General features: G+C 68.8%; 53 protein-coding genes, 1 tRNA gene and 1 other RNA gene (2 of these 55 running past the window's edge). 19 read left to right on the forward strand and 36 right to left on the reverse strand.

Translation table 11 applies throughout. The features are described 5' to 3' along the window. Both IEV99_RS02230 and IEV99_RS02235 read left to right on the forward strand, forming a co-directional pair. On the forward strand, positions 1-220 hold the 3' end of the coding sequence (locus IEV99_RS02230; RefSeq protein ID WP_188516098.1) for a 3-deoxy-manno-octulosonate cytidylyltransferase. It extends 524 nt beyond the left edge of the window; the window shows 220 of its 744 coding nt (coding positions 525-744); its start codon lies off the left edge, out of view; it ends in the stop codon at positions 218-220. A 15-nt stretch (positions 221-235) separates the two neighbouring features. After that, positions 236-1,099 (forward strand): prephenate dehydratase, encoded by an 864-nt coding sequence (locus IEV99_RS02235; protein WP_188516099.1) that lies wholly within the window; start codon positions 236-238, stop codon positions 1,097-1,099. Positions 1,100-1,234: 135 nt separating this feature from the next. Here IEV99_RS02235 and nudC read toward each other — a convergent pair whose 3' ends face one another. Next, the gene (gene nudC, locus IEV99_RS02240) at positions 1,235-2,179 is read right to left on the reverse strand and encodes an NAD(+) diphosphatase (RefSeq protein WP_188516100.1); all 945 of its coding nucleotides are present in this window, start codon (positions 2,177-2,179) and stop codon (positions 1,235-1,237) included. Positions 2,180-2,222: 43 nt separating this feature from the next. Further along, complete coding sequence (locus tag IEV99_RS02245; RefSeq protein ID WP_188516101.1) at positions 2,223-2,660, reverse strand: HIT domain-containing protein; 438 nt, start codon at positions 2,658-2,660, stop codon at positions 2,223-2,225. Positions 2,661-2,810: 150 nt separating this feature from the next. On the opposite strand from IEV99_RS02245, the gene ffs reads away from it, so the two are divergent. The 4 genes from ffs (at position 2,811) to recR (ending at position 6,040) form a co-directional block, all read left to right on the forward strand. Then, an RNA gene (ffs, locus tag IEV99_RS02250) (signal recognition particle sRNA small type) lies at positions 2,811-2,908 on the forward strand. A gap of 80 nt (positions 2,909-2,988) precedes the next feature. Next, on the forward strand, positions 2,989-4,875 hold the full coding sequence (locus IEV99_RS02255; RefSeq protein WP_188516102.1) for a DNA polymerase III subunit gamma/tau: 1,887 nt from the start codon (positions 2,989-2,991) through the stop codon (positions 4,873-4,875). A 27-nt stretch (positions 4,876-4,902) separates the two neighbouring features. Beyond that, complete coding sequence (locus IEV99_RS02260) at positions 4,903-5,223, forward strand: YbaB/EbfC family nucleoid-associated protein (protein ID WP_188516103.1); 321 nt, start codon at positions 4,903-4,905, stop codon at positions 5,221-5,223. Positions 5,224-5,437: 214 nt separating this feature from the next. Next, positions 5,438-6,040: a recombination mediator RecR gene (gene recR, locus IEV99_RS02265; protein ID WP_188516104.1), complete on the forward strand. Its 603-nt coding sequence runs from the start codon at positions 5,438-5,440 to the stop codon at positions 6,038-6,040. Here recR and IEV99_RS02270 read toward each other — a convergent pair. Next, positions 6,037-6,954: a hypothetical protein gene (locus IEV99_RS02270; protein WP_188516105.1), complete on the reverse strand. Its 918-nt coding sequence runs from the start codon at positions 6,952-6,954 to the stop codon at positions 6,037-6,039. The two genes, recR and IEV99_RS02270, sit on opposite strands and share 4 nt — an antisense overlap. 4 nt (positions 6,955-6,958) lie before the next feature. Continuing rightward, positions 6,959-8,149 (reverse strand): DNA recombination protein RmuC, encoded by a 1,191-nt coding sequence (locus IEV99_RS02275; RefSeq protein WP_188516106.1) that lies wholly within the window; start codon positions 8,147-8,149, stop codon positions 6,959-6,961. A 112-nt stretch (positions 8,150-8,261) separates the two neighbouring features. On the opposite strand from IEV99_RS02275, the gene def reads away from it, so the two are divergent. Genes def through truA form a run of 3 tightly spaced genes read left to right on the forward strand, consistent with a single transcriptional unit; the run spans position 8,262 to position 10,478 of the window. Next, positions 8,262-8,780, forward strand: a complete 519-nt coding sequence (gene def, locus IEV99_RS02280; RefSeq protein WP_188516107.1) for a peptide deformylase — start codon at positions 8,262-8,264, stop codon at positions 8,778-8,780. A gap of 28 nt (positions 8,781-8,808) precedes the next feature. Continuing rightward, positions 8,809-9,741: a methionyl-tRNA formyltransferase gene (fmt, locus tag IEV99_RS02285; protein WP_188516108.1), complete on the forward strand. Its 933-nt coding sequence runs from the start codon at positions 8,809-8,811 to the stop codon at positions 9,739-9,741. After that, entirely contained in the window at positions 9,741-10,478 is a 738-nt protein-coding gene (gene truA / locus IEV99_RS02290; RefSeq protein ID WP_188516109.1) for a tRNA pseudouridine(38-40) synthase TruA, read from the forward strand. The genes fmt and truA overlap by 1 nt, the downstream gene beginning before the upstream one ends. On the opposite strand, the gene IEV99_RS02295 is transcribed toward truA, so the two are convergent. The 10 genes from IEV99_RS02295 to rpmH form a co-directional block, all read right to left on the reverse strand. Continuing rightward, positions 10,475-11,059: a hypothetical protein gene (locus IEV99_RS02295; protein WP_188516110.1), complete on the reverse strand. Its 585-nt coding sequence runs from the start codon at positions 11,057-11,059 to the stop codon at positions 10,475-10,477. The two genes, truA and IEV99_RS02295, sit on opposite strands and share 4 nt — an antisense overlap. 110 nt (positions 11,060-11,169) lie before the next feature. Continuing rightward, on the reverse strand, positions 11,170-12,336 hold the full coding sequence (gene dapE, locus IEV99_RS02300; RefSeq protein ID WP_188516111.1) for a succinyl-diaminopimelate desuccinylase: 1,167 nt from the start codon (positions 12,334-12,336) through the stop codon (positions 11,170-11,172). Positions 12,337-12,472: 136 nt separating this feature from the next. Beyond that, positions 12,473-13,315, reverse strand: a complete 843-nt coding sequence (dapD, locus tag IEV99_RS02305) for a 2,3,4,5-tetrahydropyridine-2,6-dicarboxylate N-succinyltransferase (RefSeq protein ID WP_188516112.1) — start codon at positions 13,313-13,315, stop codon at positions 12,473-12,475. Positions 13,316-13,381: 66 nt separating this feature from the next. Then, complete coding sequence (locus IEV99_RS02310) at positions 13,382-14,128, reverse strand: pyrimidine 5'-nucleotidase (RefSeq protein ID WP_188516113.1); 747 nt, start codon at positions 14,126-14,128, stop codon at positions 13,382-13,384. 307 nt (positions 14,129-14,435) lie between these two features. Next, complete coding sequence (gene argB / locus IEV99_RS02315; RefSeq protein WP_188516114.1) at positions 14,436-15,326, reverse strand: acetylglutamate kinase; 891 nt, start codon at positions 15,324-15,326, stop codon at positions 14,436-14,438. A 71-nt stretch (positions 15,327-15,397) separates the two neighbouring features. Next, positions 15,398-15,766 (reverse strand): DUF423 domain-containing protein, encoded by a 369-nt coding sequence (locus IEV99_RS02320; protein WP_188516115.1) that lies wholly within the window; start codon positions 15,764-15,766, stop codon positions 15,398-15,400. Then, positions 15,763-16,455, reverse strand: coding sequence for a ribosome biogenesis GTP-binding protein YihA/YsxC (gene yihA / locus IEV99_RS02325; protein WP_188516116.1), 693 nt, complete (start codon positions 16,453-16,455; stop codon positions 15,763-15,765). Before yihA ends, IEV99_RS02320 begins: the two co-directional genes overlap by 4 nt. Continuing rightward, the gene (yidC, locus tag IEV99_RS02330) at positions 16,455-18,308 is read right to left on the reverse strand and encodes a membrane protein insertase YidC (protein WP_188516117.1); all 1,854 of its coding nucleotides are present in this window, start codon (positions 18,306-18,308) and stop codon (positions 16,455-16,457) included. The genes yihA and yidC overlap by 1 nt, the downstream gene beginning before the upstream one ends. A gap of 3 nt (positions 18,309-18,311) precedes the next feature. Further along, positions 18,312-18,773, reverse strand: a complete 462-nt coding sequence (gene rnpA / locus IEV99_RS02335) for a ribonuclease P protein component (protein ID WP_188516118.1) — start codon at positions 18,771-18,773, stop codon at positions 18,312-18,314. A gap of 26 nt (positions 18,774-18,799) precedes the next feature. After that, complete coding sequence (gene rpmH / locus IEV99_RS02340; protein WP_188516119.1) at positions 18,800-18,934, reverse strand: 50S ribosomal protein L34; 135 nt, start codon at positions 18,932-18,934, stop codon at positions 18,800-18,802. Positions 18,935-19,222: 288 nt separating this feature from the next. Here rpmH and IEV99_RS02345 point away from each other — a divergent pair, with 288 nt between their 5' ends. From IEV99_RS02345 to IEV99_RS02355, 3 genes are all read left to right on the forward strand, one after another. Continuing rightward, the gene (locus IEV99_RS02345) at positions 19,223-20,026 is read left to right on the forward strand and encodes a TVP38/TMEM64 family protein (RefSeq protein WP_188517607.1); all 804 of its coding nucleotides are present in this window, start codon (positions 19,223-19,225) and stop codon (positions 20,024-20,026) included. Positions 20,027-20,064: 38 nt separating this feature from the next. Continuing rightward, positions 20,065-21,495: a dihydrolipoyl dehydrogenase family protein gene (locus tag IEV99_RS02350; RefSeq protein ID WP_188516120.1), complete on the forward strand. Its 1,431-nt coding sequence runs from the start codon at positions 20,065-20,067 to the stop codon at positions 21,493-21,495. 116 nt (positions 21,496-21,611) lie between these two features. Continuing rightward, entirely contained in the window at positions 21,612-22,931 is a 1,320-nt protein-coding gene (locus IEV99_RS02355; RefSeq protein WP_188517608.1) for an ATP-binding protein, read from the forward strand. 150 nt (positions 22,932-23,081) lie between these two features. Here IEV99_RS02355 and IEV99_RS02360 read toward each other — a convergent pair whose 3' ends face one another. Both IEV99_RS02360 and IEV99_RS02365 read right to left on the reverse strand, forming a co-directional pair. Beyond that, a complete protein-coding gene (locus tag IEV99_RS02360; RefSeq protein WP_188516121.1) occupies positions 23,082-26,180 on the reverse strand; it encodes an efflux RND transporter permease subunit in 3,099 nt (1,032 codons plus the stop codon). A gap of 10 nt (positions 26,181-26,190) precedes the next feature. After that, positions 26,191-27,309 carry an efflux RND transporter periplasmic adaptor subunit gene (locus IEV99_RS02365; RefSeq protein WP_188516122.1) on the reverse strand — a complete coding sequence of 373 codons (1,119 nt, stop codon included), beginning with the start codon at positions 27,307-27,309 and terminating at the stop codon, positions 26,191-26,193. A 168-nt stretch (positions 27,310-27,477) separates the two neighbouring features. On the opposite strand from IEV99_RS02365, the gene IEV99_RS02370 reads away from it, so the two are divergent. Next, on the forward strand, positions 27,478-28,050 hold the full coding sequence (locus IEV99_RS02370) for a TetR/AcrR family transcriptional regulator (protein WP_188516123.1): 573 nt from the start codon (positions 27,478-27,480) through the stop codon (positions 28,048-28,050). Positions 28,051-28,080: 30 nt separating this feature from the next. On the opposite strand, the gene IEV99_RS02375 is transcribed toward IEV99_RS02370, so the two are convergent. Further along, positions 28,081-28,428, reverse strand: coding sequence for a hypothetical protein (locus IEV99_RS02375; protein ID WP_244643467.1), 348 nt, complete (start codon positions 28,426-28,428; stop codon positions 28,081-28,083). 341 nt (positions 28,429-28,769) lie between these two features. Here IEV99_RS02375 and treZ point away from each other — a divergent pair, with 341 nt between their 5' ends. After that, positions 28,770-30,512 carry a malto-oligosyltrehalose trehalohydrolase gene (gene treZ, locus IEV99_RS02380; RefSeq protein WP_244643480.1) on the forward strand — a complete coding sequence of 581 codons (1,743 nt, stop codon included), beginning with the start codon at positions 28,770-28,772 and terminating at the stop codon, positions 30,510-30,512. 219 nt (positions 30,513-30,731) lie between these two features. Here the strand turns inward: treZ and IEV99_RS02385 are convergent, their stop codons facing one another. From IEV99_RS02385 to IEV99_RS02400, 4 genes are all read right to left on the reverse strand, one after another. Then, on the reverse strand, positions 30,732-31,067 hold the full coding sequence (locus IEV99_RS02385; RefSeq protein WP_188516124.1) for a hypothetical protein: 336 nt from the start codon (positions 31,065-31,067) through the stop codon (positions 30,732-30,734). Positions 31,068-31,079: 12 nt separating this feature from the next. After that, complete coding sequence (locus tag IEV99_RS02390) at positions 31,080-31,355, reverse strand: hypothetical protein (protein WP_188516125.1); 276 nt, start codon at positions 31,353-31,355, stop codon at positions 31,080-31,082. Further along, complete coding sequence (locus IEV99_RS02395; protein ID WP_188516126.1) at positions 31,352-32,014, reverse strand: nucleotide-binding protein; 663 nt, start codon at positions 32,012-32,014, stop codon at positions 31,352-31,354. Before IEV99_RS02395 ends, IEV99_RS02390 begins: the two co-directional genes overlap by 4 nt. Before the next feature lie 136 nt (positions 32,015-32,150). Continuing rightward, positions 32,151-34,343: a DEAD/DEAH box helicase gene (locus tag IEV99_RS02400; protein WP_188516127.1), complete on the reverse strand. Its 2,193-nt coding sequence runs from the start codon at positions 34,341-34,343 to the stop codon at positions 32,151-32,153. A 269-nt stretch (positions 34,344-34,612) separates the two neighbouring features. Here IEV99_RS02400 and IEV99_RS02405 point away from each other — a divergent pair. Both IEV99_RS02405 and IEV99_RS02410 read left to right on the forward strand, forming a co-directional pair. After that, positions 34,613-34,689 (forward strand) — tRNA-Arg (locus IEV99_RS02405). Between the two features lie 884 nt (positions 34,690-35,573). Continuing rightward, complete coding sequence (locus IEV99_RS02410; protein ID WP_188516128.1) at positions 35,574-35,930, forward strand: hypothetical protein; 357 nt, start codon at positions 35,574-35,576, stop codon at positions 35,928-35,930. Between the two features lie 93 nt (positions 35,931-36,023). Here IEV99_RS02410 and IEV99_RS02415 read toward each other — a convergent pair whose 3' ends face one another. The 5 genes from IEV99_RS02415 to IEV99_RS02435 form a co-directional block, all read right to left on the reverse strand. After that, positions 36,024-36,182 carry a hypothetical protein gene (locus IEV99_RS02415; RefSeq protein ID WP_188516129.1) on the reverse strand — a complete coding sequence of 53 codons (159 nt, stop codon included), beginning with the start codon at positions 36,180-36,182 and terminating at the stop codon, positions 36,024-36,026. A gap of 548 nt (positions 36,183-36,730) precedes the next feature. Then, positions 36,731-38,014 (reverse strand): hemolysin family protein, encoded by a 1,284-nt coding sequence (locus IEV99_RS02420; RefSeq protein WP_188516130.1) that lies wholly within the window; start codon positions 38,012-38,014, stop codon positions 36,731-36,733. Positions 38,015-38,171: 157 nt separating this feature from the next. After that, a complete protein-coding gene (locus IEV99_RS02425; RefSeq protein ID WP_188516131.1) occupies positions 38,172-38,522 on the reverse strand; it encodes a GFA family protein in 351 nt (116 codons plus the stop codon). 76 nt (positions 38,523-38,598) lie between these two features. Continuing rightward, a complete protein-coding gene (locus IEV99_RS02430; protein WP_188516132.1) occupies positions 38,599-38,934 on the reverse strand; it encodes a hypothetical protein in 336 nt (111 codons plus the stop codon). Positions 38,935-38,998: 64 nt separating this feature from the next. Beyond that, positions 38,999-39,709 carry a glutathione S-transferase N-terminal domain-containing protein gene (locus tag IEV99_RS02435; protein ID WP_188516133.1) on the reverse strand — a complete coding sequence of 237 codons (711 nt, stop codon included), beginning with the start codon at positions 39,707-39,709 and terminating at the stop codon, positions 38,999-39,001. A 219-nt stretch (positions 39,710-39,928) separates the two neighbouring features. On the opposite strand from IEV99_RS02435, the gene IEV99_RS02440 reads away from it, so the two are divergent. Both IEV99_RS02440 and IEV99_RS02445 read left to right on the forward strand, forming a co-directional pair. After that, entirely contained in the window at positions 39,929-41,971 is a 2,043-nt protein-coding gene (locus IEV99_RS02440; RefSeq protein ID WP_188516134.1) for an NADH:flavin oxidoreductase, read from the forward strand. 92 nt (positions 41,972-42,063) lie between these two features. Continuing rightward, a complete protein-coding gene (locus IEV99_RS02445; RefSeq protein WP_188516135.1) occupies positions 42,064-42,318 on the forward strand; it encodes a hypothetical protein in 255 nt (84 codons plus the stop codon). Positions 42,319-42,488: 170 nt separating this feature from the next. Here IEV99_RS02445 and IEV99_RS02450 read toward each other — a convergent pair whose 3' ends face one another. The 5 genes from IEV99_RS02450 to IEV99_RS02470 all read right to left on the reverse strand — a co-directional run bounded on the left by IEV99_RS02450 (position 42,489) and on the right by IEV99_RS02470 (position 49,131). Further along, positions 42,489-42,788 (reverse strand): hypothetical protein, encoded by a 300-nt coding sequence (locus tag IEV99_RS02450; protein WP_188516136.1) that lies wholly within the window; start codon positions 42,786-42,788, stop codon positions 42,489-42,491. Between the two features lie 166 nt (positions 42,789-42,954). Further along, positions 42,955-44,814: a dihydroxy-acid dehydratase gene (ilvD, locus tag IEV99_RS02455; RefSeq protein ID WP_188516137.1), complete on the reverse strand. Its 1,860-nt coding sequence runs from the start codon at positions 44,812-44,814 to the stop codon at positions 42,955-42,957. 355 nt (positions 44,815-45,169) lie between these two features. After that, positions 45,170-46,201 carry an aldo/keto reductase gene (locus IEV99_RS02460; protein WP_371875757.1) on the reverse strand — a complete coding sequence of 344 codons (1,032 nt, stop codon included), beginning with the start codon at positions 46,199-46,201 and terminating at the stop codon, positions 45,170-45,172. A 230-nt stretch (positions 46,202-46,431) separates the two neighbouring features. Further along, positions 46,432-48,072 carry a glucose-6-phosphate isomerase gene (gene pgi, locus IEV99_RS02465; protein ID WP_371875758.1) on the reverse strand — a complete coding sequence of 547 codons (1,641 nt, stop codon included), beginning with the start codon at positions 48,070-48,072 and terminating at the stop codon, positions 46,432-46,434. A gap of 132 nt (positions 48,073-48,204) precedes the next feature. After that, complete coding sequence (locus IEV99_RS02470) at positions 48,205-49,131, reverse strand: dihydrodipicolinate synthase family protein (RefSeq protein WP_188516138.1); 927 nt, start codon at positions 49,129-49,131, stop codon at positions 48,205-48,207. A 258-nt stretch (positions 49,132-49,389) separates the two neighbouring features. On the opposite strand from IEV99_RS02470, the gene IEV99_RS02475 reads away from it, so the two are divergent. Then, entirely contained in the window at positions 49,390-49,806 is a 417-nt protein-coding gene (locus IEV99_RS02475; protein ID WP_188516139.1) for a DoxX family protein, read from the forward strand. A 4-nt stretch (positions 49,807-49,810) separates the two neighbouring features. Here the strand turns inward: IEV99_RS02475 and IEV99_RS02480 are convergent, their stop codons facing one another. The 5 genes from IEV99_RS02480 to IEV99_RS02500 form a co-directional block, all read right to left on the reverse strand. Then, the gene (locus tag IEV99_RS02480) at positions 49,811-50,992 is read right to left on the reverse strand and encodes an ABC transporter permease (RefSeq protein ID WP_188516140.1); all 1,182 of its coding nucleotides are present in this window, start codon (positions 50,990-50,992) and stop codon (positions 49,811-49,813) included. Beyond that, on the reverse strand, positions 50,989-51,921 hold the full coding sequence (locus IEV99_RS02485) for an ABC transporter ATP-binding protein (protein WP_188516141.1): 933 nt from the start codon (positions 51,919-51,921) through the stop codon (positions 50,989-50,991). Before IEV99_RS02485 ends, IEV99_RS02480 begins: the two co-directional genes overlap by 4 nt. 1 nt (position 51,922) lies before the next feature. After that, entirely contained in the window at positions 51,923-52,909 is a 987-nt protein-coding gene (locus IEV99_RS02490) for an HlyD family secretion protein (RefSeq protein ID WP_188516142.1), read from the reverse strand. Further along, positions 52,906-53,538: a TetR/AcrR family transcriptional regulator gene (locus IEV99_RS02495; RefSeq protein WP_188516143.1), complete on the reverse strand. Its 633-nt coding sequence runs from the start codon at positions 53,536-53,538 to the stop codon at positions 52,906-52,908. Before IEV99_RS02495 ends, IEV99_RS02490 begins: the two co-directional genes overlap by 4 nt. A gap of 161 nt (positions 53,539-53,699) precedes the next feature. Next, positions 53,700-56,108, reverse strand: the 3' portion of a protein-coding gene (locus IEV99_RS02500) for a methyl-accepting chemotaxis protein (RefSeq protein WP_188516144.1). The gene runs 12 nt beyond the window's last position; 2,409 of the gene's 2,421 nt are visible here — the last part of the coding sequence; its start codon lies off the right edge, out of view — the gene reads right to left on this strand; it ends in the stop codon at positions 53,700-53,702.

The raw sequence follows: 56,108 nt of genomic DNA on the forward strand, positions 1-56,108 counted from the left end.
CCACATCGGTCTCTACGCCTATCGCCGCAAGGCGCTGGAGCGCTTCGTCTCGCTGCCGCCCGCCCCGCTGGAACAGCGCGAGCGGCTGGAGCAGCTGCGCGCGCTGGAGGCCGGCATGCGCATCGACATCGCCATCGTGGATGACGTGCCGCTCGGCGTCGACACCCCGCACGACCTCGACCGCGCGCGCGAGTTGCTCGCCCGCCGCCGTCCCATCTGACCCGAAAGAACCGCGATGTCCCAGCTCAAGAAGGTGATCGCCTACCAGGGCGAGCCCGGCGCCAACTCCCACATCGCCTGCAAGGACGTGTACCCGGACTGGGAGCCGCTGCCCTGCGCCACCTTCGAGGACGCCTTCGCGGCCATCCAGGAGGGCGCGGCCGGGCTCGGCATGATCCCGATCGAGAACTCCATCGCGGGGCGCGTCGCCGACATCCACCATTTCCTGCCGGCCTCGAACCTCCACATCATCGGCGAGTATTTCCTGCCCATCCACTTCCAGCTCCTGGCCGTGAAGGGCGCGACGCTCGCCACCGTGAAGACGGTTTTCAGCCACGTCCACGCGCTCGGCCAATGCCGCAAGATCATCCGCGCCATCGGGGCGAAGCCCGTGATCACCGGCGACACGGCCGGCTCCGCCCGCGAGGTCTCCGAGTGGAACGACCCCACGCGCGCGTCGCTGGCCACCAGCCTGGCGGGCGAGATCTACGGACTCGAAACGTTGTCGCGCGATGTGGAGGACGAGAAGCACAACACCACTCGCTTCGTGGTGCTCTCCAAGACGCCCGCTTGGACGCCGGCCGGCAACGGCCCGACCGTCACGACGTTCCTGTTCCGCGTCCGCAACGTCCCGGCCGCGCTCTACAAGGCGCTCGGCGGCTTCGCCACAAACGGCGTCAACATGACCAAGCTGGAAAGCTACATGGTGGACGGCGAGTTCTCGGCCACGCAGTTCCTCGCCGACGTGGACGGCCACCCGGACGACTGGAACCTGAAGCTCGCCTTCGAGGAGCTGGAATTCTTCTGCAAGGAATTCCGCGTCATGGGCGTCTACCCGGCGCACCCCTACAGGGTGGAGAGCCAGAAGGCGGCCGAGTAGGGCGTTGATGGGCTAAACCACGGTACCCCTCGCCCTTCGAGACACATCGCCAAGGGGCGATGTGTCTCAGGACGAGGGGATTGTTGGGCATGAACTGGCGGGTTTAGGCCCTCATGGCTTGAGGAGTCTGCGGATTCAAAACCCCTCCCCATCCTCCGCCCACGCCTTCAAAATCCCGTGCGCGATTGCGATCGGCGGCGGACAGCCGATCCCGTCCGGGTGGCGGCCGGCCAGCATCTGGCGCACCTCGTCGCGGGTGAACCAGCGCGCGTCCTCCAGTTCCTTAAAGTCCACCGTCAGCTCGTCGGCGGCAGCTTCCGCAATGCAGCCGATCATCAGCGAGGCCGGGAACGGCCAGGGCTGCGACGCGAGGTAGCGCACCCGCCCGGTGGCGACGCCCGCCTCCTCGAAGAGCTCGCGCCGCACCGCGTCCTCCAGCGTCTCGCCTGGCTCCAGAAAGCCGGCCAGGCAGGAATACACGCCCTTCACGAAGCGCGCCTGCCGGCCGAGCACGCAGCGGTCGCCCCGCACCGCCAGCATGATCACCACCGGGTCCGTGCGCGGGAAATGCTGCGCCCCGCAGGCCGGGCATTCGCGCTTCCAGCCGGCGGACCCCACCGTGGTGGGCTGCCCGCAATTGGAGCAGAAGCGGTGCCGCTGATGCCAGTGCATCAGGCTTTTGGCCTGCGCGAACACGCCCAGGATATGCGGCGGCAGCACGCCCTGCACGGCGAGCGAACGCAGGTCCATCGCCACCACGTCGTCGTGGCCCTGGTCGTTCTCGGGCGCGGGCGCTTCCAGCAGCGCCGCGTAGATCGGTCCGTGCTCGTCGAGCCCCAGGAACGCTTTCTCCCGCACGGTGCCGAGCTCGGCGAGGTCGGTCCGGTCGAACAGCGCCTCGGCGGTTCCGCCACGCTGGCGCAGCAGCGGCACGTCGCCCTGCAGCACCACGCAGCGCGCGTGCGGCGAGGCCGCGAGCTCGGCCATGTAGCCGGTATCGTCCCGGTATTCGGCGCGGCGATCCAGCAAATTGACCGAATAGCCGAGGGTCGCGGACCGCTCGGTGCGGGGTGGGGACATGGGACGGTTCCTCGTGTGGGCAGGTTTGGGTGGAAAGCCGGCGCTAAGCGACGCCGCCGAACGCCGCCGAGAGCTTGGCCAGCCGCTCGGCCAGCGCGTCGGCCGCATAGGGGGTCGCCGGCCCGGAGCCCCACACCGGCCGCGGCCAGGCCTCGTCGGTGGTGAACCGGCCGAGCACGTGCACGTGCAGCTGCGGCACCATGTTGCCGATGGCGCCGATGTTCAGCTTGTCGGGCCGAAACAGCGTTTTCACGACGCGCGACGCCTCGGTGATCTCGCGATAGAGCCGCATCTGGTCGATGTCGCTCAGATCCAGGATCTCGCGCACGTCCGGCCGGCGCGGCACGAGAATCAGCCACGGATAGCGCGCATGCTTCATCAAGAGCACGCGCGACAGCAGCAGGTCGCCCACCACGGCCGTATCGGCCGCGAGTTGCGGGTGAAGCTCAAAGCCGGCCTCGGCCGGAGGGGAAGCAGTCATGCGCGCAAAGCTAATCCAATCCCGCCGCCGCGGCTCCAGTCTTTTCGCAGGGCAGGGTGGCTGGTGGGCTGCGGCGACACAATGAACAGCGTTCCTCCACCCCTTCCGCCCCGGCTTGTATTCCCCGGCAGGATCGCCGATATAGAGCGCGGGAGGTTGGTGGTGGACGTTCCACTCGCCAACCGGGTCAGGTCCGGAAGGAAGCAGCCCTAACGAGAATCGGGCGGGTTACCGTCCAGCCTCCCACCCTTCGCGGCAATCTGGCCTCGATCGAAAAGGCTCCTCCACGGGAGCCGTCGCAGCCCGGCCATGCGTCACCCAAGGCCCGATGAGCGACGACACCACGATCCACGACGGCGTCACGGTTGATGACGGCCCCGGCTTTCCGGGGGTCGATCTCCCGCGCGCCGCGCCGCCCGCATCCTCCGCGCCGGCCGCCGCCGCGCCCTACCGGGTGCTGGCCCGCAAATACCGCCCGCAGAATTTCGACGACCTCATCGGCCAGGACGCCATGGTGCGGACCCTCCGCAACGCGTTCTCGTCCGGCCGCATCCCGCAAGCCTGGATCCTCACCGGCGTGCGCGGCGTCGGCAAGACCACCACGGCCCGCATCCTGGCGCGCGGGCTCAACTTCCTGCGTGAGGACGGCACGGGCGGTCCCACGGTCGATCTCAGCGAAGAGGGCGTGCACTGCCGCGCCATCATGGAATCGCGCCACGTCGACGTGCTCGAGATGGACGCCGCCTCGCACACCGGCGTCGAGGACGTCCGCCAGATCACGGACGGCATCCGCTACGCCCCGGCCTCGGCGCGCTACAAGGTCTACATCATCGACGAAGTCCACATGCTCTCCGAGAAGGCGTTCAACGCCTTCCTGAAGACGCTGGAGGAGCCGCCGCCCCACGCCAAGTTCGTGTTCGCCACCACGGAAATCCGCAAGGTCCCGGTCACGATCCTGTCGCGCTGCCAGCGCTTCGACCTGCGCCGCGTCGACGCGTCCCTGATGGTGCAGCATCTCGGCGGCATCTGCGCCCGCGAGGGCGTCAGCATCGACGACGAGGCGCTCGCCATGCTGGCCCGCGCGGCCGAGGGTTCGGTGCGCGATTCGCTGTCGCTGCTCGACCAGGCCATCGCGCATGGGGCGGGCGCCATCGACGCCGACACGGTCCGCACCATGCTGGGCCTGGCCGACCGCGGCCGCGTGATCGACCTGTTTGAGGCCGTGATGCGCGGCGACGCCGCCGGCGCGCTGCGCGAGCTGCGCGACCAGTATGACTCCGGGGCCGACCCGGCCGTGGTGCTGAGCGACCTCGCCGAGTTCACGCATTTCGTCACCCGCCTGAAGATCGTGCCGGACGCCGCGCTGGAATCCAGCGTCACCGAGGCCGAGCGCGTGCGCGGCCAGGCCGCTGCGGCGCTGCCGATGCGCGTGCTGTCCCGCGCCTGGCAGATGCTGCTGAAAGGCATCGGCGAGGTTCAGTCCTCGCCCAAGCCTGTCGCGGCGGCCGAGATGGTGCTGGTGCGCCTGTGCTACGCGGCCGACATGCCGACCCCGGACGAGGCGCTGCGCGCGCTGCGCGACAATCCGCCCGGCGGCGCGGGCGCGCCTTCCGGCTCCGGCGGCGGCTCCGGCGCGCGCGCGATACACGACGGCGCTCGCGCCTCGCACGATGGCGGATCGCGCGGCGGCGCGGCGCTCAGCGTCGCGACGCGCTCCGAGCCGCGGTCCTCCATGGCCCCGGCGCCCCGTCAGGCGGCCGCCCCGACGCTCAAGCTCAATCGCTTCGAGGACCTCGTCGCGCTCGCGGCCGACAAGCGGGACATCACGATGAAGCTCGCGCTGGAGGCCGATATTCGCCTCGTGCGCTTCGAGGATGGCACGCTCGAGTTTTCGCCCGGCCCGAACGCCTCGCCGCAGCTCGCCGGCGATCTTTCCAAGCGCCTGAGCGAATGGACCGGCCGGCGCTGGGTCGTGGCCCTCTCATCGGAGCCCGGCCAGCCGACGCTGCGCGAAACGCAGGCCGCGCAGGAGCGCGACCGGCTCACCAACGTGCAGGCGCATCCGCTGGTGCGCTCCGTGCTGGAAGCCTGGCCGGGCGCCAAGATCGTGGACATCCGCGAGCCCCAGCCGGAAGCCGCCGCCGCCGAGGAGGACGCCACCGGCGACCCGGGCGTCGACACGGACGGCTTCGACGGCTTTGACGACGAATTCTGATCCCCTCATCCATCCGGGAGTTTTGCCGTGAAAGACATCATGGGCATGATGAAGAAGGTCCAGGAAATGCAGTCCAAGATGGCTGCTCTCCAGGACGAGCTCGAGACGCTGGAAGTAGAAGGCGCAGCCGGCGGCGGCATGGTCAAGGTCACGATGACCGCCAAGGGGCAGGTCAAGGCCGTGAACCTCGACGACAGCCTCATCAAGGCCGACGAAAAGGACATCCTCGAGGACCTGCTGATCGCGGCCCTCAACGACGCCCGCGGCAAGGCCGACCGCGCCGCGCAGGACAAGATGTCCACTGTCACGGCCGGCCTGCCCATCCCGCCCGGGATGAAGCTGTTCTGAGGCGGATCGCCTGGCGCCCGGGCGAACGCCCCGTCCATCAAAGGGCTGCAACCGGCCCCCTCTCCCCGGCACGGGGAGAGGGCGGGGGTGAGGGTCTCCGAGCCGCTCCTGCGTTTACAACCAGGCGCAACCCCGCATCCGGCCCTTTGGGCCACCTTCTCCCCGTGCCGGGGAGAAGGGCGCGCGCGACGCATGCAATCAATAAAGAGCCACCATGGCGTCCATCACCGGCCCTGAAATCGAGCGACTAATCCAGCTGCTGGCGCGCTTGCCGGGGCTCGGCCCACGCTCGGCCCGCCGCGCGGCGCTGCACCTCATCAAGAAGCGCGAGCAATTGCTGGGACCGCTGGCCGACGCCATCCGGGTGGCCAACGAGCGCGTGGTGGTGTGCTCCACCTGCGGCAACGTCGACACCTCCGACCCCTGCGTGCTGTGCGGCGACCCGCGTCGGGACGACAAGGTCATGGTGGTGGTGGAGGACGTGTCCGACCTTTGGGCGCTGGAGCGCGCGCAGGTCGCGAATGGCCGCTACCACGTGCTCGGCGGCACGCTCTCGGCGCTGGACGGCGTCGGCCCCAAGGATCTCAACCTCGACAAGCTCGTTTCGCGCGTGGCGGAGGGCGGCGTCGAGGAGGTGATCCTGGCGCTGAACGCCACCGTGGACGGCCAGACCACCGCCCACTACGTCACCGACCTTCTGTCGCACACGGGCGTGAAGGTGACCCGCCTCGCTCACGGCGTCCCGGTCGGCGGGGAGCTCGACTACCTGGACGAAGGCACCCTCTCGACGGCGTTCCGGCAGCGCACGACCCTTTAAAGAGACGCTGGATGGCGACCAAGACCAATGATTTCACCGGTGGAATTCTCTACAATACCAAAGCCGTCTCGCGTAAACGTAAACTCAAAGAGCGGTTTGTCGGGTAGCCGAACGGCGTAGCCGGCTGCCAAGTTGTTGAAGTAAGCTGGGTCTTTCGCGAGTAGGACATCCACTTGGCGGAGTGTGCGCATTATGTACGTGGCATATTTTGCATGAATTACAGTAGTACCAGCACTTGCGAGTATCTTCCGTCCGGTGAATAGCTTTCGGTCGACACAAATCGGTGCAGATAGTCCCGCATTTCTAAGACCTGCGCGTTCATTCTCCGTCCAATCTTGAGGAGGGAGCAGCCCTTTCAGTTCAATGAAATACCCTGCATTCGGCCAATTTCGAACGGAGATTTCCGCAAGAGCTATCGCGCTCCATTGGCCGTGCGGTCGGACGTCCAGCAAGAAAGCCTCGTCGGCGGCAAAATGGCCAAATATTAAATATTTGCTGCGCTCTGACTGCTCGTTTGAGCAGTGCAGGTGGTGGATGCTCCAATCATTAAGGAGGAGATCCAGATGCTTGCTACGACCGAGATTCTTTTTTCCTGTACTGACCAAGTCGAAACCATGCATCGTGCGTGTACTAAGGCGGAGAGTTAGATCAACTCCCTGTTCGATCTCCGACAGCACCTTACGGATAGAACGATCATACTCATCGAGGTCTGCATAATGTTTGAATTCTGGTGAGAGGTAAATCTTGCGTGGCCTAGGCGGGATAAATCGCGATAGCCAATTAAGGTAGAGAATTATGAGTTCTCCTGGGTTTAGTGATGCCAAATAGCAAGAAGTGAGCAGATCGTCCCGATCGTGCGGCAGATTGTTAATGACATGCTTTTTGGCCGATAGAATAAGAGAATCGGATTTCACGAAGCTACTCCGCTGCGCGCCCAAACAGCGGGCCGGCCTCCGCCGGCTGCGGCGTCGTTGGAACAACCGCCGGCGTCTCGAACTCCATCGCCTCGATCCGCTCGCCGCGTTTCAGGGCCTTGTCGGCCGAGGTGACGATCTGGGCGATGTCGTCGCCTGTCTGGCGCAGATGCTGGTCCAGCTTTCCGGTGCGGTCGCGCAGGCGCCGCACATCCTCGATCAGCTTGGCGACTTCCGCCTGGATCTGGTGCGCCTGCTCGCGCATGCGGGCGTCTCGCACGATCGCCTGCATCACCTGGATCGCCATGGCGAGCAGCGAGGGCGACACGATCAGCACGCGCGCCCGGTGGGCCCGCTGCACCAGGTCCTCGAAATGCTCCTGCAGGTCGGCGAAAAGCGATTCCGCCGGCACGAACAGCACCGCGATGTCCTGCGTCTCGCCCGGGATCAGGTATTTGTCGGCCACGTCCTTGATGTGCCCGCCCACGTCGGCGCGCACCCGCTGCATGGCGGCGCGGCGGGCGTCGTCGCCCTGCGCTTCCCGGAAAGCCGTGAAGCCTTCCAGCGGGAATTTCGCGTCCACCACCAGCGGCCGCTCGTCACCCGGGAGGTGGATCACGCAGTCGGGCCGCTTGCCGGACGACAGCGTCGCCTGGAACGCATAGGCGCCGGGCGGCAGTCCATCACGGACGATGGCCTCCATGCGGCCCTGCCCGAAGGCGCCGCGCGTCTGCTTGTTGGAGAGCACGTCCTTGAGGCTCAGCACCTCGCCGGTGAGGTCGGTGAGGTTCTTTTGCGCCGCGTCGATCACGGCGAGCCGTTCGTTCAGGCGAGACAGGTTTTCGGCCGTCTGCTTCTGGCTGGCGTTGAGTCCGTCGCCGACGCGGTTCTGCAGGCTGTCCAGCCGCTCGGCGATCAGCCGCACGAGGTCGACCTGCCGGTTGCCGAACACCTCGCCGATGGTCTGCATGCGCCCGGTCATCTCGGACTGGATCTGCGCCAGCGCGGCGAGCTTCTCGTCCAGCTCGTGTTGCCGCTCGGCCGCCGCCGCGGCCTCCTCGGCGCGATGCCGCCCGGCCCGCAGCGCCGCCAGGCCAAGCCACGCCAGCGCAAGCACGGCCGCGCCAAGCAGGCCAATCACGGCTTCGCCCCACGACACCGCGTGCCCGCCAACGACGAGGATGATCCGGTCCATCCCGCGAACTTAGGCGCGATTCGCCCGCAATGCGAGAACGAAGGCGGAACGGTTTGCTTTTGCGTTTCCGAGTCGTTATCTCCACCGCGTCATCCGGAAAGCTGCGCCCGCCATGTCGACCCGACCCATCCTCGTGATTCCCGATCCCAAGCTGCGCCTCGTCTCCGCGCCGGTGGTGCGCCCCGTGCGCGATCTCGCGCCGCTGATCGAGGACATGTTCGAGACCATGTACGAGGCGCCCGGCATCGGCCTCGCGGCCATCCAGATCGGCGTGCCCGAGCGCATCGTCACGATCGACGTCGCCAAGCAGGACGCCCCCAAAGAGCCACTGGCGCTGATCAACCCCGAAATCGTGTGGTCGTCCGAGGAGCGCTCCGTGTATGAGGAGGGCTGCCTGTCCATCCCCGAATACTATGAGGAAGTGGAGCGCCCGGCCCGCGTGCGCGTGCGGTTCACCGATCGCGATGGCGGCGCGTGCGAGATCGAGGCCGATGGGCTGCTGGCCACCTGCCTGCAGCACGAGATCGACCACCTGCAGGGCACGCTCTTCATCGACCACATCTCCAAACTGAAGCGCGATCGCGTGCTGAAGAAGTTTTCCAAGCAGGCCAGGCGCGACGCGCAGGCCTGACCGGTCCGACACACCAAGCGGGGTCGCCATGCTGCGCGTCGTCTTCATGGGCACGCCCGATTTCGCCGTGCCGACGCTCACCGAGATTGTCGGCCAGGGGCACGAGGTCGTGGCCGTCTACACCCGCGCCCCGGCGCCGGCCGGCCGTGGCATGGCGCTGAAGCCCTCGCCGGTGCACCAGGCGGCGGACCGCTTCGCCATTCCGGTGTTCACCCCCGCGACCCTGCGCGGCGAGGAGGCCGCCGAGCAGTTCCGCTCACTCGACGCCGACGTCGCCGTGGTGGTCGCCTACGGGATGATCCTGCCCGAGAGCATCCTCCAAGCGCCCGAGCTCGGCTGCCTCAACCTTCATGCGTCCCTGCTGCCGCGCTTGCGCGGCGCCGCCCCCATCCAGCGCGCCATCATGGCGGGCGACCGCGAGACCGGCGTCGCCGTGATGCGCATGGAGAAGGGCCTGGACACCGGCCCGGTCGGCATGGCCGAGCGCGTCGCCATCGGGCCGGACATGACGGCCGGCGAGTTGCATGACCGCCTCGCGCCGCTGGGCGCCGACCTGATGGTTCGCGCGCTGGCGGCCCTGTCCCGCGGCGGCCTCCAGTTCACGCCACAGCCGGCCGAAGGCGTGACCTATGCGCACAAGATCGCCAACGAGGACGCCCGGATCACCTGGAGCCAACCCGCCCAGGCCGTGCACGACCGCATCCGCGGCCTCTCGCCATTCCCGGGCGCCTTCGCGACACTCGATCTCGGCAAAGGGCCCGAGCGCCTCAAGGTGCTGCGCGCCGCGCTTGTTCCGGACCGCTCCGGCGAGCCCGGCGTGGTGCTGGACGACGCCCTCACGGTGGGTTGCGGCGGCGGCGCCGTGCGGCTCCTGCAAGTGCAGCGCGCCGGCTCCCGCGCCATGGCGGCCGACGAGTTCCTGCGCGGCGTTCCGGTTCCGGCCGGCGTGAGGTTTGGCTGATGCCGCGCTACAAGCTCGTCATCGAGTATGACGGGACGCCCTTCGTGGGCTGGCAGTTCCAGGCGGTGGGAGACAGCGTCCAGGCGCGCATCGAGGACGCCATTGCGCGCTTCTCCGGCCAGCAGGTGCGCATCCAGGGCGCCGGCCGCACCGACGCGGGCGTGCACGCCACGCATCAGGTCGCGCATGTGGACCTCGATCGCGACTGGCCGACCGACACCGTGCGCGACGCCATCAACGCCAAGATCCGCCCCGCGCCGGTCGCGATCCTGTCGGCCGAGAGGGTCGCGGACGATTTTAACGCCCGCACCTCGGCCCGGGGCCGTCGCTATCTCTACCGCATCGTCAACCGACGGCCGCCCGTGGCGCTGGACGCCGACCGCGTCTGGCACGTGAAGTGGCCGCTCGACGCCGACGCCATGGCGGACGCCGCGCAGGCGCTGGTGGGCCGGCACGACTTCACGACCTTCCGCTCGTCCGATTGCCAGGCGCTGAGCCCGGTGAAGACGCTGGACCGGCTGGATGTCGAGCGCATCGGCGACGAGATCCGCGTCTTCGCGTCGGCCCGCTCGTTTCTGCACCACCAGGTGCGCTCCATGGTGGGCTCGCTGCAGCTCGTCGGCGCCGGCCGCTGGACCAAGGACGAGCTGCGCGACGCGCTGGACTCGCGCCAGCGCTCGCGCTGCGGCGCCATGGCGCCGTCCTGCGGCCTCTACCTCATCGGCGTGGACTACTAGGCCAGCAGCGAGGCTGCGGCCGTCACCGCGCCGTTCACGCAAAGCTCCACCAGCACCACCACGGCCGCCACGCCGCCCGAGACGCCCAACGCCGTCTTCGCCAGGAACCAGCGGCACTGCACGATCAGCACGCCGAAGGCGAGCAGAAACAGCGTCGTGAGCCCCGCCGTCGCCCAGCCGACCACGTGCAACGCATGCGGCGCCGCCATGATGGTGGTCGCCACCACGGCCGACCAGTTGTAAGCGATGATGTAGCGCGCATAGCGCCGGCCGACGCCGAGCAGCCGCGCCAAACCCACCATGGCGATCGGAAAGGCGAGCCAGCAACCCGTCACCAGCAGCGCTTGCCGGGTCACCAGCAGCGGGCTTTCGAACAGCCCGTCCTCGAGCGGCAGGCCGGCCTGCAGCCGCGCATCTGCGAGCAGCACCACGAAGGCCGGCGCCACCAGCAGCATGGCCGCAAAGGATCGCCAGAACGCCTCGAACGACACCTCGAAGGCGCCGAGCCCTTCAGGGTCACGGTTCAACAGCTTGACGGACCCGGCCAGCGACCGGCCCACCTCATCCATGGTCAGGAACATGCGACGCTCCCGCTGAATTGCTGCACTGCAACAAGGATGCGCTCGTCTACGACCTTTGTCGAGTGACGTGCGGCACATTCAACGGAACGTGACGAGGATCGTTCCTGCGCCTAGGCGAAAGCCCGGCGGATCATCTCCTCGTAGATCCCGGTCAGCGCCTCGATGTCGGCCACGTCGGCGTTCTCGTCCACCTTGTGCATGGTCTTGCCGACGAGCCCGAACTCGATCACCGGGCAGTAGTCTTTGATGAAACGCGCGTCCGAGGTGCCGCCGGTCGTGGACAACGCCGGCCGGCGGCCCGTCACGGCCTCCACGGCGTCGGCGGCCAGCGACACGAACGCGCCGGGAGGCGTCAGGAACGCGGGCGCGTTGGAAGGCCGGAATGCGACGTCGTAGCGCACGGCGTTGCCGGCCGCCTCTGCGAGGCGCCGGCGGATCTCGTCCGCCAGCGTCTCGTGCGTCCACAAATCGTTGAAGCGGACGTTGAACACCGCCCGGGCGCTGGCCGGGATCACGTTGGTGGAGGGGTTGCCGACATCCACGGTGGTGAATTCGAGGTTCGACGGCCCGAACTGCGCCGTGCCGGCGTCCAGCGGCTTCGCCATCAGGGCGTCGAGCAACCGCACGAGGCCGCGGATCGGGTTCTCGGCGAGGTCGGGATAGGCAACGTGCCCCTGCGTGCCTTCAACCGTGATCTCGCCCGTCAGCGAGCCGCGGCGGCCGATCTTGATCATGTCGCCGAGCGCATTCGGGTTTGTCGGCTCGCCGAGTACGCAAAAGTTGAAGCGCTCGCCGCGCGCATGCGCCCATTCGAGCAGCTTGACGGTGCCGTTCACGGCCGGGCCTTCCTCGTCGCCCGTCAGCAGAAACGCGATCGAGCCCCGCGGCGGCCGGCCGCCATGGCTGGCGAGCCAGCGCAGCGTCGCCGACACGGAGGCGGCCACGCCGCTTTTCATGTCGGTGGCCCCACGGCCGTAGAGCACGCCGTCCACGATGTCCCCGCCAAACGGCGCATGGGTCCAACGGCTCTCGTCGCCGGGCGGCACCACGTCCGTGTGCCCGGCGAACAGGAGGCACGGCGCCTCGCGGCCGATGCGGGCGTAGAGGTTCTGCACATCCGGCGTGCCGGGCTCGCTGAAGGTGAGCAGGTGCGTCTCGAACCCCGCCTTGGCGAGCACGTCCGCAAGCAGTTGCAGCGCGCCGGCTTCATGTGGCGTCACGGACGGGCAGCGGATCAGCGCCTGCGTGAGCGCGACGGGATCATGGGCATCGAGCATGCGGAACTCCCTGGACGCTGAACGGGGACGCCCGGCTCCCTCCACCGTCATCCCCAGGCTTGTCCCGGGGCTCCACGCCTTGGCCTGCCGCGTGGTTGGCCGGGACAAGCCCGGCCATGACGCCCGGAGAAGCCGTTCAGTCCCGCAGCAATTCGTTGATGCTGGTCTTGGAGCGGGTCTGCGCGTCCACCTTCTTGACGATCACCGCGCAATACAGCGACGGGCCGGGCTCGCCGTTGGGCAGCGGCTTGCCGGGCATGTTGCCGGACACCACCACCGAATAGGGCGGCACCTTGCCGACATGGACCTGGCCGGTCTCGCGATCGACGATCTTGGTGGACTGGCTGATGAACACCCCCATCGAGATCACCGAGCCTTCGCCCACCACGACGCCTTCCACCACCTCGGAGCGGGCGCCCACGAAGCAATTGTCCTCGATGATGGTGGGGCCGGCCTGCAGCGGCTCCAGCACGCCGCCAATGCCGACGCCGCCCGACAGATGCACGTTCTTGCCGATCTGCGCGCAGGAGCCGACGGTCGCCCAGGTGTCCACCATGGTGCCGCTGTCCACATAGGCGCCGATGTTCACGAAGGAGGGCATCAGCACCACGCCGGGCGCCACATAGGCGCCGCTGCGCACCGTGCAGTTGGGCACCGCCCGGAAGCCCGCTGACTGAAACGCGGCCGCGTCCCACCCGTCGAACTTGGACGGAACCTTGTCCCACCAGGTCGCGGCGCTGGGACCGCCCTTGATGATGGCGTTGTCGTTCAGCCGGAACGAGAGCAGCACGGCCTTTTTCAGCCACTGGTTCACGGTCCAGCCGTCCGCGCCCTTTTCGGCGACCCGGGCCTTGCCGCTGTCCAGCAGGGCCAAGGCCTCGGTGACGGCGTCGCGCACCTCGCCCTTGGTGCTGGTTCCGAGCTCGGCCCGGTTCTCCCAGGCGGCGTCGAGGGTGGCGGCGAGGTGGGCGTGCGACATGGCGGGCGTCCGGAGTTGGCGAAACGGTCGCGCGTGCTTAGCAACGCGCGCCGCCGCTGTCATCCGTCACGCTGCGCCGGCGACGGCCTCGATCTCGCGCAGCGGGGTGTTGGTGCGCAGGAAGTCGGCGAGGTCCACGGTCGAGTGGTGGATATAAGGGGCCACAACGGCCTCCTGCTCCTCCGCCTCGCGATAGAGATCGAACGTCTTGGGCAGCACCAGCACGGTTGTCATCCCGAGCGCCGCCGGAACCACGAGGTTCTTGGCCAAATCCTCGAACATCGCGGACTTGCGTGGGTCGACGCCATGCAGGGCGAGGAACTTCTCATAGGTCCGCGCCTCCGGCTTGGGCACGAAGTCGGCCGCCACGATGTCGAAGATCTCCTCGAAATGATCGCGGATGCCCAGCTTGCCAGCCACGTTCTCGGCGTGCTGGCGGGAGCCGTTGGTGAGGATCAGCTTTCGGCCGGGCAGCTTCTCGATGGCGGCGCCGAGCGCCGGGTCCGGGTCCAGCAGCGAGAGGTCGATCTGGTGTGCGAAATCCAGGAAATCGGCCGGCTCGATGGCGTGCTCGTCCATCAGGCCCTTCAGCGTCGTACCGTAGCGCCCGTAATAATACTTCTGCAGCGCCCGGGCCGAAATGCCGTCGATGCCGAACATGTCGGCCAGAAACAGCGTGATCCGCTGGTCCACCTGCGGCCACAACTGCGCGTGCGCCGGGTAGAGCGTGTTGTCGAGATCGAAGATCCAGGTCTCGACATGGTCGAAACCCGGTGTCGCCGAAGCGGGCGGCGGGGGTACATGGCGTGTCATTGGACGACGGAGCCTCACATCGCACAACGTCGAGATTGTGGCGAAAGAGGATCAGTGTCGACCGGAGAGATTAAGGGATTGGGGGGTGATCGAGCCACGCCGTCCCAACCACTCGCCGTCATTGCGAGCGACAGAGAAGCAATCCAGCCTAAGGGCCCGGCGGAGCAGGCCGGGAACGGGATCCAGGGCTGCCGCGCTCGTTCCTTGGATCCCCTTCCCGGCGCTGCGCGCCGCCGGGGATGACGGAGAGAGTGCGGCCGATCAATCGGCATCGCAGAGGCGAAAGCGAACGGCAGCCGCCACCGCCTCACCGCGTGATCAGCGTACCCGCGCCGAGATCCGTCAGCAGCTCCAGCAGCACGGCGTGCGGGACCTTGCCGTCCAGGATCACCACGCCCTCGACCCCCTGCTCCAGCGCGTAGATGCAGGTCTCGACCTTGGGGATCATGCCGCCCGTGATGGTGCCGTCCGCGATCAGCGTGCGGCACTGGTCGACGGTGAGCTCCTTGATTAGGTTCTTGTTCTTGTCGAGCACGCCCGGCACGTCGGTGAGCAGGAGGAGGCGCTTGGCGCCCAGCGCGCCCGCGATGGCGCCCGCGAAGGTGTCCGCGTTGACGTTGTAGGTCTGGCCTTCGGCGCTGTTGGCGACGGGCGCGAGCACGGGGATCAGCTCGCGGCCGAGCAGGGCCTCGAGCACGGTCTTGTCGACCTTGTCGGGCTCGCCCACGAACCCGAGATCGACGACCCTCTCGATGTTGCTCTCCGGGTCGATCACCGTGCGGGTGACCTTGCGGGCCGTCACCATGTTGCCGTCCTTGCCGCACAACCCGATGGCGCGGCCGCCCTCGTTGTTGATGAAGCCGACGATCTGCTTGTTGATGAGGCCGGCCAGCACCATCTCGACCACCTCGACGGTGGCCTTGTCGGTGACGCGCAGGCCCGCCGCGAACTCGCTCTTGATGCCGAGCCGGCTCAGCATGGCGCCGATCTGCGGGCCGCCGCCGTGCACCACCACGGGGTTCACGCCCGACTGCTCCAGCAGGATCATGTCGCGCGCGAAGTCGCGCGCCACCTGCTCGTCGCCCATCGCGTGGCCGCCATACTTCACCACCACGGTGGCTTCGTCGTAGCGCAGCATGTGCGGCAACGCCTGGACGAGGATCTCGGCCTGCTGGTGGGGATCGTTGCTGTCGGGCATGGGCGGCGCTCGCTCTGCTGCGGGTTCTGCGGCAGCCTTCTAGAGCACCCGGGGCCGAAGTGGAAACCGCTTTAGCGCGCCCGGGCGAAAACGGCGTTTCCGGCCAGCAGCAGCCAGCCGCCCATCAAAAGAAAACCGCCCGTGGGCGCCGCCATTGGAACAGGCCGCCACTCGGCCAGCGCGCCGAGCGCCAGCGCGCCCGAAAACAGCGCGACGCCCAGCGCCAGCAACGCGCCTGCGGCCAATGTGGGGCGCCGGGGAAGGGTGGTCAGATCCGCCGCGAGCGCGACGCCGAGCAAGGCCGGGGCGTGAAACAGCAGGAAATAGGCGGCCGTCGCCAGGTTCGGCCCGCCGATATGCGCGGAAGCCGCCGCGAGGGCCACGCCGGCGCAGCCGCCGACGCCGGCCAGCGCAACCAGAACGCGCGGCCCGGGGCTCACGCCTTGACGACCTCGAGCGCGCCGCGCTCCACCAGCAGCTTGGCGACCGAGGCGCGCAGCTCCGACACGCCCTCGCCCTCGTGGCTGGAGGTGGCGATGATCTCCGGATAGGCGGCAGGCCGGCGCTTCAGGGCGTCCAGCGTTTCGGCGACGCGCTTCTCGGCCTCGCCCTTTTTCAGCTCGTCCACCTTGGTGAGGACGATCTGGTAGGACACCGCGGCCTTGTCGAGCAGGTCCATGATCTCGTTGTCCACGGCCTTCAGTCCATGCCGGCTGTCCACCAGCACGAAAACCCGCGCGAGCGTTGCGCGGCCGCGCAGGAAGTCGTGGATCAGACCCGTCCAGGCCTGCACCTTCTGCTTGGAGACGGCCGCATAGCCGTAGCCCGGCATGTCGACCAGCGTGAAGCGCCCGTTCACGTCGAAGAAATTGAGCTCCTGCGTGCGGCCGGGCGTGTGCGATGTCCGCGCCAGCGCGTTGCGGCCCGTGAGCGCATTGATGAGGCTCGACTTGCCGACATTGGAGCGCCCCGCAAAGGCGATCTCCAGGTTGCTCATGGGCGGCAGCTTGCCGGTGGGGGCGGCCGCCCAGAAGAAGCCGGCCTCGCCGGCGAAGAGCTTGCGCCCGGCCTCGACCAGCGCGGGATCGAGCGCGGCCTTCTCGGGATGCGTGGGCGCGGGCTCGCTCATCAGGCCGGCTTGCCGGCCTTCGCGTCGGTCTTGGCCTCCGCGACGGGCTTCGGGGGAGCCTTCTTGAAGGCGCCGCGCAGGTTGTCCCACAGCTCCACCTTCACGCCCTGGCGTTTCATGATGAGATACTGCTGCGACACCGACAGCAGGTTGTTCCAGGACCAGTAGATCACCAACCCGGCCGGGAAGGACGCCAGCAGGTAGGTGAAGAACACCGGCATCCAGGTGAACATGGTCTTCTGGACCGGGTCCGTGGGCTCCGGGTTCATCTTCATCTGGACGAACATCGTCACGCCCATGATCAGCGGCCAGATGCCGATCATTAGCACGTGCGGGGGCGTCCAGGGGATCAGGCCGAACAGGTTGAAGATCGAGGTCGGGTCCGGCGCGGCCAGGTCCTTGATCCAGCCGAAGAACGGCGCGTGGCGCATCTCGATGGTGACGAACAGCACCTTGTAGAGCGCGAAGAACACCGGGATCTGGATCACCACCGGCAGGCAGCCCGCCACGGGATTGATCTTCTCCCGCTTGTAGAGCTCCATCAGCTCCTGCTGCTGCTTGACCTTGTCGTCCGGGTACTGCTCGCGCAGCGCCTGCATCTGCGGCTGCACGGCCTTCATTTTTGCCATCGAGCTGTAGCTCTTGTTGGCGAGCGGGAAGAAGATGGCCTTCACGATCACGGTCACGACCAGGATCGCGATGCCGAAATTGCCGACCAGCTTGAAGATGCCGTCCAGCAGCTTGAACATCGGCTGCGTGATGAACCAGAACCAGCCCCAGTCAATCAGGAGCTTGAACCGCTCGATGCCGAGCGTGTTCTGGTAGCCGTCGATCGTGTTGACCTCCTTGGCGCCGACGAAGAGGCGCGTCGTCGAGGTCGCGGCGGTTCCGGGCTGCACGGTCTGCGGCTGCAGCGTCAAAAGCGTCTGGAAGTTGTGCTGGCCGCCGGGCGGCGTCGCGGACGAGAATGTCGCCGTATAGGGCGCCTTCTGGTCGGGGATCAGCGCGGCGGCCCAGTATTTGTCCGTCATGCCGACCCAGCCGCCGGTCGCCTGCGGGAAGCTCTTGCCCTTCTCGGTCGCCGACAGGGCGGCTTCCTTCTCGAGCGAGTCGTACTTCTCCTCCTTCAGGCCCTGCTCGCCCAGGATGCCGAGCAGGCCCTCGTGCAGGATGTAGTAGCCCTGCGTCACCGGCTTGCCGATGCGCCGCACGAAGCCGTAGGGCGTCAGCGACGCCGTGGTCCCGTCGCGCGCCTCGACGCTGTCCGTGACGGTCAGCATGTAGTTGCCGTCGATCGCGATCAGGCGCTTGAAGACGAGGCCCTTGCCGTTGTCCCACGTCAGCGTGACGGGCTTGGCCTCGGTCAGCGTCTGCCCGTCGGCGGTCCACACCGTGTTGGGCAGCGGCACGTCCACGGCGGCGCCTGGCGCGGGCAGCCATCCCAGGCGGGCGAAGTAGCCTTCGGGGCCGCCGGCCGGCGAGAACACCACGATGTTCGGGCTCTGGCGGTCCACCGTCTCGTGGTAGTCCTTCAGCGCGATGTCATCGACGTCGCCGCCGCGCAGGTTTATGGAGCCGCGCACCCGGGCGGTCTCGATCTTGACGCGCGGCGAGCTCATCAGCGCCATGTCGCGGGTCGGCGCGATCACGGCCATGCTCTCGGAGGGCGGCGTGTTGGTCTGCGGGCTGGCGCCCGGGATCGGCCCCTGGCTGTTCTGCGCCGCCACCTTCGCGTTCTGAGCCGCGTCCTGCTTCGCCTTGTCCATCGTGGGCACGCCGAAGAAGACGTTCCAGCCGATGAGCACCGCCAGCGAGAGGGCGATCGCGAGGAAGAAGTTCTTGTTGTCCTGCATGGCTCAGCGAGTCTCTCGGAGGCGGGGGACGACGGCGTTCGGGGACGGCGGCAGATCGGGCCGACGCGCGCCGGAGCGGCCGCGCGGCCGTTCGAGCCCCTCGATGGCGTCGACGATGTCGATCAAAAGAACAGGGAATTCCGCCGACAGGATGTCACGCCGGGCCACGACCACGAAGTCGTAGGCGTCCTTGGCGGAAAGCCGATCGCCCTGCGTGGCCGCGATCTCGCGCAACGCGGCGCGCAGCCGTCGCTTGACGCGATTTCGCTCCGTTGCGGTGCCGACCTTGCGGCTGACCGTCAGACCGAAACGGGGACCGGCGACGCCGCCGGCGTCCGGCGCGCGTGCGATCCCCTGCAAGGTCAGTCTCGGCGTATGAAACCGTCGCCCTTTGGCGGCGGCCAGATAATCCGCTCGCCTCGTCAGCCGTCCCGGAAGGGTCCGGGCCCGCGAGGTGTCGGTCATGACGGGCGCGCTCGCGCGCTCCCCGCTCAGGCCGAGAGGCGCTTGCGGCCGCGAGCGCGGCGAGCGGCGATGATCTTGGCGCCGCCCTTGGTGGCCATGCGGGCGCGGAAGCCGTGGCGGCGCTTGCGCACCAGCTTGCTGGGTTGATAGGTCCGCTTCACGGGTGTTCTCCGGTCGGGCCCAGCCAAACGAGGGTTCTGGGCCTGTCATTCTGTGGTTGCGAAACGACTTCGCCGGCGGCCAATCCACCGGAGTTGTCCTTCCGACATGTGCGATGACGCTCGAAAGCTCGCGGGCTTATGGCGGATGGCCGGCCGAAAGTCAACGCATCCGCGCGCTGCGCACAGGCTGAATCACGCCTCATCACAGTGCCGCGACGTCGCGTGCGGGACGCTGCGCCTTGCGATAGCGTCAGCCTGAACGCAGGGGGATTCTCGCACGTGACAGAGATGGGCGGCAAGCCGGCGGGCGCCGCGCCCTCGGGACCTGGCGCGCGGCGGCGGCTTTGGTTCGGGCTCGCCGCGCTCGCCCTGGTGGCCGGCGGTGCGGTGGCGCTGGGCGGCCTGGTGACGCCCGAGGCCGTGCTGCCGCGCATCGAGGCCGTGCAAGCCGCCGTCGCGGCCCATCCGGTGCGATCCGCGCTCGTGTTCACGCTGGCCTATGCGGCCTTGGTGGCGCTGTCCACGCCGGGGGCGACGCTGTGCACGGTGCTCGGTGGACTGCTGTTTGGCTGGTGGCAGGGTGGTCTTGCATCGCTGCTGGGCGCCACGACGGGCGCGATCCTGCTGTTTCTGGCCGCCCGCTCCCTGCTGGGCGGCCCGTTGATGCGGCTGGCGGGGGATCGCGTGCGCCCGCTCGCGGCCCGCATGCAGGCGGACGCCGTCAGCTACATGCTGTTCTTGCGGCTCACTCCCGTTTTCCCCTTTTGGCTGGTGAACCTTGCCCCGGCGCTGCTCGGGGTGCCGCTGAGGGTCTTCGCCCTCACCACTCTGGTCGGCATCACGCCCGCCACCTTTGCGTTCGCGACGGCAGGCTCGGGCCTTGGCTCCCTGGTGGCCGCCCAGCAGCGCGCCTTTCAAAGCTGCGTGGAGGCGGCGGGCCGGCGGGCTGCCGCGGGCGCTCCGTGCCGGTTCGACGTTTCCCTCGATGCGATCGTGACGCCCGGCCTGCTGATCGGGTTGACGGCGCTCGGCTTTGCGGCCCTCATTCCGGTCGCGCTGCGCCGCCTCGGCCTTCTGGGCGGCAAGCGCTAATACCCGCCCCAGACCATCGCACGCCGAGGCCCGCCCGCATGTCCGATCCCGTTCTGAAGCCGGACCTCTGCGTGATCGGGGCCGGCGCCGCCGGCCTATCCGTCGCCTCCGTGGCGGCGGCGTTCGGCGTGCCGGTCGTGCTGGTGGAGCGCGGGCGTATGGGCGGCGAATGCCTCAATGTCGGCTGCGTCCCCTCCAAGGCCCTGCTGGCCGCCGCCGAAGCCGCGGAGGCGTTTCGCCGCGCCTCGCCATTTGGGATCGCGTCCGCCAAGCCGCGCGTCGACTGGCCCAGGGTCCGCGCCCACGTGGACCACGTCATCGCGGCCATTGCGCCGAATGATTCCGCCGCCCGCTACGGCGCGATGGGCGTGCAGGTGATCCGCGCAGAGGCCCGGTTCACGGACGCCCGCACGCTCCAGGCGGGCGACGCGACCGTCCGGGCCCGCCGCTACGTGATCGCGACCGGCTCGGTTCCGGCCGTGCCGCCGATCCCGGGCCTCGCCGAGACGCCTTTCCTCACCAACGACACGCTGTTCAGCCTGCCGGCGCGCCCCGATCGGCTGCTGATCCTCGGCGGCGGCCCCGTCGGCGTCGAGATGGCGCAGGCCTTCCGCCGTCTCGGCTCGGAAGTCGTGCTCGTCGAACAGGGCGCGCTGCTCGGCAAGGTCGATCCGGAGCTCACGGCCCACCTCGCGGCCGCGCTGGAGCGCGACGGCGTCGAGATCCATGCCGAAACGGCCGTCGAAAGCGTTTCGAGCGGGCCGCAAGGTCTTGTTCTCAGGCTTGCGAACGGCCGGGAGCTCACCGGCTCGCACCTGCTGGTCGCAACCGGTCGACGGGTCAACACGGAAGGGCTCGGCCTCGAGGCGGCCGGCGTCGATGTCGACCCTTCCGGCATCCTGGTGGACGCCAGCCTGCGCACGCGCAACAAGCGGATCTACGGCATCGGCGATTGCGCCGGCGGCCCGCACGCGGGCGACAGGCTCACCCACATGGCCAACCACCATGCCGGCCTCGTTATCCGCAACGCGCTGTTTCGCCTGTCCGGCAAGGTCGAGCAGGTCGCGGTCCCGCGCGTGATCTATACGGAGCCCGAACTCGCGACCGTCGGCCTCGACGAGGTGGAGGCGCGCAAGCGTCATAAGACGATCCGCGTGCTGCGCTGGCCCTATGCGGAGAATGATCGGGCGCAGGCCGAGCGCTTGACCGCCGGGGAGATCAAAGTCATCACCACGGCGTCCGGCGTGATCCTGGGCGCCGGCATCGTGGGGGCCCGGGCCGGCGACCTCGTCACGACCTGGACGCTGGCGGTGAAGAAGGGCCTGTCCGTTGCCGACCTGCGCGACCTCATCGTCCCCTATCCGACGCTCTCGGAGGTGTCCAAGCGCGCAGCCGTGTCGTTCTACGCCGGACAGACCCGCGGCCCGATGGTCCGCCGCGTCCTCTCGGTGCTGCGCGCCTTCGGGTAGGCGCCAGGAGGCTCCGCCGCGTGGCTGATGCGCCCCAACCCCCGAATGCGCCGACGCGGCGCTGGCTCGGCCCCGGCCTCTCCGAAAAGCTGCTGGTGCTCACGGTCGTGTTCGTGATGCTGGCCGAAGTCTTCATCTACGTCCCGTCGATCGCCAATTTTCGCCGCAACTGGCTGAACGACCGCATCGGCGCCGCGCAGATCGCCGCGCTGGTGCTGGACGCCGCCCCCGCGGGGGCCGTGCCGCAGCCTCTCGCCATGAGCCTGCTGCAACAGGTCGGCGCCGTCACGGTGGCGGTCCGCTCGGGCGGCGCGCGCCGCCTGCTGGCTGCTTCCGACATGCCGCCCGAAGTCGCGCAAGACGTCGACCTGCGCGAGCAAAGCGCCCCGACCATGATCGCCAACGCGTTCCGGACGCTGGTCGCCGCCGAGCCTCGCTACATCCGGGTGATCGGCGCCGGCATGGGATCGGTCGAATTCGTCGAGATCGTCCTGGACGAAGCGCCGTTGCGAGCCGCCATGCTGCGCTTCTCGGTCAACATCCTGCTGCTCTCGCTGGTGATCTCCGGCATCACGGCGCTGCTCGTCTATGTGTCGCTGCTGCGCATGATCGTGCGGCCCGTACGTCGCCTCACCACCAACATCGTGGCGTTCCAGGAGGACCCCGAGAACCTCGGCCGCACCATCAAGCCGTCCGGCCGCTCGGACGAGATCGGACTTGCCGAGCGCGCCCTCGCCAAGATGCAGGGCAGCCTCGCCGAGGAGTTGCGCCAGAAAAAGCATCTCGCGGCGCTCGGCCTCGCGGTCAGCAAGATCAACCACGACCTGCGCAACCTCCTGTCTGCCGCCCAGCTGTTCTCGGACCGGCTCAGCGCCCTCAGCGACCCCACCGCCCAGCGGCTCGCGCCCCGCCTCATCGCCACCCTCGACCGCGCCATCGGCTTTTGCCAGTCGACGCTGGCCTATGGGCGGGCGGTGGAGCGCCGGCCCGAGCATGAGCCGATCATGCTGCACGAGCTCGCGGAAGAAACCGCCGCGCTGCTCGGCCTCGGCGACGGCGCGGGCGTGGCGTTTGAAAACGCCGTTCCGCCTGGCCTCGTCTGCCACGCAGACCGTGAGCAGCTCTCGCGCATGCTTCTGAACCTCGCCCGCAACGCCACCCAGGCGCTGGGCGATCAGCCTGACGGGCTGGTCCGCATCCGCGGCTTCCAGAACGCCGGCGCGGTGGTGATCGAGGTCATCGACAACGGCCCCGGCGTTCCGGCCCGCGCGCGCGAAAACCTGTTCCAGGCCTTCGCGGGCTCAGCCCGCGCCGGCGGAACCGGGCTCGGCCTCGCCATCGCGGCCGAACTCGCCGGCTTGCACGAAGGCTCCGTCACCCTTGTCGGCGACGGCCCCGGCGCGGTGTTCAGGATCACGCTGCCCAAGCGGGGCTGACGCCCGGAAGGGTGTCGCCATCATCCCAGCGCCTCGCCGTCATTGCGAGCCGGAGGCGAAGCAATCCAGTCTAAATGCCCGGCATTAGGCTGGATTGCTTCGCTGTCGCTCGCAATGACGGTGAGGGTGGCATCTGCATTCCGCCCCCGCCTACTCCGCCGCCAGCGCCGGCCGGTGCGGGCCCTCGGCGGCGGCTTCGGTCACGGTCGGCGCCTCGGCCCGTCGGTCGCGGGCGAACAGCGTGTAGAACATCGGCACCACGAACAGCGTGAAGATGGTGCCGATCGACATGCCGGACGCGATCACGATGCCCATCGAGAAGCGCGCGGCCGCGCCCGCGCCGCTAGCGGTGAGCAGCGGGGCGACGCCCAGCACCATCGCGGCCGTGGTCATCAGGATGGGACGCAGGCGCACCTTGGCGGCTTCCTGGATGGCCTCGCGCGGGCCGATCTGCCGGCGCGCCTGCAGTTCGTTGGCGAACTCCACCATCAGGATGCCGTGCTTGGTGATCAGCCCCACCAGGGTGATGAGCCCAACCTCCGTGTAGATGTTCAGCGTCGCCAACCCGGCGTTCAGGAACGCGAGCGCGCCAAACATCGACAGCGGCACCGACATCATGATGATGAACGGGTCACGGAAGCTCTCGAACTGGGCTGCCAGAACCAGGTAGATCACGATTACCGCGAGCCCGAAGGCCATGCCAATCGAGCTGCCTTCCTGGACCTCCAGGCGCGACTGGCCCGCATAGTCCTCGTAGAAGCCCTGCGGAAGGATATCGTCCGCAACCGCGCGCAGCGTCGCCAAACCCTCGCTGGTGGTGACGCCCGGCAGCGGCAACGCCGAGATGGTGGCCGAGTTCAACTGGTTGAACTGCTCGATCGCGGCGGGCGCCGCGCCGGTCTCGATCTTCACCACGGAGGAGATCGGAACCATCACGCCGTTGGAAGCACGGACATAGTACTGGCCGAGCCGCTCGGGGTTGAGCCGGTCCTCCTGCGCCACCTGGGTGACGACGTCGTAGGAGCGGTTGTCGCGGTCGAACTTCGAAATCGTGCCGCCGCCCACCAGCGCGCCGAGCGCGGCGCCGATTTCGCTCACCGGCACGCCGAGCGTGGCGGCGCGGTCGCGGTCCACCGTGATGCGGGCGCGCGGCGTCTCGAACGACATCGAGTTCTGCACCACGATGAACTTGCCCGACTGCAGCGCCTTGATGCGCACCTGCTCGGCCACCTCATAGGCCTGCGAGGCGTCCCCGATGGTGCGCAGCGCGTACTGGATCGGCAGGCCGCCGCTGGTGCCCGGCAAGGCAGGGGGCGAGAAGATGAAGGCCTGCAGGCCCGCATTGGCGTCCAGCATGGACTGGATGTCCTGCTTGATCGCCGCCGCCTTGCGGTGCCGCTCGTTCCAGGGCTTCAGCTTGAAGCCGATAAAGCCCGTGCCGCCGCCGTCCGTGCCCATGATCGCGAAGGTGTCGTCGATCTCCGGGATCTTGTCCTTGGGCGGGTTCAGGAAACCGGCCGCGAAGGTCTGCGTGTAGTCGGATGTCGCGTATTTGGGCGTGTTCACGAGGCCCAGAAACGCGCCCTGGTCTTCCTCGGGGGCGAGCTCCGACGGCGTCTTCATGAACAGGAAGCCGGTGGTCGCCAGGATCGCCACCACGATGATGAAGGTCACGGGCCGGAAATCGAGCGAGCTCGTCAGCCGTCGGCCGTACCAGTTCTCCAGCTTCGTGAAGACCCGGTCCACGAAGCCGGCGAAACCCTTGGCGCCGCCGTGCGGCTTCAGGAGCCGCGACGACATCATGGGCGACAGCGTCACGGCGACGATGCCGGAGATCACCACCGCGCCCGCGAGCGTGAAGGCGAATTCCCGGAACAGCGTGCCGGTGAGGCCCTGCGTGAAGCCGATCGGCGCATACACGGCCGCGAGCGTGATCGTCATCGAGACCACCGGGCCGAAGATCTCGCGCATGCCCACAATGGCGGCGTCGATCGGCTTCAGGCCTTCCTCGATGTGCCGGTGGATGTTCTCCACCACCACGATGGCGTCGTCCACCACGAGGCCGATGGCGAGAACCATGGCGAGCAGCGTGAGGAGGTTGATCGAGTAGTCGAGCAGGAACAGGACGAAGCAGACGCCCACCATCGACAGCGGGATCGTGACGATCGGGATGATCACCGACCGGAACGACCCCAGGAACAAGAGGATCACCAGGATCACGATCGCGGCCGCTTCCGCGATGGTCTTGAACACCTCCTCGATGGATGCCGAGATGAAGTTCGAGGCGTCGTACACCACCTCGGCGGTCATGCCCTTGGGCAGCGTCGGCTTGATGTCCTCGATCGCCTTGGTGACCTGCTTGGCCACCGTCAGGGGGTTGGCGGCCGGCGTCGGCGTGACGCCGATGAAGGTGCCCGCCCGTCCGTTGAACGCCACCTTGGTGTCGGTGCTCTTGGGGCCGAGCTCCACCCGGGCGACGTCGCGCAGGCGCACCACCTGGTCGCCGCTGGTTCGGATCGGCAGCGCCGCGAACGTCTCGGGCGTCTGCAGCGTGGTCTGCATCTCGATCGCGTAGGCGACGAACTCGTTCTGCGTCTTGCCGGGCGCGGCCAGGAAGTTGCTGGCCCGGATGGCCGTCACCACGTCGGTCGCGGTGACGTTGCGTGACGCGAGCTTGATCGGGTCGATCCAGATGCGCATCGAAAAGTCGCGCCCGCCCAGGATGTCGGCCGAGCCGACGCCCTCCAGCGTGGCGAAGCGGGGCTGCACCACGCGGGTCAGGAATTCCGACACCTGCTCGGGGTTCATCTCCGAGCTCGCGAAGGTGAGGTACATCAGCGCGAAGGTCTGGCCGGTGCCCTTCACCACCACCGGGTCCTCGGCGTCGGTGGGCAGCTGCGCGCGCACCTGCTGCACCTTGGCGGTGACCTCGGTGAGCGCCGCGTTCGGGTCCGTGTTCAGGCGCATGCGCACCGACACGGTGCTGAGCCCCAGCCGGCTCTGCGTGGTGACGTAGTCCACGCCCTCGGCGCTCGACACCGCCTTGGCGATGGGCGTCGACACGAAGCCCTGCATCAGGTCCGCGCTCGCGCCCGTGTAGGTCGTCGTGACCGTGATCGTGGTCTCGTCGATCTTGGGATACTGGCGCACCTGCAGGCTGATCAGCCCCTGCGCGCCGAGCAGCAGGATCATGAGGCTGACCACGATGCTCAGCACGGGCCGGCGAATGAAGAGTTCGGTGAAGCTCATGGCCGCGTCCTCAACCGCCCGACGCCAGCTTGGTGATGTCGATCGTGTTGTCGATCTTCACCGTCGCGCCGGCCGTCAGCTTGTTCTGGCCCGAGGCCACCACCTTCTGCCCGGCCGGAATGCCGGACACCACTTCCACCATCTTGCCCTCGCGCCGCCCGGCCTTGACGAAGACCTGCTTGACCACGAGCTTGGACTTGTCGCCGTCCTTCTGCTCCTCGATCGTGAACACGTAGTCGCCATAGAGGCTCGCGATCACGGCCGTCTGCGGGACGGAGACGACGTTCGGCTCCGCCGGCAGGTCGACCCGCACGCGCAGGAACTGGCCCGGGATCACGCTCTCGTCGCGGTTGTCGTCCAGCAGCGCCTGCACGGAGACGAGCCGCGTCTGCGGGTCCACCCGCGGGTCGATGCCGATCACCTTGCCATTCTTGGAGAGGTCGTTCTCGGTCACGCCGAAGCGCACCGTCTGGCCCACCTTCACCTTGGCGATCAGCTGCTCCGGCACCGTGAAGTCCACCTTCATGGCCTGGAGGTTCTGGTAGGTCGCCACCACGGAGCCGGTCTGGAGATACTGCCCCGGATTGATGCGCGGGATGCCGATCGTGCCGCCGAACGGCGCCTTGAGGCCCTTTTGCTCGATCACGGCCTGGATGCGCTGCAGTCGCGCCCGCGCGGTGGCGAGCTGGGCGACCACCTGGTCATAGGCCGCCTGCGTGTCGAAGCCGCGCTGGCGCAGCGTGCTGGAGCGCTCGAGATTGGATTCGGCGAGCTTCACGGCCGCCTGCGCGTCGGCGAGGTCCGCCCGCTCAACGGCGTCGTCGAGCTGCACCACGAGGTCGCCCTTGTTGAAATGCTGGTTGGCGCTGAAGCGGATGTCCTTCACGACGCCCCCCGTCTCCACCGCCAGCTCCACGCCCTGCTCGGCGCGCGCGCTGCCGATCGCCAGGATGCCGGGCGTCCACGTCGTCGCCGTCGCGTCGGCGGCCGACACCGTCTGGGCCGGCCGCTGCATGGTGGCGAAGAACTGCGTGATCATCTTGTCGCGAAAGAAGTTGAACCAGACCAGCCCTCCGCACAGCCCGACGGCGAGCAGGAAGACAAGGGCCACGACGATGCGACGCTTCATAGGGTTGGTCCGTTCGGTCCGGTCGGTCTGGCGCCGACTTGCAATGCGGGGGCGACCTTGCAGCGCCTTCACGGCGCTTGCATGACGATCAATGCGGGTTGTATAAACCGTCCAGACGGTACAGTCAAAGGGCGCGCGCCTGCGCTTTTTCCCGCCGAAAGGCCCTCCATGATCCCACCCCGCCGCACGCGCGCCAACTCGCGGGACAAGATCCTCGACGCCGCCGCCGAAATCGTCGGCGAGATCGGCGCCGGCAAGCTCACACTGGACGCCGTGGCGCAGCGCGCCGGGCTCAGCAAGGGCGGGCTGCTCTATAATTTCCCCAGCAAGGACGCACTGCTGTCGGGCATGCTGGAGCGCATGATCGGCGAAAGCGTCGCCGAGAAGGAGGCGCTGCGCGGCCGCATGGCGGGCGCGCGCAATCTCGAGGCGCGCTTGTCCATCGCGGTGTCGCTGAAAATGCGCGCCGGCGCGGCGCAGGAGGTCGCGAGCGGCATGCTGGCGGCGCTCGCCGAGAATCCAGGCCTGCTGGATCCCGTCCGCACGCTGATCGCAGAGGAATGGCGGGTCATCAAGGCCACGTCGGAGGATCCGGAGGCCGCCATGCTGGCCTGGCTCGCCGTGGAGGCGCTCGGCAGCCTCGACATGCACGGCGTGAGCCCTGTCACGGCCGCCGATCGCGCCCGCATCGAGGCAGCCGTCACCCGGCTGCTCGACCACGGCATCAAGGGCGACGGCTGAGCCGGCGCCCGAATTTTTGTTCCGGAGCGGTCAGTTCGCCGGCGCGCGCCGGGTCAGGTCGATCACGGTCCTCGGCGGAACCGACACCTTGAAGCGGCGGGTCTTCTCCACCACCACGGTGCGCGGCGCGCCGCTGCGGCTTTCAACCGTCGCAACGCTGCGCCCCTGCGCAATCGCACGGGCCGTCGAGGCCACCAGCTTCTCCACCTGCGGCCGAACGTCCTCGGCGGCGAGCTCCATCAGCCCGGCGACAATGTGGACCTGCTGGTCGACGTCGTCCGTCAGCCCCTGGGCGGCGAACATCGCCTCCTCGAGGGTGGGCGGCTCGTGGCGGACACGGAGCGGGCGCATTTCGCGGGTCTGGGCCTTGGGAGGCACGGGAATTCTCCATCGGGTAAGCGCGCAGCATACGCCTGATTCAGATATTGTGCACTGCAACATTTACAAGGGTGCTCCGCGTATGGCGGCGAAACTCTGACGATGCGTTCACACACCGGAGAGGAGCGGCGCTTTGCGCCCCAATTCGATCACTTCCGCATGATGGCCGCTGTAAGGCGGAACCGGGGCGCCGACGCCGCATTGTTCGGCCGACCGACAGGGGGCGACAAGTGACGCGCGAGCCAGAATCTTTCCCCAACGCTCCGAGGCCGACAGCCAATCCCACTCCGGCGCATTTCATACGCCCGCTGCCCTTTGGGGCGAGCTTGGAGGAAGACGGCGTGTTCTTTCGCCTCTGGGCGCCCAAGCAGAACGCCGTCAGCCTGGAAATCGAGGGCAGGGCCCCCGTCGCGATGATCGCCGCCGAGGGCGGCTGGCGCGAGATCAAGGTTGAGGGCGTCGGCCCGGGGGCCCGCTATCGCTTCCGGCTCGAGGACGGACTGGCCGTACCCGACCCGGCATCGCGCTTCCAGCCCGAGGATGTGCACGGCCCCAGCGAGGTCGTCGACCCCGCCGCCTATGCGTGGAAAACGCCCGGTTGGCGCGGCCGCCCCTGGGAGGAGTGCGTCCTCTACGAACTCCATGTCGGCGCCTTCACGTCCGAAGGAACCTATGCGGCCGCCGCCGAAAAGCTCGACCATCTCGCCGATCTCGGCGTCACCGCCGTGGAGCTGATGCCCATCGCGGATTTCCCTGGCGCCCGGAACTGGGGCTATGACGGCGCGCTGCCCTATGCGCCCGACGCGGCCTATGGCCGCCCGGAAGACCTGAAAGGCTTCATCGACGCCGCCCATGCGCGCGGCCTGATGGTGTTTCTCGATGTCGTCTACAATCACTTCGGGCCGGATGGGAACTACCTGCCGCTCTACGCTCCCATCTTCACCGATCGCCACAAGACGCCCTGGGGCGGCGGCATCGATTATGACGGCCCCCACAGCCGCCCGGTGCGCGAGCTCGCGATCGAGAACGCGCTCTACTGGCTGGACGAATACCGCTTCGATGGCCTGCGCCTCGACGCCGTCCACGCCATCATGGACGACACCGACGACCATCTGCTGCGCGAGCTCGCCCGCCGGGTCCGCACGGCCTTTCCGGAACGGCACATCCATCTCGTGCTCGAAAACGAGGAAAACGAGCCCGCCTTGCTGCAGCGCGAGGGGGGGCGCCATCCCCAGCACTACACGGCGCAATGGAACGACGACGTCCACCACGTGCTGCACACGGCCGTGACGGGCGAATCCGCCGGCTACTACGCCGCCTACGCGGGCGATGCCGGCAAGCTGGCCCGCGGCGTCGCCGAAGGCTTCGTGTTCCAGGGCGAGCACATGGAGTATCGCGGCTCGCCCCGCGGCGGCCCCAGCGGCGACCTGCCGCCGAGCGCCTTCGTGGCCTTCCTCCAGAACCACGACCAGGTCGGCAACCGCGCCTTCGGCGATCGCATCACTGCGAGCGCCAGGCCCGAAGCCGTCGAGGCCGCCCTCGCGGTGCTGCTGCTCCTGCCGCAGATTCCGATGCTGTTCATGGGCGAGGAATGGGCCAGCGCCAGCCCTTTTCCGTTCTTTTGCGACTTCGGCCCCGAACTCGGCGAAGCCGTGCGCAAGGGCCGCCGCGAGGAATTCGCCCGTTTTCCCGAATTCCAGGACGAAGCCTCCCGCGCCCGCATCCCGGACCCGACCGCCGAAAGCACGTTCCAGTCGGCCAAGCTCGACTGGGACGCCCTGTCCCAACCCGCCCACGCCGCCCGCTTGGCGTTCGTGAAGAAGCTCCTGCGCCTGCGCCGCGACCGCATCATCCCGCTGCTGCCGGCCCTGAAGCGCGGCGGCGCCGGCGAGGTGATCGGCCCATCCGCCGTCTCGATCACGTGGCAAGCCGACCACGGCCGCACCCTGCGACTCCTCGCGAATCTCTCCCCGCAGCCTGCCGCCGTGAGCCTGCCCAAGGGCGAATCCCTCTTTGTCCAGGGCGCGCTCGCCGACAAGGAACTCGGCCCCTGGACCGCCGCCTGGTGGCTCGGCGCGAGCTGAGCCGCGCAATCAGGTACCCCTCGCCGTCATTGCGAGGAGCGCAGCGACGAAGCAATCCAGACGCCGGGCCTGAAGCGCGACCGTGGCGTCGTGCTCAACGCCCGGCGCCTGGATTGCTTCGCTGCGCTCGCAATGACGGCGAGACGCTTCAGTGCGCGAAGGACCTGGACAATCGTGCGCCGGGGAGCATCGCCTCTTGGTGGCGAATACCCAGCCCGCCTATGGGTTCGGGCATTTGAACGGCGGAAACGTGCTCGCCGTGCCGGCGTTCATCGCCATCACGGTGAGGATGTTGGCCATGGCGAACTCCTCGGGCGAGCGGGGGCACACGTCGGCCGGGGCCGTGCAGCCCGAGGCCAGGAAGGCGCGGTGGCGGTCGAGGAAGTCCTGGCTGAGCCCAGTCTGGCCGCGTCGCGCCAGCGCATCCGTCCAGGCCTTTGTGTAGCGGGCGCACTTCACCTCGGTCCAGCTTGGCTCGGCGGACCCTTGGGCGAGCGCCGGATCGGCGGCGGCGAGGAGCGCAACCAGCAGCAGTGCGGGGACGGGCGAACGCATCGCTACGAAGCCTCAGGCGCCCTTGGCGGCCTTCAGCTCCGCCACGGACGGATGCCCGTACTGCTTCAGCGCCGCGTCCACGCCTTCCATGATCACGTCGTGGATCTTGCGGTCCGTCACATACGCGATCTCGCGCAGTTTCAGGTACACGGGCTTGGGCAGGTAGATGCTCGTGTGGATCACGTCCGGGCGCTCCTTGCGGCCGGCCGGAGCGGCCGCCGTGGTCGCGGCCGGCGCATTCGCCTTGGCGAGCTTCAACTCGCCGAGAACCGAGGGACGCTTGCTCACGCGCGGTGTTCCTTGTTGGCGGGTTGCGCCCGCATCTTGCCGTCGACCCAGCTCCAGAGCAGGCGGATCTCATCCGCGGCCTTGCCCTTGCCGGCATATTCGGTGACGCCCATGCCGGTCGCCATGGCGTCTTGGTGATCGGCGCGCAGCGCCAGCGGCGGGTCGGCCAAAACGCCGAATTCGGCGAGGCCGCGCGCCGCCTCGGAGGCGCGGGTGCCGCGGCCGGGCGGGCACTGGTTCAGCACGAAGGCGAAGTTCTCGCGCATGCCGAGCCGCATCAGCGATTCCAGCGTCGGCAGCGTGGCCTGCAGGTCGAGCCGCGACGGGCGCGCCGGCACGAGGCAGAGCGTGGCGGCCTTCATGGCGAGATTGCCGCCCGTGTTCTCCACCCCGGCGGTGTCGAGGATCGCCAGCGTGAAGCCGCGGCCCTTCAGGGCCTCGAGCACTTCGGGCAGACGGGGCAGGTATTCGGGGCCGACCTGGTCCACCGCGACGCTCTCGCTGCCGCGGGCGCCGCCCCAGTTCGCCAGCGAGCCCTGGGCGTCGAGATCCAGCGCCACGACGCTCTCGCCCGCCGCCGCGGCCGCCACCGCGAGCGAGGCCGCGATGGTGGTTTTGCCCGTGCCGCCCTTTTGGGTGACCAGCGTGATGGTACGCACCGTACGCCTCCTGATTCGCCCCCAATCTACAGCGCGGCGGCGCCGCGGCGCCACACGAGGCAGGGAGCGGGATCAATCGGATTCGGCGCTGTGGCGCAAAGGACTCAGTGGCGGGAGCGGCGCGCCCCCGCCGGGCTCAGCCCTTTTTGCCCTTGCCCTTGTGCGGGCGCTTCGGCCCGTCGGGCCGGCGCTGGTCCGGAATGCCTTTCACGGAAGCCTTGAAGCCCGCCTTGGCGGCCGGCTTGGCGCCTGTCTTCGGCTTGAAGCCCGTCTTTGGCTTGAAGCCTGGGGCCTCGTCGGCAGGGGCTTCGGCGCGCTTGCTCTTGAACGGCTTCTTCTCGGGCCGCCGCTCGGCGTCCTGCGGCCGGTCGGCGCGCTCGAAAGCGCGCTCCGGGCGCTCTGACCGTGCGGGCCGCTCAGGCCTGGCTTCGCGCTCCGGTCGCGCCGGGCGTTCGAAATCATCCGGGGCGGCCGCGCGAACCGGACGCTCCGCCCGGGCCGGCCGCTCGGCGCGCTCGGGACGGTCACCGCGATCGGGACGATCGCCACGATCGGGACGATCGCCCCGCTCGGGACGATCGCCACGCTCGGGACGGAACTCGGACGGCGCGTCGCGCAGATGCGGCGGCGGACGGTTGCGCCGCGGCGCGCCGCCGCCCATGGCCGGGGCCTCGGTGCGCTCGATGCGGATGTCCTCGCCCTTGCCGCCCTTGCCCAGCGCCGCCTGGGCGAAGCGCTCCGCCGCCTCTTCGGTGATCTCGAACTTGGTCTCGCGGTCGAAGATCTTGATCGACCCGACCTCTTTCTTGGTCACGTGGCCGCGGCGGCAGATGATGGGCAGCAGCCAGCGCGGATCGGCGTTGTTCTGCCGGCCGATGCTGAGCCGGAACCACACCATCGGTCCGCCCGGGCTGCGGTCGGCCGCGATCGGGTCGTAGGTGGAGCGGGGTTCGCGCTCGTCGCGCGTCCGCGCCGGACGGGGCTCGCGGGCGTCGCGCGGATCGCGCTCGCGCTGCGGGCCCGGATCATAGAGCTCCTCCGGCTCGGGCAGCCGGGAGCGGGTGGCCCGCACGAAGGCGGCCGCAATATCCTCGGGGGTGCGCTTCTCCAGGAGCAGGCGCACGGTCGCGAGGTCCTCTTCCGAGCTCTCCTCGTCGAAGATCGGGTCCTGGACCAGCCGCTCCTGGTCGCGCTTGCGCACGTCCTCGGCGGAGGGCGGTCCCAGCCATTGGGCGTCGAGGCCCGCCTGGGCGAGCAGCCCCTCGGCGCGGCGGCGGCGGTTGAACGGCACGATGATCACGCACACGCCCTTGCGGCCGGCGCGGCCCGTGCGGCCGCTCCTGTGCAGCAGCGCGTCGCGCCCGCGCGGCAGCTCGGCGTGGATCACGAGGTCGAGGCCCGGCAAGTCTATGCCGCGGGCCGCCACGTCGGTCGCCACGCACACCCGGGCGCGGCCGTCGCGCAGCGCCTGCAGGGCGTGGTTGCGCTCGTTCTGGCCCATCTCGCCCGACAGCGCGACGGCCGAGAAGCCGCGCTCCAGCAGGCTTCCGTGCAGCTTCCGCACGGCCTCGCGCGTGTGGCAGAACACCAGCGCGCCGGGGCTGTCGAAATAGCGCAGCACGTTGACGATGGCGTGCTCCACCTCGCTGGGCGCGCAGCGCACGGCCTTGTAGTCGATGTCGCCATGCGGCTGCGAGCGGTCCACCGTGTCGATGCGCAGCGCGTCGCGCTGGAAGCGCTGCGCCAGCGCGGCGATCTCGCGCGCGATGGTGGCCGAGAACAGCAAGGTCCGCCGCTCCGCCGGCGCAGCGTCCAGAATGAACTCCAGATCCTCCCGGAACCCCAGGTCCAGCATTTCGTCGGCTTCGTCGAGCACGACGGCGCGGAACGCGCTCGGGTCCAGGCGGCCGCGCTCCAGGTGGTCGCGCAGGCGCCCGGGCGTGCCCACCACGATGTGCGCGCCGTCCGCCAGCGCCCGCGCCTCGCGCCGCACGTCCATGCCTCCGACGCACGCGGTCACGCGCGCGCCCGTGTGCGCGTAGAGCCACGCGAGTTCGCGCTGCACCTGCAGCGCAAGCTCGCGCGTCGGCGCGATCACGAGCGCCAGCGGCTCCGCGGCCCGCCCGAAGCGCTCCTCGGCGCCCAGCAGCGTGGGGGCGAGCGCGAGCCCGAACGCAACCGTCTTGCCCGAGCCCGTCTGCGCGGACACGAGCAGGTCGCGCTCCTCCGCGCCCGGCTGCAGCACGGCCTCCTGCACGGGCGTGGGCTCGGCGTAGCCGCGCTCCTCGAGCGCGCGCGCAACGCTGGAATTCGTCAATGGAAAAGGCATGTGCGTCCGGAAGACAGGGCGGGCAGGGGGTCCTTCGGCCATCCGTCTCGTCGGGCTGGAAGGACCTCAACGCGCAAACGCGCGGATCTGAACGCAGGGCTAGACCTCCGGGGGGCCGCCGTCAACCGCGGCAGGGGCGAACGGCCACGCCGGCCCTGCGGCGGCGCTGCGCAAGATCGTCATCAAAGGCGCCCGAAGGGGGTTGCGCATGCCGATCCGAGCCGCTATTCAGACGCCCGTGACGGACGGCCCTGCCGCTCCATCACCCCGCGCCCGTAGCTCAGCTGGATAGAGCATCAGACTACGAATCTGAGGGTCGGACGTTCGAATCGTTCCGGGCGCGCCAAATTCTTGAATGGTAACAACACCTTCTAAGCAGCCCGCCCAAGTGGCGGGTTTCTTTTTGGGAAGCTGTTCCCCGGCCCTGTTCCCGGAGCGTTTCCACGGCCAAAGTGAAGGCCGGAGCGTACTGGGCGAACGTGGCCGGGGTCGCATTTTTGGCCGCGCTGAAGGACTGCAGACTCGACACATGGCGGGGCTGGGTGCTGCTGATCGCCACAAACAGCATCGTCTAATTCGGTCTTCTCTGGCTCGACCAGGATGCTGGGTTTTGGACCCGGGTGCTCGACGACTGCAGAATCGAGATCGTCTCGTATCCCGGTTCTCCGGAACACGATGGCGAAGTCATCCCGCTGTCGCCGGCCCAGGCGGCCATTTTCCCATCAGCTTACTCGTACGACCACATCGCAGACATGGGTCCTCTGCAGACGATTGGGGCCGTCATGCTGCTTCGGACCTCTTTTACCGGTCGCTACGGGGAGCCAGACGAAGCTCCGCACCGGAGCGTCCAGCATGAAGCTGAATTGCGTGCGACCCGGCATGATAATGGTTTAATCGGGGTTCAAGAACTCAACCCTCGCTTTATCGAGAGCCTTATTTGAGCGCTGCAAAAAAGAACCCCGTGAGAGCTGACACCGCGGGTTTTTAGGCGCAAGCGGAGGGGGCGATCTCCCTCGAGCGGGGAAACGTGAGAAAACAGGTTGTTCCGACCTGCCGCACATATTTCGACGTGTAGGTCGTTCTCAGGGTTCCAGCCTGTTCCGGCCGAGTCGTCCTCCCCAGAGCAGGCGACGTTTTGATCTCAGGCGATCCGCCGCATTCGAACCAATTCTGAAATGCGGGACAAAGCGGACGAATAGCAGGATCGGAAACCCGAATTGGATTCCATCGATGCGCCTTATTCCCACCGCTCTTGCATTGCTCGCCTTCGCCGGCGCCGCTCCCGCTCACGCCCAGGTGATGCTCCCCCGACAGGACATTACCCGCGTAACCATGCAGATTACGATCGCCACGCCTGCACAGTCCGGGGCCTCGAGCGACGAGCAACTTGCGACCCAATCCGACGCCCGGAAAAGGATCTACACAGCCATCGAAAACGAGTGCCGTGTCTTGGCCGAGGTTTTTAAATCCGATTGTCGCGTGGCTCAGGTCGCCACGAACACGATAATGGGGCCGCGCGGCCCTCAGCAGCTCGAAACGATCAACCTCCACGGCAATGGGACGTTCGAGCTAGTGCCGCGCAAATGATCTATCTGCGCTTAGCGCAGCAGGCCCGTCCGGCTCCGGCTGCGGCGGGCTTTTTGTGTCTCGGGCTTAATGGCTGCCGGCCGTCGGCGCGGCCTAGTCGACCAGAAAATAGACCGCGAGGATGGCGATCAGGAACACCAGGCAGACAACCCGGAAGTCGCCCTGATCCGGCCGGCGCAGAGGTGGCGCAGTTCCAGCTTCAATTTGATCTCGGGCGACGCTTATTTCTGCAGGAGAAACTCTGTCGAGCATCCGGTAAGATCCCAAAGCTTCGCCGTCGCCCTCCGACTAGAAGGAACGGCTTGGATACGCCCCGCTTAGATTGAAGGCACCTCAGTCCGACGCTACTCGTCGGCGAAACTCGGCAACCCCGCATTCAGACTGGCATTAACCACCAGGGCGCCGATAGGGGGCCCGGCTGTACCGCGCATTGCTGAACAGCAATGTTGGCGGACGTGGTTAACACGAGTTGATCCCTTTGATTTGGCCGATGGACGGAACAGTCCGCCGGTGCCCACAGATCTCATTCGGTTGCGCGCGAAGCGTGTTCATATAGGGGCGCGCCATTTTTGGCCTGAGCTGGGCATTGCCCGCTGGGTCGTATTTTCCAAATCTCGACCAGCATCCGCATAGCCAAGTGGCGCAAGTCTTGGTCCCGCAGTTGCGGCGACGCGCGCCAAACACCCGCTCGGTCTGCGGCATCCATCTGCGCGATTCGACGCGGGCGCGCCCCGTTGCGGGCGCGCCGCCAAACACCGTGCGCAGTGATGCTGCGGGCCGGGACCAGGGCGCGACCCCGATCAAGCGCCCGCAACCTTCGACACCACCAGCTTGTCCACGCGCCGGCCGTCGAGGTCGACCACTTCGAAGCGCCATCCGAGCGTCTCGACGACCTCGCCGAGATTGGGGAGATGCTGCAACTCGCTGATCACAAGGCCGGCCGCCGTGTCGTAGGTGCGCCGCTCGGGCAGGCTCAGCCCCAGGAGGTCGGCCATCTCGTCCACCGGCATCCAGCCGGCGATCAGCCAGGAGCCGTCGTCACGCTGGAAAGCCTCTTCCTCTCCCTGGCCTTCATCGGAGCGGAACGCGCCCGCGATGGCGTCGAGAATGTCCGCCGGGGTGATCACGCCTTCGAAGTGGCCATACTCGTCATGCACCAGCGCCATGGGCACGCTCGCTTCCCGCAGGCCGTTGAGAACGTCCAGGGCGCCCAGCGTGTCGGGGATGATGGGCGCCTGCTGGACATAGTTCCTCAGCTGCAGCGTCTCGCCGCGCAGCAGCGGCCCCAGCAATTCGCGCACCTGCACGACGCCGATCATGTTGTCCGCGCCGCCCTCGCCGACCGGGATGCGCGAGTGGCTCGTGGTCGTCAGCTGCTGGCGGATCGCGCTGTCGCTTTCGTCAGCGTCGATCCATTCCACCTCGGTGCGCGGCGTCATGATGGAGCGCGCGGCCCGGTCTCCGAGCCGCAGCACGCCGGAGATCATCCGCTGCTCGTCCGGCTCGATCGACCCGGCGCTCTGCGCCTCGGCCACGATGGTGCGGATTTCCTCGTCCGTGATGGCGTCGGCCGACTCGGTGTTGCTGCCGAAGAACCGGAACAGGATCTTGGTGGACGCATCCAGCAGCCATACGACGGGAGCCACAGCCCGCGAGACGAAGCTCATGAGCGGCGCGACCAGGCACGCGATGGCTTCCGGGTTGCGCAAGGCCAGGTTTTTGGGGACGAGCTCGCCCACCACCACCGACAGGTAGGTGATGACGCCGATCACCACGCCGAAGCCGACGCCTTCGGCCGGGCCGGGCGGCATGCCCCAGTCGATCAGGATCACTTTCAGCCGATCGCCCAGCGCCGCGCCCGAGAACGCGCCGGCCAGAACGCCGATCAGCGTGATGCCGATCTGGACCGTGGACAGAAACCGCCCCGGGTCCTCGGCCAGGGCCAGGGCGGTCGCCGCGCCCGGTCGACCATTGTCCGCCATGGTCTTGAGACGAACCTTTCGGGCGGAAACGACAGCCAGTTCGGAAAGCGAAAACAGCCCGTTGAGGGCGATCAGAAAGGCGGCGACTGCAAGTTCGAGCACGGACCCCAAGGACCCGGCTACCTCTTGGCGACCGGACCTCTCCCTGTTGACGCTGGAATGCCAGCACAGGAGACCAGCTTATGCGGCCTGCCGCGTCGGCGCAAAGCGTGTGGCGCGCGACCTTTCAAACGCCTGCGCTGGGCGGCCGTGGCCGAGGCTATTTGGACGCGCCGTCATACGGGATGATCTGGAGCGTGTGGACGTCCAGCCCGTCCGTGCAGCGCAGGTTGAGCGCCACCATCGCGTTGCCGTCCGGCGTCTTGCCTTCGGCGAAAGGCGCGCAGCCGCAGGTGGAGCAGAACTGGTGCCGGATATTGTGGCTCGCGAAGGTGTAGACCCGGAGGGCGTCTCGGGAACCCCTCAGCTCGAAGCGATCCGGCGTCATGAAGTGATGCAGGTAGCCCTTGCGGCGGCAGATCGAGCAGTTGCACTCCATGGCCTTGGTCGGGAGGTCCTCGTTCGCCGTGTAGGCGATTGCGCCGCAATGGCAGCTGCCTGTGAAAGCCATCGACCCTCTCCCTGCTGTGTTGTGCGTTTCTTCCCGATCATCGTCCAACGCGCCGCAGTCGTCCACGGTAGCGGCTCTATGTCGGATCGCCGCCGACCGTCTCGAACCACGCCGCGTAGGGAGTGTTGCGGGCGAGGTGGCGGTTGTAGTCCGCAGCCCCGTCCGTCCACCACGCCGGGCCGCGCTCGCCCAGCGCGATCTTGGCTGCGTTCACGTCCGCGCGCGCCGACGCGAGCGCCTCGGCGTCGGCGATTTTCAGCGCGGCGCCCACGGCGCGGCGCGCGCGCATGAGCGTCTTGGTGAGCGCCGCTCGCTCCTGCTCGCCAAGCGCAGGGTTGGAGCAGCGCCACAGGCGGCCGCGGACGACGAAGTACCGGCCGTCGGGGGTGCGGGGGTAGGTCTTGGCGGGCATGGCCGGACCGAGCTTGCTGGCGGGCGGCCCGTTCGCCGCCCGCGCCCGATGCTGCTGCGTCCCTTTACCCAGCCGGGCGGGCCGGGATGTTGAGGCCGCGCTCCACGGCCGGGCGGGCGAGGCCGCGCTCGAGCCAGGCGGGGACATTCTTCAGGCTGGCGTAGTCGACGAGCTCGCCCGCGCCGTAGAAGCCCACGAGATTGCGCACCCAGCCCAGCAGCGCGATGTCCGCGATCGTGTATTCGCCGTCCATGATCCAGTCGCGGCCGGCGAGGCGCGTCTCCAGCACGCCGAGCAGGCGCTTGGATTCCGCCGCGTAGCGATCCCGGGGCCGCTTGTCCTCGAAGTCCTTGCCGGCGAATTTGTGGAAGAAGCCGAGCTGGCCGAACATCGGCCCCACGGCCGCCATCTGGAAGAACACCCACTGCAGGGTCTCGTAGCGCCGCGCCGGGTCGGTCGGCAGCAGCTGGCCCGACTTCTCGGCCAGGTAGATCAGGATGGCCCCGGATTCAAACAGCGCGAAGGGTCGCCGGCCCGGGCCGTCCGGGTCGATGATGGCCGGGATCTTGCCGTTTGGGTTCAACGCCAAATATTCGGGAATCCACGTCTCGTTGGCCCCGATATTGATGAAGTGCGGCTCGTAGGGCAGCCCGATCTCCTCCAGCATGATCGAGACCTTCACGCCGTTGGGGGTGGGCGTGGAATAAAGCTGGAGGCGCTCGGGGTGCTGGGCCGGCCAGCGCTTGGTGATCGGGAAAGCGGAAAGGTCGGTCATGGGGGACGCTCCTGCCGAAAGGGCGGCGATCTTGCGTCCGTTCGCGCTGGCGCGAAAGAGGCCGGGCGTTGCGCCGGCGCACAACCCGGATTGCACGGCCGGACCCGACGGACCCCTTGCGGTCGACGCAAGGCCAGCCATGGTCGTTCGGCGACAAGCCGTTCGCTCGCGGCGGCTCTCCCCTGCGGTGGGGCTTGCGCATCCGCCCCCGGAGCCCCGATGTCCGCCGATCCGCTGCTCCAGCCCTACACGCTCAAGCACCTGACGCTGAAGAACCGCGTCATGTCGACCGCGCACGAGCCTGCCTATTCGGAGGATGGCCTGCCGAAGGACCGATACCGGCTCTACCACCGCGAGAAAGCCCGCGGCGGGCTGGCGCTGACGATGACGGCCGGCTCCGCCATCGTGTCTCCCGACAGCCCCGCCGCCTTCGGCAACCTCCATGCCTACCGGGACGAAATCGTCCCCTGGCTACGGAGCCTGGCGGACGACTGCCACGCCGAGGGCTGCGCGGTGATGATCCAGGTGACGCATCTGGGCCGCCGCACCGGCTGGAACAAGGCCGACTGGCTGCCCGTGCTGGCGCCCTCGGGCGTGCGCGAACCAGCCCATCGGGCGTTCCCCAAGGCGGCCGAGGAGTGGGACATCGACCGCATCGTGGCCGACTACGCCTCCGCGGCGCAGCGCATGCAGGCGGCCGGGCTCGACGGCATGGAGTTCGAGGCCTATGGCCACCTCATGGACCAGTTCTGGTCCCCGGCCACCAACCGGCGCGATGACCAGTATGGCGGATCGCTCGATAACCGGCTGCGCTTCACCTGGCGGGTGATCGACGCTGTGCGCGCCGCCGTGGGGCCGGACTTCATCGTCGGCATCCGCATGGTCGCGGACGAGGACTGGGACCAAGGCCTCAGCCGGCAGGAGGGCGTCGAGATCGCGCGCCGCATCGCGGCGTCCGGCCAGTTCGACTTCATCAACCTCATTCGCGGCCACATCGACACGGACGCGGCGTTGACACGGCTGATCCCGATCGCCGGCATGGCGTCCTCGCCGCATCTCGACTTCGCCGGCGAGGTGAGGGCCGAGACGCGCGTCCCGGTGTTCCACGCGTCGCGCATCGCCGACGTCGCTACGGCCCGGCATGCCATCGCGACCGGCAAGCTCGACATGGTGGGCATGACCCGCGCCCACATCGCCGACCCGCACATCGTCGCCAAGACGGCCCGTGGCGAGGAGCACCGCATCCGCCCCTGCGTGGGCGCCACCTATTGCCTCGACCGCATCTACGAGGGCGGCGAGGCCTTGTGCATCCACAACGCCGCCACCGGCAGGGAAGGCGCGATCCCGCACGTGATCCCGCGTTCGCCGGCGCCCGGCAAGCGCGTCGTCGTGGTGGGCGCCGGCCCGGCCGGACTGGAGGCGGCCCGTGTGGCGGCCGAGCGCGGCCACCACGTCGCCGTGCTGGAGGCGGCGCCGCGCGCCGGCGGGCAGGTCCTGCTGCTGTGCCGCAATGCGCGGCGGCGCGACATGGTCGGCATCGTCGACTGGCGCGTCGCCGAGTTGGAGCGGCTCGGGGTTGCGATGCGCTTCAACGTCACGGCCGAAGCCGAGGACGTGCTGGCGCTGGAGCCGGACGTGGTGATCGTCGCCACCGGCGGCATGCCCCAGTGCCCGCCGCTCGCGGAGGGCGCCGACCTTGTGACGTCGTCATGGGACATCCTGGCCGGCACGGACTCGCCGGGCGCGAACGTGCTCGTCTACGACGACAGCGGCGGCCACCAGGGCATGAGCGCCGCCGAGGTCGCGGCGCGCGCCGGAGCCGCCGTGGAGCTGCTGTCGCCAGAGCGATTCTTCGCCCCCGAGATGGGCGGCCTCAACCACGCGCCCTACATGGGCGCCTTCCACGAACTCGGCGTTCGCGTGACCATCAACACGCGGCTGCGGTCCGTGCGGCGCGACGGCAACCAGCTGGTCGCGACGCTGTCGTCTGATTTCGCGCCGCACTGGAGCGACGAGCGACGCGTCGACCAGGTGGTGGTGGAGCACGGGACCGCGCCGCTGGATGACCTCTACGTCGCGCTGAAGCCTCGATCCCGCAACGGCGGCGAGATCGACTATCGCGCCCTCCTGGCGGGCGCGGCGCCGTTCCCGATCCGCAACGCCGAGGCGGCTTTCACCCTGTACCGCATCGGCGACGCAGTGGCGTCGCGCAACATCCATGCGGCGATCTACGATGCGGTTCGTTATGGGCTGACGTGGTAGGATGATCCGCGTCAACAAGACAGCGACGAGTCGGCGAACGAAACGACCCCTCGGGGATTGAGGCTGTACACAGCCGACAAGGAAGACCCACAATGCTGAATTGGATGCGCTACGGTTTCGACGCCGCCATGCTGACCATCGAGGCGCAGCAGGTGATCGGTCTGCGGCTCGCCAAGATCGGCGCCGGCGGCCCCGGGGCCGCAATGGAAGCCACCCTGATGGTGAACGAGAAGATCGCCGCCGCCATGGAGGCGGGCGTCACGCTCGCAACGGGCGGCTCCAGCCACAAGGTCCTGACCGGCTATCGCAAGCACGTCGGCAAGAACTACCGCCGCCTCAGCCGCTAGAGCGGGTTGAGAGCGCCCGGCGAGTAAACCTCACCGCCGTCATCCCCGGCGGCGCGAAAGCGCCGGGAAGGGGATCCAGGGGTGAGCGCCCTTTGCTCTGGATTCCCTTCCCGACCTGCTGCGCAGGTCGCCGGGGATGACGGCTTGAGTGGACGTTTCTTCAAGAAGCTTCAGCGGCGGATCAGAAGGTGCGCCACGTAGCCGCCCACGAAGGCGGCCGCCATGGCCCCCACCGGGTTCGCCCGCGCCATGGCGCTGATCTGGCCCGCCATCGGCGCGGCCAGCGCCTCCTCGAGAAGCCGCGACGCGTGCGTGTCGCCGCCGTCGACGTCGACCGATACCTCGAAGCTGTCGCCGTTCATCGGCCGCCGCAGCCGCACGCCGGCTTTGTCGTACCCTTCGCCGATCAACCGCCGCATCGCGCGGCGCGCCGTGGCTTCGTCCGTGTATGTCTTGCTCGCAAGCGGCATTGGGTCCTCCCAGCTGTTGCAACGCAAGCATCCGGATAGGCTAGTGGTTCCGCCGCCGCCGCTTTGCGTGCGGCGCGACGGGAGCACTTCGATGAGCCGCAATGCCCACCCTCCCCCTCGAGGGGAGGGTGCGCCTTGGCGCGGGGCCGCGTTCGCTACCTTCAGCTTACTCCGGCACGACCCGCACCGCGCCCTTGGCGGCGCTGGTGGTGAGGGCCGCGTAGGCCTTCAGCGCCATCGTGATCTTGCGCTCCCGCGGGGCGGGCTTCCAGGCCTGCGGGCCGCGGGCTTCCATCTCCTGGCGGCGGCGGTCGAGCTCGTCCTGCGGCACCGCCAGTGCGATGCGGCGCTCCGGGATGTCGATCTCGATGGTGTCGCCGGTGCGCACGAGGCCGATCAGGCCGCCCTCGGCGGCTTCGGGGGAGCAGTGGCCGATGGAGAGGCCCGACGTGCCGCCCGAGAAGCGCCCGTCGGTGATCAGCGCGCAGGCCTTGCCGAGGCCGCGGCTCTTCAGGTAGCTCGTCGGGTAAAGCATCTCCTGCATGCCGGGGCCGCCGCGCGGGCCCTCATAGATGATCACCACCACGTCGCCGGCCTTCACCTCGTTGCCGAGGATGCCCTTCACGGCTGCGTCCTGGCTCTCGTAGACGCGGGCCGGACCGGTGAACTTCAGGACGCTGGCGTCCACGCCGGCCGTCTTCACGATGCAGCCGTCCAGCGCGATGTTGCCGGTCAGCACCGCGAGGCCGCCGTCCTTCGAATAAGCATGCTCGGCGTCGCGGATCACGCCGGCCGAGCGGTCGAGGTCGAGCTGGTCGTAGCGGCGACTCTGGCTGAAGGCCGTCTGCGTCGGCACGCCGCCGGGCGCGGCGCGGTAGAAGGTGCGCACGGCTTCGCTCTCGGTGCGCGACACGTCCCAGCGGCTGATCGCGTCCGCCATGCTGGCGCTGTGGACGGTCGGCATGCTGGTGTCGATCAGGCCGGCGCGCTCGAGCTGGCCGAGGATCGCCATGATGCCGCCGGCGCGATGCACGTCCTCCATGTGGACGTTGGCGACCGAGGGGGCGACCTTGCAGAGCACCGGCACGCGGCGCGACAGGCGGTCGATGTCCGCCATCGTGAAGTCGATCTTGCCCTCATAGGCGGCGGCCAGCAGGTGCAGCACCGTGTTGGTGGAGCCGCCCATCGCGATGTCGAGCGTCATCGCGTTCTCGAAGGACTTGAAGTTCGCGACGTTGCGCGGCAGCACGCTCTCGTCGCCCTGCTCGTAGTAGCGCTTGGTGATGTCGACGATGAGGTGGCCGGCCTCCACGAACAGCCGCTCGCGGTCCGCATGCGTGGCCAGCGTCGAGCCGTTGCCGGGCAGCGCCAGGCCGAGCGCCTCGGTGAGGCAGTTCATCGAATTGGCCGTGAACATGCCCGAGCACGACCCGCAGGTGGGGCAGGCGGAACGCTCGATCACCTGCACTTCCGCGTCCGAGACGCGGTCGTCGGCGGCCGCCACCATGGCGTCGATCAGGTCGACCTTCTTGGTGACGCCGGCGGCGTTTCCGACCGGCTCGGCGACGTACTTGCCGGCCTCCATCGGGCCGCCCGACACGAACACCACCGGGATGTTGAGCCGCATGGCGGCCATCAGCATGCCGGGCGTGATCTTGTCGCAGTTGGAGATGCACACGATGGCGTCGGCGCAATGCGCGTTGACCATGTATTCGACGCTGTCGGCGATGATCTCGCGCGACGGCAGGCTGTAGAGCATGCCGTCATGGCCCATCGCGATGCCGTCGTCGACCGCAATGGTGTTGAACTCCTTGGCGACGCCGCCCGCCTTCTCGATCTCGCGGGCCACGAGCTGGCCGAGATCCTTGAGGTGCACGTGGCCGGGCACGAACTGCGTGAACGAGTTCGACACCGCGATGATCGGCTTGCCGAAATCGCCGTCCTTCATGCCGGTGGCGCGCCAGAGGCCGCGCGCGCCCGCCATGTTGCGGCCGTGGGTGGTGGTGCGGGAGCGATAATGCGGCACGGGGCGATCCTCGGGTGATCTTGTCGGGCTGTCGTTTCGGCGACGACTACACCAAGGCCGACCGAAAGGGAATTGCAAGCCGCGGCGGCCCGCGCATGCCAGATGTGACGCCGCGGGGAGGCGGTGCGAACGATTGTTGCCGGCTCGTCCCGGCTGCGCGAAGCGCACCCTCCCCTTTGAGGGGGAGGGTCGACGGCCGCAGGCCGGCGGGGTGGGGTGACACCGGGGCTGTATGCGACGGTGGCAGGATCATGGGTTTCAGCGAGGGAGCTTCACGCCCGGCTGCACCCCACCCCGGCCCTTCGGGCCGACCTTCCCCCTCGAGGCGAGGATGGCGCTTCGCGCCTGGGAGCTCCTAAGCCGGCGTCGGCGCGCCCTCGGCCAGCAGCCCCTCGCGCTTCAGGTCGGTCCACAGCGCGGCCGGCGGCGCCGCCGCCATGTCGGCCGCGTTGAAGCGCACTTCCTCGGGCCGCACGGCGCCGACCACCACCGAGATCACGGCCGGATGCGCGGCCGCGAAAGCGAGGGCGGCGGCGCGCAGGCCGACGCCGTGTCGGCCGCAGACCGCCTTGATGCGCCGGACGCGCTCCATCACGTCCTCGGGCGCCGGCGCGTAGTTGAACTTCGCGCCCTCCACCGGGCCGGTGGCCAGGATGCCGGAGTTGAACACCCCGCCCAGCATCACGCCCACCTTCTTCTCCAGCGCGAGCGGCAGGAACTCGGCCAGCGCGGGCTGCTCCAGCAGCGAGTAGCGGCCGGCCAGAAGCACCGTGTCGAAGTCGCCCTCGCGCAGGAAGCGCGACGCCACGTCGGCCTCGTTGATGCCAACCCCGATCGCCTTGGCGAAGCCTGTGCGGCGCAGTTCGTCCAGCGCCCGGTAGGCGCCCGCCATGGCCTCACCGTAGCGGCGCTCGAAGTCGGCGCCGTGGGTCCAGACGTCCACGTCGTGGATGAGGAGGATGTCGACGCGGTCGAAGCCGGTGCGCAGCAGCGACTGCTCCACGGCCCGCATCGTGCCGTCATACGAGTAGTCGATGCGCGCCCGGTGCGGGAATCCGCCCGCGAAGCCCGGTGCGACCACGTCGTCGCGCGGCTTCTCGACGGGCGCGAAGGGCTCCATCACGCGCCCGACCTTGGTGGAGAACACGAAGCTGTCGCGCGGGAAGCGCCGCAGCACGGCGGCGCAGCGCGCCTCCGCGAGGCCATTGCCGTAATGCGGGGAAGCGTCGAACAGCGTCACGCCCGCCTCGTGGGCGGCCTCCACGGTGGCGAGCGCCTCGCGCTCGTCCAGCCGGGCGTAGAGGTCGCCCAGCGGCGCGGCCCCGAACCCCATCATGCTGACGTCGAGCGCGGCCCCGCGCGAGGTCGTGAAGCGGCGCATCAGCATGATGGTTCCTCCCTGAGTGTCTTGTTGCCTATTGGTAGCTCGACTGGCCGCTCACGCGAAACGGCGCCGCTCGCCGCCATCGACCTCCTCTCCCTGGAACAGGGAGAGGGCTGGGGTGAGGGCCCGCGCCGCGGCTCGCTTCTCAGAACGGTAGCCGCTTTACGCCAAAGGCCCTCACCCCTGCCCCTCTCCCCTGGTGGGGAGAGGGGACGCGCGGCGAAGTTGGGGCCTCAATTCTGATGCCGCAGGTCCTTCAGCGCCTCGGCCAGTCCCCTGGTGCTGGCTGGGGCGTCGGCTTTCTCGCCTGTCACCAGCGGCAGGAACGCGGTGGCGAGCTCCTTGCCGAGCTCTACGCCCCACTGGTCATAGGCGTTGATGTCGTAGATCGCCGCCTCCACAAACACGCGGTGCTCGTAGAGCGCCACAATGGCGCCCAGCGTGGCGGGATCGAGCAGGCGGTACAGGATCGTCACCGACGGCCGATCGCCCGGAAACACCCGGTGCGGCGCGATGCGGTCCGCATCCTCGGCGGAGCGGCCCATCGCGAGCAACTGGTCGCGTGCTTGCTCGGGCGTGCGACCGCGCATCAGCGCCTCCGACTGGGCGAGGCAATTCGCCACCAGCATGGCGTGCATGTCGGCGTGCTCGGGCTCGTGGCCCTGCGCGCCAACCAGGAACTCGGCCGGGATCACGTCCGTGCCCTGGTGCAGCAGCTGGTAAAAGGCGTGCTGGCCGTTGGTGCCGGGCTCGCCCCACACCAGCGGGCCGGTCGGCCCGTCCACGGGGGAGCCGTCGCGCTTGACGCTCTTGCCGTTGCTCTCCATCTCGAGCTGCTGGAGATAGGCTGGCAGGCGGACGAGCCGCTGCTCGTAGGGCAGCACCGCGCGGGCCGGGAAGCCGCAGCCGTTGCGGTGCCACACGCCCACGAGCCCCATCAGCACGGGAAGGTTCTCGGCCGGCGGCGCGCTGCGGAAATGCTCGTCCATCTGGCGGGCGCCGCCCAGAAAGGCGCGGAAGTTCCGCTCGCCGATCGCCATCACGATCGAGAGGCCGATGCTGGACCACAGCGAGTAGCGCCCGCCCACCCAGTCCCAGAAGCCAAACATCCTGTCCGGCGCGATGCCGAAGGCCTGCACGTGCTTCAACGCGGTCGACACCGCGCAGAAATGGTCGGCCACCGCGGCCTCGCCGATCGCCGCCGCCACCCAGGCGCGGGCCGCCTGCGCGTTGGCCATGGTTTCGGCGGTCGTGAAGGTCTTTGACGCCACGATGAACAGCGTCGAGGCCGGATCGAGCGTCTTCAGCGTGTCGGCCAGGTGGGCGGGATCGACATTGGAGACGAAGTGCGTGCGTGGGCCGTCATGGAAGGGCGCGAGCGCCAGCGTGGCCATCACGGGGCCGAGGTCCGAGCCGCCGATGCCGATGTTCACCACGTCCGTGAACCGCCCGCCCGCGGCGGTCTTCACCGCGCCGCCGCGCACCGCTTCCGCGAAGGCGCATACGCGGCCAAGCTCGCGCGAGACGTCCGGCGCCACGTCCTTGCCGTCCACCAGGATCGGTCGGTCGGCCGGCGCGCGCAGCGCCGTGTGGAGGACGCTACGGCCTTCCGTGAGGTTGATCGGCGCGCCCGCGAACATCGCGTCCCGGCGCCCCTCCACGTCGGCAGCCTTCGCGAGCGCGAGCAATTGGTCGCGGGTCGCATCGGTGAGCGCCGTCTTGGAATAATCGAGCGTCAGCCCCGCCGCGCTGCGCGAGAAGGCGCCGAAACGGCCTGGGTCCTGCTCGAACAGCTCCGCGATCGGCGGGCGGGAGACCGCCGCCATCCGCAAGGCGGCCAGAAGGGCGGTGCGTTCGTTGCTGCGGTCCGTCATGGCGCTCCCGTTGTTTTGCCTAGAGCCGCGCCCCCGCCGGCCGAGAAGCCGTTGGGTCGCACACCGGCCAAAATCTGTCCAGACGCCCGACAGCCGCTCGGCCGTCGGGGTTGATCGTCCGTCAGTGCGCCCTCAGCGACCCCAGCGCAGCGCCAGCGGCTGCAGGTCGTGGGCGAGCTCCAGCAGGCCCTTGCGGGTCTCGGGATGCAGCGGCTCCAGCGGGTGGCGCACGGCGTCGCTCTTGATCACGCCGCCCTCCATCATCACCGTCTTGGTCGCCCGCAGGCCGCACTGGCGGTTCTCGTAGTTGATCAGCGGCAGGATGCGCCCGTAGGCGGCCTTGGCGTCGTCGCGGCGGCCGGCCAGGAAGTCGTGCACCACGGGCTTGATCAGGTCGGGCAGCAGCGCGCTCGACATGGTGCCGGTGGCGCCGGCGTCGAGGTCGGCCATCAGGGTGATGGATTCCTCGCCGTCGAACGGCCCCTCGATGGCGTCGCCGCCGGCTGCGATCAAGCCGCGCAGCTTGGCGGCCGCGAACGGCGTCTCGACCTTGAAGTAAGTGACGCCCGGAACTTCACGCGCCAGCCGGGCCAGAAACGGCACCGACAGCGTCACGCCGCTCAGCGGTGCGTCCTGAACCATGATGGGTACGCCGGCGGCTTCGGACACGGCCGCGAAATGCTCGATGATGCCCTTCTCGTCGGCGCGCAGCCCCGTGCCATGGTAGGGCGGCATCAGCATCAGCATGCTGGCGCCCGCCTGCGCGGCGCGCTTGCCGCGGGCTGCCGCGATGCGGGTGCTGAAATGGCTGCAGGTCACGATCACGGGCACGCGGCCGGCGACATGCGACAGGCTGAGATCGAGCAGCGTCTCGCGCTCCTCGTCCGAAAGGAGGAACTGCTCGGAATAATTGGCCAGGATGCACAGGCCGTCGACGCCCTGGTCGATCATGCAATCCAGCACGCGCTTCATGCCGTCCAGATCGAGATCCTGCGAAGCCGTGAAGGGCGTCGGCGCGACCGGGAAGATCCCCCGATAAGGGGTAGCGGGTGCGGCCATAGCTTGTCCTCCAAGTCGATCATTGTCACGCGGGGGCGTTTCGCCCTCCTAGGCGCAGAACACGACAGCCACGCCGCGAACGCAAGCGCGGCTGCGCCATGGCGGCCATGCTTCGCGATGAAGCCCTGCTCAAATCGACGGCGCGCCCTTTGCGTGATCGCCAACACGCCTTTGCGTGCGCCGCCGCAACCCGGGAGCCGCCCTGACGTTTCCGCACCATCGGCGGCCGGCCCGGCCCGCGCGCAACTGCGAGACATGATGGCATTCACGACCCGCAACTCCCTGTCCGCCCTGAACGCCTGGGCGCCCCGCATGCTGAGCGTGCTGCGGATCATGACCGGGCTCCTCTTCCTGGAGCACGGCACGCAGAAGCTGCTCGGCTTCCCGGCGTCCGGAAAGCCCGGTCCGGAGCTGTTCTCGCTGAGCTGGACCAGCGGCCTGCTCGAACTCGTCGGCGGCGTCTTCATCGTGCTTGGGCTCTTCACCCGGCCGGTGGCGTTCCTGCTCGCGGGCGAGATGGCGGTAGCCTACTTCATGGCGCACGCCCCGCGCGGGTTCTTTCCGGTGAACAACGGCGGCGACGCCGCGATCCTGTACTGCTTCGTGTTCCTGTACCTGATGGTCGCCGGCGCGGGGCCGTGGAGCGTCGACGCCCGGCGCGCCGGCAAGTACTGACGCATCAGTCCAGCGTCTGGCGGAAGCGCACCACCGCGACCGCCATAGCGGCCAGCGTGAAGGCCGCGATGGCGGCGATGTCGGACTGGAGGTCGCCCGCCCCCGCGCCCTTCAGCATGATCCCGCGCACGATGCGCAGGTAATGCGTGAGCGGGATCACCTCGCCGATCCACTGCGCCCAGGTCGGCATGCCGCGAAACGGGAACATGAACCCCGACAGCAGGATGTTCGGCATGAAAAAGAAGAACGACATCTGCATGGCCTGCAGCTGCGTGGTCGCAACCGTCGAGAACGTGTAGCCGACCGACAGCATGGCGACGATGAACAGCATCGTCAGGCCGACCAGCAGGCCGAGATCGCCCACGATCGGCACGCCGAACAGCGCGCGGCCCATGACGAGGATCACCACCATCTGGACGCCGCCCACCAGAGCGTAGGGGGCGATCTTGCCGAGCATGATCTCGGTGGGGCGAATTGGCATGGCGAGCAGGCTCTCCATGGTGCCGCGCTCCACCTCCCGCGTCACCGACAGCGCGGTGAAGATCAGCATCGTGAGCGTCAGGATGACGCCCATGAGGCCCGGCACGATGTTGAGCTGCGTCTCCCCGGTGGGATTGTAGCGCCGGTGCACGCGCAGTTCGAACGGGGCCCGATTCTGGGCGAGGCTGGCGGCCGGCCCGACGAGCTCGCGCGAGAACACGCCGGACGAAAGGCCCTGCAACGCCGCCACTGCGCCGCCCGTCGCCACCGGATCGGTGGCGTCCGCGATCACCAGCAGGGCAGGGCGTTCGCCCCGGATCAGGTCGCGGCCGAAATGGGCCGGGATCTGCACCGCGAATTGCACGCGGCCCGACAAGAGCAGGCTGTCGATCTCGGCTTCGCTGTGCGCCAGCGCGACCATGCGGAAATAGTCGCTGGCCCGCATGGCCGACACCATCGAGCGCGAGAACGCCGAGTCGTCCTGCGACAGCACGGCGGTCGGCAGGTGCTTGGGGTCGGTGTTGATGGCGTAGCCGAACAGCAGCAGCTGGAAGATCGGGATCATGATCATGGTCGCGAAGGTGATCCTGTCCCGACGCAGCTGGATCAGTTCCTTCACGAACACGGCGCGCCAGCGGCCCAGCGCGGCGCGCCATCCGCGCCCCTGCGCGGCCGTTGCGGGAGGCCGGGGCGCGCCTGCGCTCATGCGAAGTTATCCTTGGCGCGGCCCATCAGGTCGATGAACACGTCTTCGAGCGTCGGCGCGTCGCGCCGCCACTGCGCCCTCGGCTCCTGCCGGAAGGGCGCGATGGCGGCCTCCAGCCGGGCGGCGTCGCGGCCCGCCACGTGAAGCGCCGCCCCAAAGGTCGCCACCATGTCGACGCCGTCGGCAGCTTTCAGGCGCGCCGCCAGCCCGGCGACGTCCGGGGCCGTCACCGTCCATGTGGAAAGGTGCGCCCCCGCGATCACGTCCCGGACGGTCCCGTGCGCGAGCAGCTCGCCATACGCGATATAGGCGATCTCGTGGCAGCGCTCGGCCTCGTCCATGTAGTGGGTGGAGACCAGCACGGTCAGTCCCTCATGGGCCAGCGCATGGATCTCGTCCCAGAAATCGCGCCGCGCCTTGGGGTCGACGCCTGCTGTGGGCTCGTCGAGCAGCAGCAGCTCCGGGTTGGGCAGGATGCAGGCCCCCAGCGCGAGGCGCTGCTTCCACCCGCCCGAGAGTTCGCCGGCGAGCTGGTCCGCCCGCGCGCTGAGGCCCAAACGCTCGATGGCGTCGCGCGCCGCCTGCCGCGGGTCCGGCAGGCCGTAGACCCGGGCAACGAACTCGAGGTTCTCGCGGATGGAGAGGTCGGCGTAGAGCGAGAAGCGCTGCGTCATGTAGCCGACATGGCGCTTGATCTCGGGCGCCTGCGTGAGGATGTCGAAGCCCAGGCACGTCCCGCGCCCGCTGTCGGGCGTCAGCAATCCGCAGAGCATCCGGATCGTGGTGGTCTTGCCGCTGCCGTTTGGTCCAAGGAAACCGTAGATCAGCCCGCGCCGCACCTGCATGGAGAGGTCGCGCACCACCGTCCGCGCCCCGAAGCGCTTGCTCAGTCCGTGCACGTCGATGACGATCTCGGGCGCGTTCGCCATGTCAGGGCCTCGCCTCGGCGGGCTCCACCGACACGGGCAGCCCGAGCGGCAGCTTCAGGCCCTCGCCGGCGAGGCGCGCCTCGGCGCGAAACACCAGCTTGCCGCGCTCCTGCTCGCTGAAGATCACCGGCGGCGTGTACTCGGCCTCGCGCGACAAGAACGACAGCGTGGCGGTCAGCCCCTCCGGGCAGCTGTCGCAGCCCACATGGACGGTCTGGCCCAGCGACAGCCGCGAGAGCGCCGGCTCGGGCACATAGAACCGCACCTTGAGATTGGCGGGCGGCAGGAGAGACAGCACAGGCTGGCCGGGGTTCACGACCTCGCCGGCCCGAAAGAACACGTCCTGCACCCGTCCCGCCGCAGGCGACGCGACCCGCCGCTTGGCGACGCGGGCCTCGGCCTGCCGCACGGCGGCCTCGGCGGCCCGCACGAAGGCCTCCGCCCCCGCGATGTCGCCGGTTCGGGCCGAAAGCTGCGCGGCCAGGATTTGCCGCTGCGCCTCTTCGAGCGCCGCCTTGTCGCGCTCGAAGGTCGACTCGGCCTGGTCGAGCCGCGCCTTGGCGGAGATGCCGCGGCCGTAAAGGGCCTGCTGGCGCTCGAACTCGCTGCGGGAGAGGTCCAGCGTCGCGCGGGCGCGCTCCTCCTGCGCTCGCAGCACCGCCACCTGTTCAGGCCGCTGCAGGGCGGCCTGCAGGTTCTCCAGCTGCGCCCGCGCCTGCAGCGCGCGGGCCTGCGCCTCGGCGAGCTGCGCGTCCTGCGACGAGGCTTCCAGCGCGAAAATCGGCTGGCCTTGGGCGACTTCGTCGCCGGCCTCCACCTTCAGGGTCTCGATGCGGCCCCCTTCCTCGGCGGCCAGGTAGACGAGCTGGCCTTCCACATAGCCCTGCCAGCCGGCCGGCGCCTCGGGCTCGCGCGTGAGCGTCCAGTAAAGCCCGCCGGCCGCGGCGGCGGCGAGCGCGAAGGCTGCGAAGATCGGCGACGCTTTCATGCTCCGCCCCGCAGCCCGCGCATCAGCACGCCCACATGGGCGTCCAGCATGCCCTCCACATCGAGCGGCTCGATGCCGTCGAAGAAGCTCGTCCAGAGCAGCGCCACCAGCACGGGCGCGATCGCGAGATGCGGGAAGCGCACCAGCGCGTCGGACCCGAACTCGCCGCGCGCAACGCCGCGCTCCGCCAAGGCGCGCAGCATCGCGAGCCCGGGCGTGATCACCTCTCGGTGGTAGAGCGCCGCGATCTCGGGAAACCGGCCGGCCTCGGCGATCACCAGCCGGGCGACCTCGCGGCGGCGCGTGCCGAGTATTTCGGCGCGGATGCGCCCGAAGATCAGGCGCAGCAACTCCGCGGTCGGCTTGTCCGATGCGAGCGCGGCCTGCCCGATGGCCGCGACCGGGCTGCCCACATTGGTGTGGATCAGGGCCTCCAGAAGCGCCTGCTTGGAGGCGAAGTAGAGATAGAGCGTGCCCTTCGCGACGCCGGCGCGCCCCGCTATGGCGTCCATGCGGGCGAGGGCGAAGCCTTTCTCGACGAACTCGTCGAGCGCGGCCGCCAGGATCGCGTCCCGCTTGGCCGGCGCGGCGTCGCCCGTGGGGGCAGGGGAGGGGGAACGTCGCGGCAAGCGAAGCATCCTGATATGACTGACTGGTCAGTCACTATTGGCGCAACAACTGACGATTGCAAGTTTTGGTGTTAGCGCTCGAAGCGGGCATCGCGGAAAAGCAGCATGCCCGGGGAGCGCCCGGGCATGCATGGTGTTCTCTGAATGGCGGCGGGAGGGTTCTAGAACTCGTCCCAACCGCCCGAGCGTCCGCCGCCGGCGGCCGCGCGCTTTGGCGCGGGAGCGACCTTCGTCTCGCGCGCAACGGTCCGCCCAGCCGGCGCTTTCGAGGCAGGCTTGGCCGTGAACGCCTGTGCGGCGAGGTCCCGCAGGCGCGCCGGCTCTGTGCGACGGTTCGCCTGGCCGCCGCCGCTGCGGGTCTGAAACCCGGCCACGAGGCTGTTCAGCCGGTCGATCTGGCCGGTCAGCGATCCCGCCGAGGCGGCGCTCTGCTCGGCGAGCGCGGCGTTCTGCTGGGTCATCTCGTCCATGTGGGCGACCGTCTGGCTCATTTCGTCGATGCCGTTGGCCTGCTCGCGCGCGGCCTCGGAGATCTCCGTCACGGTGGCGGCGACCTTGCGGGACGCGTCCACGATCTTGTCCAGCGCCTCGCCGGCGGACCTCACCAGCGCGACGCCCTGCGCGACTTCGGCCGTGGAGGAGTTGATCAGTCCCGTGATGTCCTTGGCCGCCTCGCTGGACCGCTGCGCCAGCGTGCGGACCTCGGACGCCACCACCGCGAAGCCCTTGCCGGCCTCGCCGGCGCGGGCGGCTTCTACGGCGGCGTTCAGCGCCAGCAGGTTGGTCTGGAACGCGATGTCGTCGATCACCGACGTGATGTCGGTGATCTTCTGCGACGCGCTCTCGATGCGCGCCATCGCGTCCACGGCCCGCGCCACGATCGCACCGCCGTCGGTCGCCACCGTCTGCGCCTGCTCGGCGATGCCGGCCGCCTGGGCGGACGCCGAGGCGCTGGCCTTCACGGACGCGGCCAGCTGCTCGGTGGTGGCCGCGGTTTCCTCCAGTGAGGAAGCCTGCTCCTCGGTGCGGCGAGACAGGTCGTCCGCGCCGGTGTTGATCTCGGTCGCGGCGGCCGAGACGTCCACCGTGGTGGTCTGGATGGTCGAGACCGTTTCGGAGAGCTTGGTCACGGTCTCGTTCACGGCCTCGCGCAGCTCGCCAAAGCGGCCCCGATAGGCCGTGTCGATCGTGCGGGTGAGGTCTCCGGCCGCCACGCTGCCGAGCACGGAGGCGAGTTCGCCCGTCGCCTGGTCCACCGCCACGTTGATGGCGTTGACGCCGTCCACGAGCTTTTGCAGGTCGCCGCCGGCGCTGGTGGCCGCGACGCGGCGGGTGAAGTCTCCGTCCGCCGCATAGGCCACAACCTGGCTGACATTCTCGACCACCTCGGCCATCACGCGGGCGGCTTCGGCCTGGCGTTGCTGGGCGGCGCGCTCCTCCTCCTCCATCAGGGCGGTGCGCTCCAGGCTCTCGCGATAGGCCAGCGCCGCCCGGGCGGCGGCTCCGACCTCGTCGCGACGCTCCGTGAACGGCACCTTCACGGCGACGTCGCCCTTCACGAGCTTCTCCAGCACCTCCGCGATGCGGCCGATCGGACGGGCCACGCCCAGCAGGGTCGCGGCCGCGCTGGCGATCAGCACCAGCAGCAGCACGCCCGAAAGCGCCAGCGCGATGATGTTGCTGCGCGAAAGCGCGTTGTCGAGCTGATCGGACACCAGCTTGTCGCGCGCCTCCGCGCGCTGGTGGATGGCCGTGAACAGGCCGGCGATCTGAGCCCGCAGGGGCGCGGCGCGCGTCGCCACGATCTTGGCCTGCTCGTCACGCAACGCCATGCAGCGTTCCATGGTGGAGCGCAGGGTCGCGATCACGGGCGGCAGCTTTTCGAGGCTGGAGAGAAGGTTGGGGTCGCTCAGGAAGCTCTGGAGCCGCTCCAGGTCGCCACTCACGCGTTCAAACGACTTTTCGAGGCTGGCGCGCAGCGTTTCGTCGTTGGTAGCCTCGAAGCGCCACATCGCCACGCGCGCGGTTTTCACGGCGTCGCTGATCCGGCTGACGCCGACCTCCATGTCCTGGCGGGTCACCGGATCGGCCGTGAGCACGGCCGACAGGACGGTGCTGACCTGACGGTCCCACGCGCCCGCCGCGTCCATCTGCTTGTTGAGTTCGTCCAGCCGCTCGGCCTGCGCCTTGGCCATGTCCAATACGGCCGCCAGATAGACTTCGAACGTGCTGCGCGTTTCCTTCAGCGCGGCGGCGTTCTCGGGCAAGGTCGCGAGCGAAAGCGCCTTGTCGAACGCCTTGGCGGCGCGGTCCTTGAGGGACGCCAGCGGCGCGGTGGTGGCGCTGAGTTGCGTGGGGTTGGTGGCGAGGCGAATGTCGCGGTTCAGGATCTGAACCTGCGCAAAGGCCGACTCGGCGTCGTTCACGACGTTGAGCAGCAACGCCGACTTCTCGGCCGTGGTGGACAGATCGTCGACCTGTTTCGCCGACCACTGCTGGTTTGCGGTGATCGCCAAGGCGAGCGTCACACCGAGTATAGCCTGGATGCCGAGTTTCTGGCCGATGCGTAG

Source organism: Alsobacter metallidurans, from assembly GCF_014636935.1.
GTDB lineage: Bacteria > Pseudomonadota > Alphaproteobacteria > Rhizobiales > Beijerinckiaceae > Alsobacter > Alsobacter metallidurans.

Excerpts from the sequence above, each read along its gene's own strand:
- IEV99_RS02235 (WP_188516099.1), top strand. The coding sequence starts at position 236 with ATGTCCCAGCTCAAGAAGGTGATCGCCTACCAGGGCGAGCCCGGCGCC.
- nudC (WP_188516100.1), bottom strand. The coding sequence starts at position 2,179 with ATGTCCCCACCCCGCACCGAGCGGTCCGCGACCCTCGGCTATTCGGTC.
- IEV99_RS02245 (WP_188516101.1), bottom strand. The coding sequence starts at position 2,660 with ATGACTGCTTCCCCTCCGGCCGAGGCCGGCTTTGAGCTTCACCCGCAA.
- IEV99_RS02255 (WP_188516102.1), top strand. The coding sequence starts at position 2,989 with ATGAGCGACGACACCACGATCCACGACGGCGTCACGGTTGATGACGGC.
- recR (WP_188516104.1), top strand. The coding sequence starts at position 5,438 with ATGGCGTCCATCACCGGCCCTGAAATCGAGCGACTAATCCAGCTGCTG.
- IEV99_RS02275 (WP_188516106.1), bottom strand. The coding sequence starts at position 8,149 with ATGGACCGGATCATCCTCGTCGTTGGCGGGCACGCGGTGTCGTGGGGC.
- def (WP_188516107.1), top strand. The coding sequence starts at position 8,262 with ATGTCGACCCGACCCATCCTCGTGATTCCCGATCCCAAGCTGCGCCTC.
- fmt (WP_188516108.1), top strand. The coding sequence starts at position 8,809 with ATGCTGCGCGTCGTCTTCATGGGCACGCCCGATTTCGCCGTGCCGACG.
- truA (WP_188516109.1), top strand. The coding sequence starts at position 9,741 with ATGCCGCGCTACAAGCTCGTCATCGAGTATGACGGGACGCCCTTCGTG.
- IEV99_RS02295 (WP_188516110.1), bottom strand. The coding sequence starts at position 11,059 with ATGTTCCTGACCATGGATGAGGTGGGCCGGTCGCTGGCCGGGTCCGTC.
- dapE (WP_188516111.1), bottom strand. The coding sequence starts at position 12,336 with ATGCTCGATGCCCATGATCCCGTCGCGCTCACGCAGGCGCTGATCCGC.
- dapD (WP_188516112.1), bottom strand. The coding sequence starts at position 13,315 with ATGTCGCACGCCCACCTCGCCGCCACCCTCGACGCCGCCTGGGAGAAC.
- IEV99_RS02310 (WP_188516113.1), bottom strand. The coding sequence starts at position 14,128 with ATGACACGCCATGTACCCCCGCCGCCCGCTTCGGCGACACCGGGTTTC.
- argB (WP_188516114.1), bottom strand. The coding sequence starts at position 15,326 with ATGCCCGACAGCAACGATCCCCACCAGCAGGCCGAGATCCTCGTCCAG.
- yihA (WP_188516116.1), bottom strand. The coding sequence starts at position 16,455 with ATGAGCGAGCCCGCGCCCACGCATCCCGAGAAGGCCGCGCTCGATCCC.
- yidC (WP_188516117.1), bottom strand. The coding sequence starts at position 18,308 with ATGCAGGACAACAAGAACTTCTTCCTCGCGATCGCCCTCTCGCTGGCG.
- rnpA (WP_188516118.1), bottom strand. The coding sequence starts at position 18,773 with ATGACCGACACCTCGCGGGCCCGGACCCTTCCGGGACGGCTGACGAGG.
- IEV99_RS02345 (WP_188517607.1), top strand. The coding sequence starts at position 19,223 with ATGGGCGGCAAGCCGGCGGGCGCCGCGCCCTCGGGACCTGGCGCGCGG.
- IEV99_RS02350 (WP_188516120.1), top strand. The coding sequence starts at position 20,065 with ATGTCCGATCCCGTTCTGAAGCCGGACCTCTGCGTGATCGGGGCCGGC.
- IEV99_RS02355 (WP_188517608.1), top strand. The coding sequence starts at position 21,612 with ATGCTGGCCGAAGTCTTCATCTACGTCCCGTCGATCGCCAATTTTCGC.
- IEV99_RS02360 (WP_188516121.1), bottom strand. The coding sequence starts at position 26,180 with ATGAGCTTCACCGAACTCTTCATTCGCCGGCCCGTGCTGAGCATCGTG.
- IEV99_RS02365 (WP_188516122.1), bottom strand. The coding sequence starts at position 27,309 with ATGAAGCGTCGCATCGTCGTGGCCCTTGTCTTCCTGCTCGCCGTCGGG.
- IEV99_RS02370 (WP_188516123.1), top strand. The coding sequence starts at position 27,478 with ATGATCCCACCCCGCCGCACGCGCGCCAACTCGCGGGACAAGATCCTC.
- IEV99_RS02385 (WP_188516124.1), bottom strand. The coding sequence starts at position 31,067 with ATGCGTTCGCCCGTCCCCGCACTGCTGCTGGTTGCGCTCCTCGCCGCC.
- IEV99_RS02400 (WP_188516127.1), bottom strand. The coding sequence starts at position 34,343 with ATGCCTTTTCCATTGACGAATTCCAGCGTTGCGCGCGCGCTCGAGGAG.
- IEV99_RS02410 (WP_188516128.1), top strand. The coding sequence starts at position 35,574 with ATGCGCCTTATTCCCACCGCTCTTGCATTGCTCGCCTTCGCCGGCGCC.
- IEV99_RS02415 (WP_188516129.1), bottom strand. The coding sequence starts at position 36,182 with ATGCTCGACAGAGTTTCTCCTGCAGAAATAAGCGTCGCCCGAGATCAA.
- IEV99_RS02425 (WP_188516131.1), bottom strand. The coding sequence starts at position 38,522 with ATGGCTTTCACAGGCAGCTGCCATTGCGGCGCAATCGCCTACACGGCG.
- IEV99_RS02430 (WP_188516132.1), bottom strand. The coding sequence starts at position 38,934 with ATGCCCGCCAAGACCTACCCCCGCACCCCCGACGGCCGGTACTTCGTC.
- IEV99_RS02435 (WP_188516133.1), bottom strand. The coding sequence starts at position 39,709 with ATGACCGACCTTTCCGCTTTCCCGATCACCAAGCGCTGGCCGGCCCAG.
- IEV99_RS02440 (WP_188516134.1), top strand. The coding sequence starts at position 39,929 with ATGTCCGCCGATCCGCTGCTCCAGCCCTACACGCTCAAGCACCTGACG.
- IEV99_RS02445 (WP_188516135.1), top strand. The coding sequence starts at position 42,064 with ATGCTGAATTGGATGCGCTACGGTTTCGACGCCGCCATGCTGACCATC.
- IEV99_RS02450 (WP_188516136.1), bottom strand. The coding sequence starts at position 42,788 with ATGCCGCTTGCGAGCAAGACATACACGGACGAAGCCACGGCGCGCCGC.
- IEV99_RS02460 (WP_371875757.1), bottom strand. The coding sequence starts at position 46,201 with ATGCTGATGCGCCGCTTCACGACCTCGCGCGGGGCCGCGCTCGACGTC.
- pgi (WP_371875758.1), bottom strand. The coding sequence starts at position 48,072 with ATGACGGACCGCAGCAACGAACGCACCGCCCTTCTGGCCGCCTTGCGG.
- IEV99_RS02470 (WP_188516138.1), bottom strand. The coding sequence starts at position 49,131 with ATGGCCGCACCCGCTACCCCTTATCGGGGGATCTTCCCGGTCGCGCCG.
- IEV99_RS02475 (WP_188516139.1), top strand. The coding sequence starts at position 49,390 with ATGGCATTCACGACCCGCAACTCCCTGTCCGCCCTGAACGCCTGGGCG.
- IEV99_RS02480 (WP_188516140.1), bottom strand. The coding sequence starts at position 50,992 with ATGAGCGCAGGCGCGCCCCGGCCTCCCGCAACGGCCGCGCAGGGGCGC.
- IEV99_RS02485 (WP_188516141.1), bottom strand. The coding sequence starts at position 51,921 with ATGGCGAACGCGCCCGAGATCGTCATCGACGTGCACGGACTGAGCAAG.
- IEV99_RS02490 (WP_188516142.1), bottom strand. The coding sequence starts at position 52,909 with ATGAAAGCGTCGCCGATCTTCGCAGCCTTCGCGCTCGCCGCCGCCGCG.